The 55801-nt window shown below is 69.7% G+C and carries 57 protein-coding genes and 1 pseudogene (2 of these 58 cut by a window edge); 32 read left to right on the top strand and 26 right to left on the bottom strand.

What is annotated here, in order from left to right:
• A protein-coding gene (locus NON19_RS00550; RefSeq protein WP_255924495.1) for a helix-turn-helix domain-containing protein crosses the window boundary here: on the bottom strand, positions 1-389 show its 5' portion. Its footprint begins 184 nt before the window's first position; 389 of the gene's 573 nt are visible here — the first part of the coding sequence; its start codon is at positions 387-389; the stop codon falls past the left edge of the window.
• A 154-nt stretch (positions 390-543) separates the two neighbouring features.
• On the opposite strand from NON19_RS00550, the gene NON19_RS00545 reads away from it, so the two are divergent.
• The gene (locus tag NON19_RS00545; protein WP_255924494.1) at positions 544-1407 is read left to right on the top strand and encodes an EamA family transporter; all 864 of its coding nucleotides are present in this window, start codon (positions 544-546) and stop codon (positions 1405-1407) included.
• A gap of 79 nt (positions 1408-1486) precedes the next feature.
• Here the strand turns inward: NON19_RS00545 and NON19_RS00540 are convergent, their stop codons facing one another.
• The gene (locus tag NON19_RS00540; protein ID WP_255924493.1) at positions 1487-2248 is read right to left on the bottom strand and encodes an acyltransferase; all 762 of its coding nucleotides are present in this window, start codon (positions 2246-2248) and stop codon (positions 1487-1489) included.
• A 62-nt stretch (positions 2249-2310) separates the two neighbouring features.
• On the opposite strand from NON19_RS00540, the gene NON19_RS00535 reads away from it, so the two are divergent.
• The gene (locus NON19_RS00535; RefSeq protein ID WP_255924492.1) at positions 2311-2844 is read left to right on the top strand and encodes a gamma carbonic anhydrase family protein; all 534 of its coding nucleotides are present in this window, start codon (positions 2311-2313) and stop codon (positions 2842-2844) included.
• A gap of 7 nt (positions 2845-2851) precedes the next feature.
• Here the strand turns inward: NON19_RS00535 and NON19_RS00530 are convergent, their stop codons facing one another.
• Both NON19_RS00530 and NON19_RS00525 read right to left on the bottom strand, forming a co-directional pair.
• Positions 2852-3502: a DedA family protein gene (locus NON19_RS00530; RefSeq protein WP_255924491.1), complete on the bottom strand. Its 651-nt coding sequence runs from the start codon at positions 3500-3502 to the stop codon at positions 2852-2854.
• A 112-nt stretch (positions 3503-3614) separates the two neighbouring features.
• Positions 3615-4397: an ArsR/SmtB family transcription factor gene (locus NON19_RS00525; protein WP_255924490.1), complete on the bottom strand. Its 783-nt coding sequence runs from the start codon at positions 4395-4397 to the stop codon at positions 3615-3617.
• Positions 4398-4810: 413 nt separating this feature from the next.
• On the opposite strand from NON19_RS00525, the gene NON19_RS00520 reads away from it, so the two are divergent.
• Positions 4811-5536: an MFS transporter gene (locus tag NON19_RS00520; RefSeq protein ID WP_255924489.1), complete on the top strand. Its 726-nt coding sequence runs from the start codon at positions 4811-4813 to the stop codon at positions 5534-5536.
• A gap of 3 nt (positions 5537-5539) precedes the next feature.
• Here the strand turns inward: NON19_RS00520 and NON19_RS00515 are convergent, their stop codons facing one another.
• Positions 5540-7066, bottom strand: a complete 1527-nt coding sequence (locus tag NON19_RS00515; protein ID WP_255924488.1) for a serine/threonine-protein kinase — start codon at positions 7064-7066, stop codon at positions 5540-5542.
• A 218-nt stretch (positions 7067-7284) separates the two neighbouring features.
• Between NON19_RS00515 and NON19_RS00510 the strand changes: the two genes are divergently transcribed.
• A complete protein-coding gene (locus tag NON19_RS00510) occupies positions 7285-7569 on the top strand; it encodes a hypothetical protein (RefSeq protein ID WP_255924487.1) in 285 nt (94 codons plus the stop codon).
• Positions 7570-7672: 103 nt separating this feature from the next.
• Here NON19_RS00510 and NON19_RS00505 read toward each other — a convergent pair whose 3' ends face one another.
• Complete coding sequence (locus NON19_RS00505; protein ID WP_255924486.1) at positions 7673-7876, bottom strand: hypothetical protein; 204 nt, start codon at positions 7874-7876, stop codon at positions 7673-7675.
• An 85-nt stretch (positions 7877-7961) separates the two neighbouring features.
• The gene (locus NON19_RS00500; protein WP_255924485.1) at positions 7962-8414 is read right to left on the bottom strand and encodes a DUF4442 domain-containing protein; all 453 of its coding nucleotides are present in this window, start codon (positions 8412-8414) and stop codon (positions 7962-7964) included.
• Positions 8415-8560: 146 nt separating this feature from the next.
• Here NON19_RS00500 and NON19_RS00495 point away from each other — a divergent pair, with 146 nt between their 5' ends.
• Positions 8561-9667 (top strand): DUF8017 domain-containing protein, encoded by a 1107-nt coding sequence (locus NON19_RS00495; protein WP_255924484.1) that lies wholly within the window; start codon positions 8561-8563, stop codon positions 9665-9667.
• A 9-nt stretch (positions 9668-9676) separates the two neighbouring features.
• Here the strand turns inward: NON19_RS00495 and NON19_RS00490 are convergent, their stop codons facing one another.
• From NON19_RS00490 to NON19_RS00480, 3 genes are all read right to left on the bottom strand, one after another.
• Complete coding sequence (locus NON19_RS00490; RefSeq protein WP_255924483.1) at positions 9677-10528, bottom strand: spermidine synthase; 852 nt, start codon at positions 10526-10528, stop codon at positions 9677-9679.
• Between the two features lie 34 nt (positions 10529-10562).
• Positions 10563-11177, bottom strand: a complete 615-nt coding sequence (locus NON19_RS00485) for a flavin reductase family protein (protein WP_255924482.1) — start codon at positions 11175-11177, stop codon at positions 10563-10565.
• Positions 11178-11623: 446 nt separating this feature from the next.
• A complete protein-coding gene (locus tag NON19_RS00480; protein WP_255924481.1) occupies positions 11624-13381 on the bottom strand; it encodes an AfsR/SARP family transcriptional regulator in 1758 nt (585 codons plus the stop codon).
• Between the two features lie 228 nt (positions 13382-13609).
• On the opposite strand from NON19_RS00480, the pseudogene NON19_RS33865 reads away from it, so the two are divergent.
• Positions 13610-14319: pseudogene (locus NON19_RS33865) on the top strand (IS6 family transposase).
• Here the strand turns inward: NON19_RS33865 and NON19_RS33545 are convergent.
• The 3 genes from NON19_RS33545 to NON19_RS00460 form a co-directional block, all read right to left on the bottom strand.
• Positions 14220-14756 (bottom strand): hypothetical protein, encoded by a 537-nt coding sequence (locus NON19_RS33545; RefSeq protein WP_372513944.1) that lies wholly within the window; start codon positions 14754-14756, stop codon positions 14220-14222. The pseudogene NON19_RS33865 and the gene NON19_RS33545 sit on opposite strands and share 100 nt — an antisense overlap.
• Before the next feature lie 133 nt (positions 14757-14889).
• Positions 14890-15297: a hypothetical protein gene (locus tag NON19_RS00465; protein ID WP_255924480.1), complete on the bottom strand. Its 408-nt coding sequence runs from the start codon at positions 15295-15297 to the stop codon at positions 14890-14892.
• 440 nt (positions 15298-15737) lie between these two features.
• Positions 15738-16061 carry a hypothetical protein gene (locus NON19_RS00460; RefSeq protein ID WP_255924479.1) on the bottom strand — a complete coding sequence of 108 codons (324 nt, stop codon included), beginning with the start codon at positions 16059-16061 and terminating at the stop codon, positions 15738-15740.
• An 83-nt stretch (positions 16062-16144) separates the two neighbouring features.
• Here NON19_RS00460 and NON19_RS00455 point away from each other — a divergent pair, with 83 nt between their 5' ends.
• The 12 genes from NON19_RS00455 (at position 16145) to NON19_RS00400 (ending at position 26610) form a co-directional block, all read left to right on the top strand.
• Positions 16145-16402 (top strand): hypothetical protein, encoded by a 258-nt coding sequence (locus NON19_RS00455; RefSeq protein WP_255924478.1) that lies wholly within the window; start codon positions 16145-16147, stop codon positions 16400-16402.
• 93 nt (positions 16403-16495) lie between these two features.
• Entirely contained in the window at positions 16496-17164 is a 669-nt protein-coding gene (gene queC / locus NON19_RS00450) for a 7-cyano-7-deazaguanine synthase QueC (RefSeq protein ID WP_255924477.1), read from the top strand.
• Between the two features lie 4 nt (positions 17165-17168).
• Entirely contained in the window at positions 17169-17534 is a 366-nt protein-coding gene (locus tag NON19_RS00445) for a 6-pyruvoyl trahydropterin synthase family protein (protein WP_255924476.1), read from the top strand.
• On the top strand, positions 17531-18286 hold the full coding sequence (locus NON19_RS00440) for a 7-carboxy-7-deazaguanine synthase QueE (RefSeq protein ID WP_255924475.1): 756 nt from the start codon (positions 17531-17533) through the stop codon (positions 18284-18286). Before NON19_RS00445 ends, NON19_RS00440 begins: the two co-directional genes overlap by 4 nt.
• 2 nt (positions 18287-18288) lie before the next feature.
• Positions 18289-18909 (top strand): GTP cyclohydrolase I, encoded by a 621-nt coding sequence (gene folE / locus NON19_RS00435; RefSeq protein ID WP_308213643.1) that lies wholly within the window; start codon positions 18289-18291, stop codon positions 18907-18909.
• A 68-nt stretch (positions 18910-18977) separates the two neighbouring features.
• Positions 18978-19661, top strand: coding sequence for a class I SAM-dependent methyltransferase (locus tag NON19_RS00430; RefSeq protein WP_255924474.1), 684 nt, complete (start codon positions 18978-18980; stop codon positions 19659-19661).
• A gap of 23 nt (positions 19662-19684) precedes the next feature.
• On the top strand, positions 19685-20977 hold the full coding sequence (lysA, locus tag NON19_RS00425) for a diaminopimelate decarboxylase (RefSeq protein WP_255924473.1): 1293 nt from the start codon (positions 19685-19687) through the stop codon (positions 20975-20977).
• Positions 20977-22107: an aminotransferase class I/II-fold pyridoxal phosphate-dependent enzyme gene (locus tag NON19_RS00420; RefSeq protein WP_255924472.1), complete on the top strand. Its 1131-nt coding sequence runs from the start codon at positions 20977-20979 to the stop codon at positions 22105-22107. Before lysA ends, NON19_RS00420 begins: the two co-directional genes overlap by 1 nt.
• A gap of 43 nt (positions 22108-22150) precedes the next feature.
• Positions 22151-22984 carry a 2,3,4,5-tetrahydropyridine-2,6-dicarboxylate N-succinyltransferase gene (locus tag NON19_RS00415; RefSeq protein WP_255924471.1) on the top strand — a complete coding sequence of 278 codons (834 nt, stop codon included), beginning with the start codon at positions 22151-22153 and terminating at the stop codon, positions 22982-22984.
• A gap of 52 nt (positions 22985-23036) precedes the next feature.
• Entirely contained in the window at positions 23037-24317 is a 1281-nt protein-coding gene (locus tag NON19_RS00410) for an ATP-grasp domain-containing protein (protein ID WP_255924470.1), read from the top strand.
• Between the two features lies 1 nt (position 24318).
• A complete protein-coding gene (locus tag NON19_RS00405; protein ID WP_255924469.1) occupies positions 24319-25566 on the top strand; it encodes an MFS transporter in 1248 nt (415 codons plus the stop codon).
• Between the two features lie 33 nt (positions 25567-25599).
• Positions 25600-26610 (top strand): isopenicillin N synthase family dioxygenase, encoded by a 1011-nt coding sequence (locus NON19_RS00400; RefSeq protein WP_255924468.1) that lies wholly within the window; start codon positions 25600-25602, stop codon positions 26608-26610.
• 106 nt (positions 26611-26716) lie between these two features.
• Here the strand turns inward: NON19_RS00400 and NON19_RS33265 are convergent, their stop codons facing one another.
• On the bottom strand, positions 26717-27040 hold the full coding sequence (locus NON19_RS33265) for a response regulator transcription factor (protein ID WP_255924467.1): 324 nt from the start codon (positions 27038-27040) through the stop codon (positions 26717-26719).
• 27 nt (positions 27041-27067) lie between these two features.
• Here NON19_RS33265 and NON19_RS00390 point away from each other — a divergent pair, with 27 nt between their 5' ends.
• The 4 genes from NON19_RS00390 to NON19_RS00375 all read left to right on the top strand — a co-directional run bounded on the left by NON19_RS00390 (position 27068) and on the right by NON19_RS00375 (position 30123).
• A complete protein-coding gene (locus tag NON19_RS00390) occupies positions 27068-27595 on the top strand; it encodes a hypothetical protein (protein WP_255924466.1) in 528 nt (175 codons plus the stop codon).
• A 216-nt stretch (positions 27596-27811) separates the two neighbouring features.
• Positions 27812-28657: a chitosanase gene (locus tag NON19_RS00385; RefSeq protein WP_255924465.1), complete on the top strand. Its 846-nt coding sequence runs from the start codon at positions 27812-27814 to the stop codon at positions 28655-28657.
• Between the two features lie 31 nt (positions 28658-28688).
• Positions 28689-29561, top strand: coding sequence for a polysaccharide lyase (locus NON19_RS00380; RefSeq protein WP_255924464.1), 873 nt, complete (start codon positions 28689-28691; stop codon positions 29559-29561).
• A gap of 97 nt (positions 29562-29658) precedes the next feature.
• On the top strand, positions 29659-30123 hold the full coding sequence (locus tag NON19_RS00375; protein ID WP_303653193.1) for a cysteine/serine endopeptidase inhibitor: 465 nt from the start codon (positions 29659-29661) through the stop codon (positions 30121-30123).
• Positions 30124-30309: 186 nt separating this feature from the next.
• On the opposite strand, the gene NON19_RS00370 is transcribed toward NON19_RS00375, so the two are convergent.
• From NON19_RS00370 to NON19_RS00350, 5 genes are all read right to left on the bottom strand, one after another.
• A complete protein-coding gene (locus tag NON19_RS00370; protein ID WP_255924462.1) occupies positions 30310-30966 on the bottom strand; it encodes a DUF742 domain-containing protein in 657 nt (218 codons plus the stop codon).
• A 14-nt stretch (positions 30967-30980) separates the two neighbouring features.
• Entirely contained in the window at positions 30981-31415 is a 435-nt protein-coding gene (locus tag NON19_RS00365; RefSeq protein WP_255924461.1) for a roadblock/LC7 domain-containing protein, read from the bottom strand.
• Positions 31416-31445: 30 nt separating this feature from the next.
• Positions 31446-34142, bottom strand: a complete 2697-nt coding sequence (locus NON19_RS00360; RefSeq protein WP_255924460.1) for a nitrate- and nitrite sensing domain-containing protein — start codon at positions 34140-34142, stop codon at positions 31446-31448.
• A gap of 228 nt (positions 34143-34370) precedes the next feature.
• Positions 34371-34517, bottom strand: a complete 147-nt coding sequence (locus NON19_RS00355; protein ID WP_255924459.1) for an MFS transporter small subunit — start codon at positions 34515-34517, stop codon at positions 34371-34373.
• Complete coding sequence (locus tag NON19_RS00350) at positions 34517-35890, bottom strand: L-lactate MFS transporter (protein ID WP_255924458.1); 1374 nt, start codon at positions 35888-35890, stop codon at positions 34517-34519. Before NON19_RS00350 ends, NON19_RS00355 begins: the two co-directional genes overlap by 1 nt.
• A gap of 641 nt (positions 35891-36531) precedes the next feature.
• On the opposite strand from NON19_RS00350, the gene NON19_RS00345 reads away from it, so the two are divergent.
• The 3 genes from NON19_RS00345 to NON19_RS00335 all read left to right on the top strand — a co-directional run bounded on the left by NON19_RS00345 (position 36532) and on the right by NON19_RS00335 (position 40029).
• On the top strand, positions 36532-36882 hold the full coding sequence (locus NON19_RS00345) for a DUF485 domain-containing protein (protein WP_255924457.1): 351 nt from the start codon (positions 36532-36534) through the stop codon (positions 36880-36882).
• Entirely contained in the window at positions 36879-38474 is a 1596-nt protein-coding gene (locus tag NON19_RS00340; RefSeq protein WP_255924456.1) for a monocarboxylic acid transporter, read from the top strand. Before NON19_RS00345 ends, NON19_RS00340 begins: the two co-directional genes overlap by 4 nt.
• A 436-nt stretch (positions 38475-38910) precedes the next feature.
• Positions 38911-40029 carry an ABC transporter ATP-binding protein gene (locus tag NON19_RS00335; RefSeq protein WP_255924455.1) on the top strand — a complete coding sequence of 373 codons (1119 nt, stop codon included), beginning with the start codon at positions 38911-38913 and terminating at the stop codon, positions 40027-40029.
• Between the two features lie 94 nt (positions 40030-40123).
• On the opposite strand, the gene NON19_RS00330 is transcribed toward NON19_RS00335, so the two are convergent.
• Entirely contained in the window at positions 40124-41341 is a 1218-nt protein-coding gene (locus NON19_RS00330; protein ID WP_255924454.1) for an ROK family transcriptional regulator, read from the bottom strand.
• Positions 41342-41495: 154 nt separating this feature from the next.
• On the opposite strand from NON19_RS00330, the gene NON19_RS00325 reads away from it, so the two are divergent.
• The 3 genes from NON19_RS00325 (at position 41496) to NON19_RS00315 (ending at position 45102) form a co-directional block, all read left to right on the top strand.
• Entirely contained in the window at positions 41496-42968 is a 1473-nt protein-coding gene (locus NON19_RS00325) for an APC family permease (RefSeq protein WP_255924453.1), read from the top strand.
• A 68-nt stretch (positions 42969-43036) separates the two neighbouring features.
• On the top strand, positions 43037-44056 hold the full coding sequence (locus tag NON19_RS00320; RefSeq protein ID WP_255924452.1) for an ROK family protein: 1020 nt from the start codon (positions 43037-43039) through the stop codon (positions 44054-44056).
• Positions 44056-45102, top strand: a complete 1047-nt coding sequence (locus NON19_RS00315; protein ID WP_255924451.1) for an SIS domain-containing protein — start codon at positions 44056-44058, stop codon at positions 45100-45102. Before NON19_RS00320 ends, NON19_RS00315 begins: the two co-directional genes overlap by 1 nt.
• A 100-nt stretch (positions 45103-45202) precedes the next feature.
• Here NON19_RS00315 and NON19_RS00310 read toward each other — a convergent pair whose 3' ends face one another.
• Genes NON19_RS00310 through NON19_RS00300 form a run of 3 tightly spaced genes read right to left on the bottom strand, consistent with a single transcriptional unit; the run spans position 45203 to position 47496 of the window.
• Positions 45203-45610, bottom strand: coding sequence for a RidA family protein (locus tag NON19_RS00310; RefSeq protein WP_255924450.1), 408 nt, complete (start codon positions 45608-45610; stop codon positions 45203-45205).
• A 29-nt stretch (positions 45611-45639) separates the two neighbouring features.
• Positions 45640-46392 (bottom strand): IclR family transcriptional regulator, encoded by a 753-nt coding sequence (locus tag NON19_RS00305; protein WP_255924449.1) that lies wholly within the window; start codon positions 46390-46392, stop codon positions 45640-45642.
• 48 nt (positions 46393-46440) lie between these two features.
• A complete protein-coding gene (locus tag NON19_RS00300; protein WP_255924448.1) occupies positions 46441-47496 on the bottom strand; it encodes a sugar kinase in 1056 nt (351 codons plus the stop codon).
• Positions 47497-47648: 152 nt separating this feature from the next.
• Here NON19_RS00300 and NON19_RS00295 point away from each other — a divergent pair, with 152 nt between their 5' ends.
• Genes NON19_RS00295 through NON19_RS00285 form a run of 3 tightly spaced genes read left to right on the top strand, consistent with a single transcriptional unit; the run spans position 47649 to position 50148 of the window.
• Positions 47649-47882 carry a hypothetical protein gene (locus NON19_RS00295; RefSeq protein WP_255924447.1) on the top strand — a complete coding sequence of 78 codons (234 nt, stop codon included), beginning with the start codon at positions 47649-47651 and terminating at the stop codon, positions 47880-47882.
• Complete coding sequence (locus NON19_RS00290; protein WP_255924446.1) at positions 47882-49483, top strand: N-acyl-D-amino-acid deacylase family protein; 1602 nt, start codon at positions 47882-47884, stop codon at positions 49481-49483. Before NON19_RS00295 ends, NON19_RS00290 begins: the two co-directional genes overlap by 1 nt.
• The gene (locus NON19_RS00285) at positions 49480-50148 is read left to right on the top strand and encodes a bifunctional 4-hydroxy-2-oxoglutarate aldolase/2-dehydro-3-deoxy-phosphogluconate aldolase (RefSeq protein ID WP_255924445.1); all 669 of its coding nucleotides are present in this window, start codon (positions 49480-49482) and stop codon (positions 50146-50148) included. The genes NON19_RS00290 and NON19_RS00285 overlap by 4 nt, the downstream gene beginning before the upstream one ends.
• A 132-nt stretch (positions 50149-50280) precedes the next feature.
• On the opposite strand, the gene NON19_RS00280 is transcribed toward NON19_RS00285, so the two are convergent.
• A complete protein-coding gene (locus NON19_RS00280; RefSeq protein ID WP_255924444.1) occupies positions 50281-50724 on the bottom strand; it encodes a MarR family winged helix-turn-helix transcriptional regulator in 444 nt (147 codons plus the stop codon).
• Here NON19_RS00280 and NON19_RS00275 point away from each other — a divergent pair.
• Positions 50714-51715 (top strand): NAD-dependent epimerase/dehydratase family protein, encoded by a 1002-nt coding sequence (locus NON19_RS00275; protein ID WP_255924443.1) that lies wholly within the window; start codon positions 50714-50716, stop codon positions 51713-51715. The genes NON19_RS00280 and NON19_RS00275 overlap by 11 nt on opposite strands.
• A 297-nt stretch (positions 51716-52012) precedes the next feature.
• On the opposite strand, the gene NON19_RS00270 is transcribed toward NON19_RS00275, so the two are convergent.
• Together NON19_RS00270 and NON19_RS00265 are read right to left on the bottom strand one after the other, a co-directional pair.
• Complete coding sequence (locus NON19_RS00270) at positions 52013-54586, bottom strand: beta propeller repeat protein (RefSeq protein WP_255924442.1); 2574 nt, start codon at positions 54584-54586, stop codon at positions 52013-52015.
• 676 nt (positions 54587-55262) lie between these two features.
• Positions 55263-55801, bottom strand: partial view of a LysR family transcriptional regulator gene (locus NON19_RS00265; protein WP_255924441.1) — the 3' portion only. The gene runs 526 nt beyond the window's last position; the window shows 539 of its 1065 coding nt (coding positions 527-1065); its start codon lies off the right edge, out of view — the gene reads right to left on this strand; its stop codon occupies positions 55263-55265.

Here is a 55801-nt window from a genome sequence, read left to right as displayed (position 1 = left end):
ACCGGATGCGGATCCGAGTCATGGCCCTCGCCGGGCATCAGCCGCCAGGTCCACAGCTCCAGCGGCCCGGGCGCCTCGGTGCCCACCAGCAGCGTGCCGTGGCTGCCCGCCGGGGTCTCCCAGAGCCTGACCGCCTGGTCGGACGGGACCATTCGCACGGTGGGCCCCTCCGCCTGGTCGACCAGTCCGGCGATGCTCACCCCGAGGGCGTCGCCGAGGCGCACCACGGTGCCGATGCTCGGGTTGGTGCGGGCCTGCTCGATCTGGATGATCATGCCACGGCTGACTCCCGAGCGGGCCGCGAGGGCGTCCAGGGAGTAGCCGCGCTCCTGGCGCAGGTGTTTGAGGTTGCGCGCCAGCGCCTGCGCGACATGTTCGAGATCCGGCACCGATCCACCGCCCCCTTGGCTGGCCTTCCGATCGCACGGCGCGAGCAGCACGCAGCACCCACGCCGTCGAATATTTTGGATGACGCAATGCAGTCAGTTGCACTACGGTGGACTGCACTGCGATGTCCACCCCACTGTACTGCGAGGTAATGCCGTGACAGCGGTTTTCGCGCTGGCCACCAGTCTGCTCTGGGGGCTCGCCGACTTCGGCGGCGGGCTGCTGACCCGCCGGTTCCCCGCCCTGACCGTGGTCGTGGTCTCGCAGACCGCCGCCGCCCTGGTGCTGGGCGGCATCGTGGCCGGTACCGGGGGATGGACCGAGGCCGGGCCGCGGCTGTGGTTCGCGGTGGCCGCGGGGGTGGCCGGCCCGGCGGCGATGCTGTGCTTCTACCGGGCGCTGGCGCTCGGCCCGATGGGCGTGGTCTCACCGCTGGCCACGATCGGCGTGGTGGTGCCGGTGGGTGTTGGGCTGGCGCTGGGCGAGCGGCCGGGGTGGCTGCGGTGCGCGGGCATCGTGGTGGCCGTCGCCGGAGTGGTGCTCGCCGGTGGGCCGGAGCTGCGCGGTGCGCCGGTGCGGCGGCAGGCGATCGTGCTGACCTTGGTGGGCGCGCTGGGGTTCGGCGCGGTGATGGCGCTGATAGCGGCGGCTTCGGTGAACGTGACCGGTCTGTTCCTCGCGCTGTTCGTCCAACGGCTGTGCAACGTCGTGGTCGGCGGCACGGCGCTGGTGGTGTCGGCGCACCGGGGCGCCCGGGCGCTGCCGGAGGGCGGCGGGCGGTCGGTGTGGCGCAGCCTGCCCGCGCTGGCCTTCGTAGGGCTCGCCGACGTGGCCGCCAACGGTTCGTACGCGCTGGCGGCACGGCACGGCTCGGTGGCCGTCGCCGCCGTGCTCGCCTCGCTGTACCCGGTGGTCACGGCGTTCGCCGCCCGGTGCGTGCTCAAGGAGCGGCTGCGCATGGTGCAGGCGGCGGGCGCGGGTCTGGCGCTCGCGGGCTCGGTGCTGCTGGCCGCGGGGTAGGACTGTCCGGCACGACTCGCGGCAGCGCGCGGCCAGAGCCGCGGCGGTACGCCGTACCGTTCTTCGCAACGCGGCGCCGCTATTCCGCCTCCGGGTCCAGTCGCGCCAACGCCAGCACCTGTTCAGGGGTGAGCCCCGGCGGCAGCGGCACCGGGGCGGGAGTGCGCAGCGGCGGCTGCCAGCCGCGCTCCGGGTCCCAGCGCCGGACGATCCGCGCGGGCGCCCCGGCCACCACCGAGTGGTCCGGCACCTCGCCGCGCACCACCGAGCCCGCCGCGACCACCACGTTGCGGCCGAGCCGGGCACCCGGCAGCACCACGGCGCCCGCGCCCAGCCAGCTCCCGCCACCGATCTCCACCGGCGCGGTGCGCGGCCACTGCTTGCCGATCGGCTGGTCGGGATCGTCGTACGAGTGGTTGTCGCTGGTCACATACACGTACGGCCCGCAGTACACCTCCCGTCCGAAGACCACCGGCTGGGAGGCCACCACATGGCTGCCGCGCCCCAGCACGACCCCGTCCCCGAGCCGCAGCACCGGATCCGGACCGAACTCCATGCCCGGCACCATGCCCACGGTCAGCGTGACCTGCTCGCCGATGATGCAGTAGTCGCCCAACTCGATCCACCGCTCACCGAAGATCGTCCCCTGCGGATAGGCCAGCCGCGTGCCGGGGCCGATCCGGCCGAAACGGAACGGCCCGGGACGCTCCGCGGTGACGGCGGCGGTCTCCCGTATCCAGCGCGCACCACGGTGTATCAGGTCGGAGGCGACCCGGCGACGCCAGGCCGTCAGCGCCGCAAGCGGCGGCAGGGATGAGAACACGTTGCTGTTCTTCGGCACTCGCACACAGTAGCGACCGCATGCGATCATCGCGGTACCGGGACATGGACGGAGGATTCCGCATGGGACAGCGGGCGCTGGTCACGGGCGTGGCGGGACGCGAACCGGAGGTGGCCGCCGAGGCGTTCGTCGCGCCAACGGCCGTGGTACTGGGCGAGGTTCAGCTGGCCGCGGGCTCCAGCGTCTGGTACCACACGGTGCTGCGCGGCGACTGCGAACGGATCACGATCGGCGCCGACAGCAACATCCAAGACAACTGTACCGTGCACGCCGATCCGGGCTTTCCCGCGATCGTCGGTGAGCGGGTGTCGGTCGGGCACAACGCGGTGCTGCACGGCTGCGTGATCGAGGACGACGTACTAGTGGGCATGGGCGCCACGGTCCTCAACGGGGCACACATAGGCGCCGGTTCGCTGGTCGCGGCCGCCGCCCTGGTACCGCAGGGCCTACGGGTGCCGCCCGGTTCGCTGGTCGCCGGTGTCCCCGCCCGGGTCAAGCGGCAACTCACCGATGAGGAACGCGAGTTGGTACGGGCCAACGCGGAGCACTACGTACGGCTGACGGGCGATCACCGCAAGGCGTTCGACACGCGGTGAGCGCGCGTCACTCCCCGACCGACGTCGGCACCGGCTCCGCGGCCGTCTCCCGGCGCTCGGCGCGCGACTTGGCGCGCCGCCGGACCACCAGGAAGGACCCGATGCCGATCAGCACCGCCGCCGCGAGACCGAAGTACGAGAACTTCTTCAGCCACGCCTCGGCGACCACACCGACGTAGTAGACCGCCGCCGTGGTGCCACCCGCCCAGGCGATGCCGCCCAGCAAGTTGGCGGTGAGGAACTTCCAGTACCGCATGTGCAGCATGCCCGCGATGGGACCGGCGAAGATCCGCAGCAGCGCCACGAACCGGCCGAAGAACACCGCCCACATGCCCCAGCGCTGGAACGACCGCTCCGCCGTGGCCAGGTGATCGGGCCCGAAGTGCTTGGGGAACTTCCGGCCCAGCCGCTCGAACAGCGCCCGGCCGCCCCTGCGCCCGATGGCATAGCCGATGGAGTCGCCGACCACCGCACCGGCGACCGCGAACACCCCGACGAGGAACGGGTCGACGGTGCCGTGCGAGGCGAGCAGCGAAGCGCTGACCAGCACGACCTCACCGGGCAGCGGAACGCCCAGGCTCTCCACGCCGATCACCCCGGCGACCATCAGATACACCGCGATCGGCGGGATGCTCTGAAGCCATTCCGATACGTGCAACGCCGCTTCCCTCCGTTGACCCCCGCGCCGCCCGCCGGGCCGAAACCGTTGACGGGAAGCCTAAGCGAACGCCGGTGTGATGGGGAAACAGCGCCTTTACCGGGCGCACACCTCAGGCCGGGGGCGCGTCCCAGTTCTCCGGGATGCCGAAGGTGCGCACCATGCCCGCGCGGCCCTCGTCGGTGATCCGCACGACACGCCGGGCATCACCCCGGCGGATCCAGCCGAGCGCGAACAGCCGCCCGGTCAGCGCCGCGCCCAGCGCTCCCGAGAGGTGGTGGCGCTGCTCGCTCCAGTCCACGCAGTAGCGGATCGCGGGCCTGCGGCGCGGCAGCTCGTCCGGGTCGACCCCGAACTCGGTGAGCATCCGCCGCCCGTGTTCGGTGAGCTCGTACGCCACGTCGCGCCCGTAGGCGGAGGGCCGGTCGAGGTCCGCCGTCTCCTCCCGGTACCGTCCGTCGCCGCCGGAGAGGACGCCGCCCGCCAGCAGGGCGTCCATCAGCGCCACCCCGAGCCGCCCGGCCAGGTGGTCGTAGCAGGTACGGCAGCGCCGCAGCTGCGCGGCCCGGGTGCCCTCCCGCAGCGAGCGCACCGCCTTGGGCGGCGCCACCCGGGCGAGCGCCTCCAGCACGTCGGAGACCTCGGGGCCGCTGAGCCGGTAGTAACGGTGGCGGCCGTGGTTCTCGACGGTGACCAGACCAGCCTGAAGCAACCTGGCCAGGTGCGCGCTGGCGGTCGACGGGCTGATCCCGGCCTCGGCGGCCAGCACGCTGGCGGGCAGTCGCCGCCCGTCGCCGAGCGCCAGCAGCACCCGCACCCGGGAGGCATCGCCGAACACGGCTGCCACACTGGCCACATCTGCCTCGTGTTCCTGAGTGATCGTGTTCGACCGCATGCCTTCAGGGGTAGGCAGCGCACATTTCGTTCCGCGCCGAAACGTGGCGGCCGCGTTTCGCGCGTCGTCGCTTCGCGCGTCATCGCTTCGCCTTCGTGCCGCGTCGCTTCGCGCGTCATCGCTTCGCGCAACGTCGTTTCGCGCAACGTCGTTTCGCGCAACGTCGTTTCGCGCGTCGTCGAAGGGTTTCGCCGCAATGGTGGACTCATGGTTTCCACCAACCAACTCACCATCCCCACCAGCCGATCCGGCCGATCCGGCCGCGCCGATCGGACCGCACGGACTGGCTCCTGGCTGCCACTGCTCGCGGTGTCGCTCGGATTCTTCATGGTTATCCTCGACGTCACGGTCGTCACCGTGGCCGTCCCGTCCTCGGTGGCGCGCTGCACACCAGCGCTTCGGCGCTGCAGTGGGTGGTGGACGGCTACACGCTGGTGTTCGCCTGTCTGATGCTGCTGTGTGGCGCGCTGGGCGATCGGTTCGGCCACCGCCGCGCCTTCCTGGCCGGGCTCGTGGTGTTCACGGTGGCCTCGGCGGCGTGCGGCGCGGCGACCAGCGCCTGGCAGCTGATCGCGGCTCGCCTGCTGCAAGGCGCCGGTGCGGCGCTGATGGTCCCGGCGTCGCTGGCGCTGCTACGGGCGGCGTACCCCGAACCGGCCGCCCGGGCACGGGCGTTCGGGGTGTGGGGCGCGGTCAGCGGGCTCGGCGCGGCGGCCGGGCCGGTAATCGGCGGGCTGGCCGTGTGGGGCGTCAGCTGGCGCGCGGTCTTCCTGGTCAACATCCCGTTCGGGCTGCTGGCGACCGCGCTCACCTGGCGCTGCGTTCCGGCGCCCCGGCCGCACCCGGGCGCGCGGCTACGGCTGCCGGTACAGCTGCTGGGCGTGGCGGCGCTGGCCGCGCTGACCACGGCGCTGAACGGGGGCGGTACCCGGGGCTGGACCGATCCGCTGGTCCTCGGCTGCTTGGGCGGCGCCGCCGCGGCGGGCGGGACCTGCGCGGTCCTGCTGCGCCCGAGCGCCGACGAGGCCCGGCCCAGCCGGGCGCAGCGCCGGGGGCTGACCGGTGCCGCGACCGTGGGACTGCTGCTGAACCTCGGCGCGGTCACGGCGGCGGTGACGGCGCCCGGCCGCCGTGGGTAGCCGTCAGCAGGTCGGCAGCCCGGGCACCGGCTTGTCGTTCTCCCCGCCCTTGAGGTACACGTCGCTCACGTACACATTGGTGTGGCCGCTGTCGTCGTCGGTCCGCGCCCACCAGGTGTTCGTCCACCGGCCGCTGGTCTCCCGGCGGCCCAGATCAGCCTGGCAGTAGAAGTAGTTGCCGCCCGCGTGCAGCGTGCCCACCCGCGCTCCGCTCTGGTCGTACGACGCCGCGCTGCGCCAGGTCGTGCAGTCGTACTTGCCCGCGTCGGCGGACCGGCAGGGCGCGGGTGGCGGCCCGTCGCCCTTGTACGAACCCGGGGGCGTGGCCGAGCCGGTGCCGCCCGCCGGGTGGCCGTCGCGCTTGCCGTGGCCCGGCTTGTGGGGGCCGGACGGCTGCTCGCCCCGTCCCCGGTGGGCGTTCTGCTCCGGCCGGGTGCTGCCGTCGGCGGTGGTACCCGACGAGGGCTCGTTGGCGGTCGGTTGGGAGGCGGCCGTGTCGTTTCCGCCGCCGCCCGAGGTCAGCGCGTAGGCGACGCCACCCGCGGCCAGTACGGCGACGGCCGCGGCCGCGGCGAGCAGGGCCCGGCCGCGGCGGCGCTGTGGCGGCTGGCCGTTGTCCGGGCTCGCCAACCGCTGGGTGACCGGTTCCTCCGGCTGCGCCACCGCCGGTTCGGTTCCGGCGGCCACGGCCTGGAGCATCTCGCGGGCCTCGGCGGCGGAGGGGCGGGCCGCGGGGTCCTTGTGCATCAGCGCCCGCAGAACGGGGGTCAGCGCACCGGCCCGGCGCGGCTCCGGCAACTCCTCGGTGACGATGGCGTTCAGCGTCGAGTACACCGAGGAACGGCGGAACGGCGACGCGCCCTCCACGGCCGCGTACAACGTCATGCCGAGCGACCAGATGTCCGAGGCGGGACCGGGCTGCTGCCCCTGGGCGCGTTCCGGGGCCATGTAGTCCAGCGAGCCGACCAGTTCGCCACCGCGGGTCAGCGTGGTGGCCGCGTCATCGCCCGGCGCCTCCATGCTGGCGATGCCGAAGTCGGTGAGCACCACCCGGCCGCCGCGCTCCAGCAGTACGTTGCCGGGCTTGACGTCCCGGTGCAGCACCCCGGCCTGGTGCGCCGCGTCCAACGCGTCCAGCACCTTGGCGCCGGTGTCCGCCGCCTCACGCGGATCCATCGGCCCACGCTCGGCCAGCACGTCGGCAAGTGACGGTCCGTCGACCAGTTCCATCACGATGACCGGGCGACCGTCCTGCTCGATCACGTCGTGCACGGTGATCACACCGGAGTGCCGGACACGGGCGGCGGCCCGCGCCTCCCGCTGCATCCGGACCCGTAGATCCGCCGACTCCGGTGCGGTGGCGTCGGTGTGGGTGCGCAGCACCTTCACCGCGACCTCCCGGCCGAGCACCTCGTCCCTGGCGCGGCAGACGACGCCCATACCGCCCCGGCCGATCTCGCCGGTCACCCGGTAGCGGCCGCCCAGCAGTGCGCCGGTGAGGTCACCGCCAGTCTCCCCCGCCGTAGCCACGGATCCACCGTCCCCTCGCTCACCCGTCCCCTGGCGTGCAACAGCCTAGAGGAGGCGAACCCTACGTCCGGCACCCCGACCGGGCCAATCGAGGACCGCCATCGGGATGAATGCCCGTCAATCCCGGCATACGCCTTCCCCGGAGTGGTCACAGACACCGGCGTACGACACGCACCGCCACCGTCAGGTAGCGGAATTCCACAGCTCTGGAGGCATTCGTGTCCCGAACCCTGCCCCGCCTCGCCGCCACCGTCAGCGCGGCCGCCATGCTCGTGCTGGGCGCCGCCGGACTCGCCACCGCCCACACCCAGCACGACAACCAGCACGGGCAGTACAGCCACGCCTGGTCCGACGGGAACTTCCTGAACGACGCCGCCAAGTACTGGAACAACGGGCTGGACTACGTCGACGACTACCGCGTGGCCGACGGCTACAGCAAGGGCGGCGCCGAGCTGGGCAACGGCATCACCGGCCCGGGCAACTACTACGGCCCCGCCTCCTGACACACGGCCGCCTCCCCTACGACGGCCCGTCCAGAGGGCCGGGTGACCGGAAACCGCACGACGAGGCCCCGCGCCCTGCTCAGGGCGCGGGGCCTCGTCGCGATCAGTGGTGGCGCACCACGGTGGTGTGATGCACCACCGTGTGGTGAACGACGGTGTGGTGAACCGGTTGGTGCACCACGACATGGTGGACGACCGTGTGGTGGTGCGTACCGCATCCGGTGGCGAGCAGGGCCGTGGCGGCCAGCACGGTGACGGACAGCGCGGTCTTCAGGCGGTACACGTTGCTCCTCGGGATCTCGTTCATGTTGCCGGTACATCCATCAGGACGCACCAGCGCCCTGATCGTATCCCTGGCAGGAACACGCCGACCGGCCCGGTTCACCGCGCCGCTACGCGTTGGGGCGCAGGGTCCAGGTGATGCTCATCTCGCCGGTGACGGCGCCGTCTTCGCGGGTGATGGTGACCTTCACGGGGAACTCCGGCCGCTTGCCCTCGTCGAGTTCGGCGACCACCTCGGCGGCCGGGCGCCCGAGTTCGGCGGTGGCCACGACCGGCCCCATGGCGAGCTTCTTGTACTCGATCTCGGCACGCACGGCCAGCGGCACCGCCCGCGAGAGCTGGTCCCCGAAGGCGCTGAGCACGATCGCCCCACTCGCCGTCTCGGCCAGCGTGAACATGGCTCCGGCGTGCGGCCCGGCGACGTGGTTGTGGTAGTCGGTCTGGTCGGGCAGCCGTACCACCGCGCGCTCGGGAGTCGTCTCGGCGAACTCCAGGCTCAGGGTGCGGACCATGGGGACGGTGGCGCTCATCAGGTCGCCGATCTGCGGCAGAGTCTCAGACATGCCCGGATGTTACCAGCGAGTAGCACAGTTGGGTGGTGCCCTGCGCCACAGCCCTGCCCTCCCTGTCCGCGCTCCCCCGGCGCGCGGTGGTGCGAAACCGGGCCTGGCGTGGTCCACGGCGGACTCGACCCGTATCGTTTCTGGCCATGTGGCCTGGAGATCAGCAGCCTGGCGGACAGCAGCCGCCCCCGCAGGGACCGCCCCCCGCAGACACCCGACCCGGTGGACACCAGCCCGGCCATGGGCAACCGGGTGGCTTCGCGCCTCCGGGCGGCTTCGGTCCGCCGCCCGGCGAGGGCTTCGGCCAGCCGTCGGGTTTCGGCCAGTCCTCCGGCCCCACCCAGCCCTCGGCCCCCGGTCAGCCGCCGTACGGCCCGCCGCAGCCGTTCGGATACGAGCAACAGCCGCCCGGCTTCGGCCAGATGCCGCCCCAGTGGCAGCAGTCCGGACCGCCGACCATCCCACCGCGGCCGCCCAACCGGCGGCGCACCACGATCGGCGTGGCGGTCGCCGCCGCGGTCGTGCTGATCGCGGCGGGCGTCGGCGTCGCCATGGGGCTGCGCGACGGCGGGGGCGGCGCGACGACCGCGGCGACCTCGGCCCCGCCGTCCGCCACGGTCAGCGCCTCGCCGTCGACCGCTGAGCCCAGCGGGCCGCCGGAGGCGGGGCCACGTGGCGACGGGTCCGACGTCCAGCCGGTCGTGCCCGGTTGGCAGGTGGTGGTGCGCGCCGACCGCAAGGTCGCCTTCGACGTACCGCAGGGCTGGAAGGTCAAGCAACAGGACGAGCTCATCGGCTTCGAGGACGAGAAGGGCAATCCGGCGGTGGGCATGGGCGCTCCCGCCATCTACAAGGAGAACTACTGCGGCGGCAACACCGACGCGGCCGCCGCGGGTACCAAGGGGGCCGAGGGCGCCAAGAGCGTCCAGGACGCGGCCGAGAACCAGGCGCAGGCCTGGGCGTACTACGGCTTCAACGATATGAAGAGCAAGCAGCGGGGCACCCTGAAGGCCACTGCAGCCACACCGTTCTCCAACTCGCACGGCATCAAGGGCTACGCGGCCTCCGCGACCGAGACCAACGTGCCCAAGACCAACCAGTGCGCCACGGACGGCGCCGCCTACGCCGTCGCCTGGGTCGGCCACAACAGCCAGCTGACGGTGTTCGTGCTCTACACCAGCACCGGTGTGCCCGACGAGATCCCTTCGCAGACCATCACGAAGATCGAGGGCAGCATCCGGCAGATCCCGTGAACCGGCACCTCACCCCAGGCTGAAGGCACCGTCCGGCGGCCGCGGCGACGGCACCGCGTCGGTGTCGCGCACCGGACGCGCGTCGCCGACCAACTGCCGCAGCCCGGCGCCGTGTTCGACCCTGGCCGGGAACGCGTCGGCAGCCACCCGTCGCGCCAGGTACGGGACCGGCAGCTCCCGCGCCCCCGCCACCAGCACCGCGTTGCCGAACCGCCGTCCGCGCAGCACGGAGGGTTCGGCGACCAGGCATACGTGCGGGAACACCGCCGCCGCGGTGGCGATCTGCGAACGCAGGAAGGCAAACGGCGCACCGTCGGCGAGGTTGGCCAGATACAGCCCGTCCGGCCGCAGCACCCGGGCCGCGGCCCGTAGGTACTCCACCGACGTCACATGCGCGGGCACCCGGGAACCGCCGAACACATCGGTCACCAGCGCGTCCGCCGATTCGGCCGCGGCCCGCTCCAACCAGCCGCGGGCGTCGCAGGTGTGCACTTCGACGTCCGAGTCGGCCGCCAACGGCAGTACGTCCGCGACGAGTTGGGCGAGGCCGTGGTCGGCCTCCACGACCTGTTGCCGGGACCCCGGCCGGGTCGCGGCGACATACCGGGGCAGCGTCAACGCGCCGCCGCCCAGATGCACCACATCCAGCGCGCGCCCGGGCGCCGCGGCACCGTCCAGCGCGTGACCGAGCCGTCGGACGTACTCGAACTCCAGGTACTCCGGGTCGTCCAGGTCGACGTACGACTGCGGCGCACCGTCCACCGTGAGCAGCCACGCCCGCGGCCGGTCCACGTCCGGCAGCAGCCGGGCGACGCCGAAGTCCACCTTCCGGTACACCGGGGCCCGCTCGTCCTCGTCCATCACACCATTGTCACCGCTCCGACGGCGCCCGCGCTCAGCCGCCGACGCGCCCCGGCCAGTCCGCGTAGCGGACCCGCGAGATCTCCAGCACGTCGCCGAACGTCCCCCACTCGTCCTTGCCGAGCCGACTCAGCGGACGCATCTCGCGCACCTCCGGGTGCCCGTCGTTGAGCACCGCCTCGGACACCGCCGCGTGCACGACCCGCCCGAACACCACGGTGGAGTCACCGAACCGAAGCGTGCTGTGCAGTTCACACTCCAACGCCACCGGCGACGCGGCGACCCGCGGCGGCTTCACCCGCGCACTGGGCTCACGTGCCACACCAACCTCGTCAAACTCACTGACCCCACGGGGAAAATCCGTCGCGGTCGCGTTGATCTGCTCAAACAGCTGCTCGGGCGCGAAATTCACCACGAACTCCCCCGTCTCCTCGACGTTGAGCAGCGAGTCCTTCCGCCCGACCGAGGTGAACTGCACGATCGGCGGCTGAACACTGGCGATCGTGAAGAACGAGTGGGGGGCGAGGTTGGCGACCCCGTCACCGGAGACGGTGGACACCCAGGCGATCGGCCGGGGCACAACGGTGGCGGTCAGCAGCCGGTAGAACGACTGGCGGTCCATGGTCTCGGGATCAAAGTCGATGCGCATGCCGCCCAGTATCCAGGACAAAGCCCTGCACCATACACACACATCGACGGCCAGCCCCAATCGCGATGTTCGCCGGAAAGTGCCCGGTATCGGAAGGCCACAAGCATCCGGAGCGAGGCCTTGTGGGCCACTCGGCACGCAAGCGCAAGAACGGCAGCCGGGTCTTCATCTACGTCTGTCCTCCGTCTCCACGAGGCGGGTGCGGCGCGGCACCCACCTCGCTGGGAAGACTGCGGAGACGGCAGTAGACGAGGCAACGGAAGCGTTCCTGCTCAACCTGCTGACGTCTTGTGAAGTGATCGATCAGACGCACCCGCGAAGCTCACCGCGCTCGTGGCCCGACTCTCGAACCCTGCCGAAGTAGCGCTCGGGCTGCGGACTGGACGGGGCACTGGCCAGTCAGCAGATGGTTTCGGGGGAAAGCAGGCCGCGTCGGCAGCGGGCCTTCATGCGGTGACGGTCTGCCGGGCGGTCGTGGGTGGCAGGGCGCGGGCGAAGGCCCGGACAAGCGGGTGGAACCGGTAGTCGTCCGGTGACACCGACTCCAGCAGGGTCACGTCCGCTAACGACTCCAGCAGCGCCAGTGTCTCCTCGCCGGGAAGCGAAAGAGCCGTCGCGGCGTCCCCCGGCCGGATCTGCGGCGAGTCGAGCGAGGCCAGTCGGCGCAGCGCATCGTCCTGCCGCTTGTCCAGAAGACAGTGGCCACGCGCGAACGACGCAGTCACCGTCGCGGGGCCGCACCTCAGTTCGATCATGCGCAGCCGTTCGTCCGCCAGCCGGTCCGCTAGGTCCGCCACCTCCCAGGTCGGCCGCGCCGCGAGCCGGGAACCCGCGATCCGCACCGCCAGCGGCAGGTTTCCGCACGCGGCCACCAGCCGTCGCGCGGCCTGCGGCTCCCGGGCGAGGCGTTCCTCGCCAATGATCCGCGCCAGCAGTCCGCAGGACTCCTCGTCGTCGAACACACCCAGCGACACGTGCCGGACCACTGCTATACCCGTCAGATGGGACCGTCGGCTGGTGACCACCACCGCACACCGCGCCGAGCCCGGCAGAAGCGGCTCGACCTGAGCGGTATCCCGCGCGTCGTCGAGAACCAGCAGGACCGCCCGGTCCTCCAGCACACTCCGGAACAGCCGTGCCCGGTCCTCGCACCCGGACGGGACCGCGTGTTCGGGTATCCCGAGCGCTGTCAGAAGACCGCCCAGCGCCTCTCGCGGGTCCAGGGGTTCCTCTGTGCTTCCCCGCAGATCGATATGGAGGTTGCCGCCGGGGAAGCGGGCCTTGACGCGATGGGCCACTCGCATGGCCAGGGCGCTCTTGCCCACCCCGGCCATTCCGCACAGCGCGACGACCGGCAAGGCGTGCGGTTGCCCCGCGGTCAAGGTCCCGCACAGTTCGGCCACCAGATCCCCGCGTCCGCTGAAGTCGCAGATGTCGGGCGCCAATTGAGCGGGCCGCAGCGAGCCACTGAGATCGACTCGCGACGACTCCCGCCCCTCTGGTTCGCCCTCCGGCACGAGTTCCTCGAAAGGGTCCGGGAGGTGCGGCCCGGCCAGCGTCTGGTCGTCGGCCAGGACCCGCTCATGCAGGGCACGCAGTTGCGGGCCGGGTTCGATGCCTAACTCCTCGCCCAGTAATCGACGTGCCCGTGCGAACACCGACAGCGCCTCGGCCTGGCGCCCCGATGCGTACAACGCACGCATGAGCGAGCCGTAGGGTCCCTCCCGGAACGGGCACTGCTGAGTAAACGCGACGAGTTCTGGGATCACTCGGGTGTACCGGCCCAGTGAGACGTCCATGGCCATCCGCTTCTCTTGAAGGATGAAGCGTAGTTCGCCCAGCCGTTCACGTTCCCTCTCGGCGAACGGACCCGGCACGCCGGCCAGGGAGTCGCCGTGCCACAGCGCCACCGACTGCTCCAGCAGGCGGGAACAATCCTCGACACGCCCCTCGCGCTGCGCCCGCGCCGCGCTGTTCGTCATGTCCTGCACGCAATGGGCATCGATGCCCGCGGGGGGAACGTTCATCCGGTAGCCGTCGCCCACGGACTCCAGCAGTTCCGCCCCAATCCGGCGCCGTATCTGCCAGACGTGCGTGCGTACGATCCCGACCGCCGAGGCCGGTACCTCGTCGCCCCAGACATCGGCGAGCAATCGGTCGATACAGGTGACGGCCCCCCACCGCAACAGCAAAGCTGTCAACACCGCCTGTTGCTGGGGAGGCCCGCTCGCGACCCGGCGCCCCCCGACCTCGACGCTCAGGGGCCCCAGCACCCGGAACCGCACAGACTCCACCGTACCTTTGGTGTTCTCGTCCGTCGCCTCAGCGCCCAGCCGCTCCATGGGCGTTGTCAACTTGAGTGAGGTGCCTCGGATCTGGGGCGATCGCCGGGCTTGGTGTTCATCTGGGAGGAGCCAGCCCTGGGGACCGAGCTGGCGGTGTCGTACAAGGGGTTCCGGTTCCCGGCGGGGATCATCTCCCATGCGGTGTGGCTGTTTCACTGGTTTCGCGCTGTCCTTCCGCGAGGTCGAGGAACTGCCGCTGACCCGTGGGCTCGTCTTCCACGGGACCGTCCGGCAGTCGAGCGAGAAGTTCGGGCCCGCCTAGGCCGCCAGGCTGCGCCGGCTCGGCCGCGGGTCGGCGACAAGTGGCATCTCGATGAGGTGTTCATCAAGGTCCATGGGGTGCGGCAGCATCTGTGGCGCTGTGTGGACCAGGACGGCCATGTACTGGACATCTGGTCCTGTCCCGGCGGGACGCGAAGCCCGCGAAGAGGTTCATGGCCAAGCTGATGAAGAGCAGTGCCGGGTGCCCTGGGTACTGATCACCGACAAGTGCCGCTCCTACGGACCGGCTCACCGGGGACTGATGGGCTCGGTGGAACATCGCTCGCACAAGGGGCTGAACAACCGCTCGGAGAATTTCGTATCAGCCCACCCGCCAGCGCGAAGCGCGCCATGAAAGGCTTCCGCGCACCGAGGCAAGCACAGAAGTTCCTCGTCGCATTCAGCCGGATCTCACCCCATTTTCGGGGCCCCGCCGTCACCTGATGACCGCATCCCAGTACGGGTCTGATATGAACACCCGCTTCGCCGTCTGGGACCACGTCACCGGCGTAGCCGCCCTGCCCACGGCGGGCTGAACCAGGGCTGCCGCCCGGCTCCACCACGACCTGTCACACCTCAACCGCCCCGTCAGTGTGGCAAGTTGCCAACCCTCTTCGCCACGCCTGCCACCTTGCGGAGCCTGTCGGCCCTCGCCCTGGAGATCACCGCTGCCCGGATGTCCGGGCGTCAGGTAGGCCGCTCCAGAGCCGACCATCGCTCTGCGTCGCGGTAGTTGCGGCCCTGCGGGCGTTTTTCGCGTCTTGCCCACGCCGCCCTTGACCGTGGGATCGATTGCCGACGGGCTGCAGGCTAGAGCGGGGTCATTCTCCTTGTGGTGCTCCATCGCGGCCAGGGAGGCGGGTTCGGCGACGTCCTTGCCGATCGGGACGCCGAGGTCGGCCATGATGGCCACATAGAGGTCCTTGAGCCGGTCGTGCCACGGGTCCAGGTACCCACCGGTCTCGTGCCGCACGAAGGCCTCGGTGGGACCGGACGTCGTATCCGAGTTCCCGCGCGTAGGCGACGGTCGGTGTGGCGCACCAGCCGGGTCCTTCGATCAGGCGCGCCCCCGCTCATACCTGGCAGCGAGGGCCCGCCAGGGCGGATCAGTCGATCAGGTCCGGGCTGACGTTGTAGTCGTAACCGCTGCCGCCCTGCCAGTAGACCCGCAGCTCGCTCTTGTAGTCGTGGCCCGGGGTCGGGTTGCCCAGTAAGGTGCCTTGATAGTGGGTCCAGCCCGTGCCGCAGGGCCGCCAGTTGTCCCAGCGGGTGTTGGTGGTGTAGTCCCACAGCATGACATCGACGGCGCAGGCGTTGCTGGCGAAGTTGGTGTAAGCGTCGGAGTTGACGCCGTGCGAACCGACGCTGATGCACGCCTGCCGCCAGGCGGAGCCGCCACAGCCCCCGCCAGTGGAGGCGGAGGCCGTACCCGCGCCCGCCAGACCAACGCCACCGGCGATCGCCGCGGCGGCCAGTGCGACAGCGGCACGACGCTTGAATCTTCGAACTCGCATCGGGATGTTCCCTCTCCATTCCCTGCCCGGCCTTGGTGGCCAAGCCGTTCGAGGAGTGTCCGAAGCCGTGATGCACACATGATAAACACCTAATCAACACACAGCTCACAACATGTTCACATGCGTTCGGCGCAACCGCCGCATCTCTCCCCGCACCGTCCCCGCCGCCCGGCGGTCTGCGGGTACGGCTGGTCAGCCAACCGCGGTGAAGCGCCCATGGGACCAACCAGCCTGATGCCGAGTGAGCTGGGTAGAGGCGGGCCGTACTGACGGGGGCGGACGGGATGTCCTTGCGCTGGCCATCAGCTGGTTGCGCTCATCTCCCTGGTCGCCGCGCCGCGGGACCACGCGTGCCCAGGTATACATCCAGCACCCCCTTCAATGAAGGTCGAGGCGGGTCGCTGTGGCGGAGGCGGTTCTCATCGGCTGGCTTCGCGTACTCAGTCCGCAGGAACCGTGAGGGGGATCGGTTCCGGTTCTCCGGCGTCCGCTGCCACCGGGTCGCCCGCCACCGCCCGGTAGACACCGGGGCTGGTCTCGTCGCCGCCCTGCGGCGCGCGCAGCGCACGGAGCAGTACGGTGAGCGCGGCGGCGGTGAGCAGGTTGACGACGAAGGCGGTCGGGCCGATGTAGCCGGTGCGGGCGATCAGCGGGATCAGGGCGGTGCAGCTGTTGGTGGCCGTCTGTGGCCCCGACCGGGTCGCCGCCGAGCCGAGGGCCGCCCGCGCGCTGGTCTCGCTCTGCGGTTTTCTGCCACTCGCCATCCGGATCGCCGGCACCAGGCTGGCTTCCAGGCCCCCTGGACCATCCAGACGATGGCTGACCGGCTTGCCGACCAGCGGACCCGGTGTGCCGCGCTGAGGGTCGGCGACTCGCCGTCGATCGGTGCTTCGAACTCAGCTACCAGTGGCTGACGCAGAGCCAAGCCCGGGCGTTCCGGCTGATCGCCGCCGTCGGCGAGCCGGACGTCAGCGTGCCGGGTCCCGCGGCCGCGCTGGGCGTGGCCGCCGACGTCGCCGAGGAACTACTCGAATCCCTGGTGGCCGCCGCCATGTGGTGTTTTCGGCAGGCGAAGCCGCCTGGAACAGCACGTCTACGGGCGTAGAGCGATTGACAGATCAGCCGTAGATCCGCTGGTGGAAGTCTCGTTGGCAACGGCGACCGGGCCTACCGAGAGAGCTGAGAGCGGAAGCGATTCATGCCAAGGACAGTTGTGCTTTTCTCCGGAGGAGTGGAGTCGACCGTCGTCGCCCACCAGCTCCGCCGACAGGGCCACGAACTACGGCTGTTGGCCATCGACTACGGGCAGCGGCACCGCCGCGAGCACGAGTCGGCCCGGCTCACCGCGGACCGCCTTGGTGCCTCGATGCGGGTGGTCGACCTCCAAGGGCTCGGCGGCCTGCTCCCCGGAAACTCGCTGACCGACCGGCGGGTCGAGGTGCCGGACTACGATCCCGCGGTCCGCAGCCGCGAATTCGTCGTTCCGAACCGGAACGCCATCCTGCTGACCGTCGCGGTGGCAGCGGCCGTCGCCGAGCAGGCTGACCAGGTCGCGATCGGCTCGATCGCGGGCGATGCCGAGACCGGCGACTGCACAAGGGAGTTCGTTGCGGCGTTCAACGCGATGGAGGGGGTCGCCACGGCGGAATTCGTCCCGGATGGCCTGTCCGTGGTGGCCCCTCTGGTCAGCATGCAGAAATCCGACGTCATCCACCTCGGCGAGTCCCTCGGGGTCCGCTGGGAGGACACCTGGAGCTGCTTCAGGGGCGAGGAGAAGCAGTGCGGCACCTGTGCCACCTGCCACGACCGCCGGAGGGCTTTCAGGAGGGCCGGAGTGCAGGACCCAACCGAGTATGCAAGGGACTAGAGCGATGTTGCGTATCACCAAGGACTTCCAGTTCTCGGCAAGCCACCGGCTGGACCATCTGGCCGAAGGCCACCAGTGCGCACGGGTGCACGGGCACAACTACACCGTCCAGCTGGAGCTTTCCGCGCGGTCACGCGAGGACCTCACCGAGGCCGGTTTCGTCCGCGACTACGGCGACCTGTCGGACTTCAAGAAGTGGCTGGACACGGAGCTCGACCACCGCCACCTCAATGAGGTGGTCCCCGGCTTCAACCCCTCCGCCGAGAACCTGGCGATGTGGATCTTCGAGGTGTGGGCCGAGCGGTTCAGTGAGATCAGCGCGGTGCGGGTGTCGGAGACCCCGAAGACCTGGGCGGAGTACCGGCCGTGAGCACGCCAGCGGACATCGGCGCACTGGTTGAGGACGACACCTCGACCGTGATCGTGGTCAACGAGATCTTCGGCCCCACCGTGCAGGGCGAGGGACCGTCTGCCGGGCGGCGGTGCGCGTTCCTGCGCCTCGGCGGCTGCAACCTGTCCTGCCGGTGGTGCGACACGCCCTACACCTGGGACTGGCAGGGCGTCAGTGACGCGGGCACAGCCTTCGACCCTCGAACCGAACTGCGTTCCCTGACGGCCGAACAGGTGCTGGGCGAGCTGATCGAGATGGCGGTCCCGATGGTCGTGATCAGCGGTGGTGAGCCGCTGAACCAGCAGAACCGGATCCTTCCCGTGGTGCGCGGGCTTCGGGCGCGGGGGATCCGCGTGGAGATCGAGACGAACGGCACGGTCGCCCCTTGCGACGAACTCGTCGGTCTGGGTGTGCGCTTCAACGTCTCCCCCAAGCTTGCCCACTCCGGCGATCCGGAGCACCGGCGGATCAAGCCCGCGGTGCTCAAGCGGTTCCACGGCACCGCGGACGTCGCTTTCAAGTTCGTCTGCACGTCATCCGCCGATCTGGCCGAGGTCGGCGAACTGCAGGACCGGATCGGCTTCGCGCCGGTCTGGATCATGCCCGAAGGCAAGTCCCGGCGGGACATCACCGAAAACCTGGAGGCGCTCGCGGACGAGGTGGTGCGGCGCGGGTGGAATCTGACCACCCGGCTGCACGTACTCGCCTGGGGCGACCAGCGAGGAGTATGAGAATGGCTGTGACGATGGAGCCCGAGCAGGTCTCCGATCCGCTGGAGTGCCCCCAGGGCGCCCCCGACCCCCTTGAGGCGATCGCCCGTCAGCTGCTCGTCGAGATCGGCGAGGATCCGGACCGTGAGGGCCTTGCCGACACACCGCGCCGTTACGCGAAGTGGTGGCGGGAGTTCGTCGGCTACGAGCCCGGCAAGATAGAGACCCTCTTCGGCAGCATCAGCGACAACCAACTGGTCTATATCTCCGATCTGTTGGTCTGGTCGCTGTGCGAGCACCATCTGCTCCCGTTCAACTGCAGCCTCACCATCGCCTACCGCAGCGACAAGAGCCTGCTCGGACTGTCCAAGTTCGGCCGGGTCGCCCACAAGCACGCGCACAAGCTCCAGGTGCAGGAGCGTCTGGTAGCGGAGGTGGCCGACGAGGTCTCGCAGCTCACCGGCTCCGCCGACGTCGCCGTCATCGGCCGGGGCGAGCACCTGTGCATGACCATGCGCGGCATCCGGACACCCGCCCGCATGACCTCGGCCGCGTTCCGCGGCGTCTTCGAGCAGGACGGCCCCGAGCGCACCCAACTGCTGACGCTCGCGCAGACCTCCGGCGGCTCGGCCCCACGTTGGTGACCGTCAACGCCCACCGGCCGCCACCCGCCGCGGACCTCGCGCGAACATCCGAGAAAGGGACATCAGCAGTGAACCCAGAGACCAACGGGCTGAACGAGTTCTACAGCTCACCCGGCACCAGCGGGCGGACGTTGTTCCAGACCTGGGAGCTGGGCGAGGCGCGAGGGGACTCCGTCACGCCGTCGACCTACTCCAGCAGGTACCGCGACTGGATGCACGACAAGCTGCTTCGCGCCATCAAGGACAGCGAGACCGACCGCCTGCTGAGCCTCGGCAGCGGCAACGCCGCGGTCGAGAGCGGCATCGCGCAGACCGGCTACCGGGTGCTGGCCGTCGACGCGGTGCAGGAGGCAGTCGACATCGCAGCGGCGAAGGGAGTGGAGGCGCTGCGCGCCGACGTCATGACGTGGTCACCGGAGGGCCGCTGGCCGGTCGTCTACGCCGACGGGCTGCTGGGTCACCTCTACGCCGAGGGAAGGGGTCTGGCCCCGGTCTTCGAGCGGATACACGCCTGGTTGACCGCAGACGGCACCCGCGGCACCTTCATCGCCTCCAACGACAGCCCACCGAGCGCCGAGCCGACCCAGGCCGCGCCCGGGGTTCCCGGCTTCTACTGGCTTTCCGGTGAGTATCTGCGCGGTGAGGCACTCGGCGCGGGCTTCTCGGCCGTCGAGGTGCAGTACTTCGACTACGACCGGCCGCTGTCCGGCCAGCGCAGCCGTGCCGTGATCACGGCGACCGTCGGGTTCTGACCACCGCTAGCAGAGAGACGACCATGCCGATAAGTCAGGCATTCGCCAAGCGACTTGACGCGGTGCTGGGCTCGGCCGCCCAGTGTTTCGGTACGCCCTTCCACATCTACGACGAGCAGGGCATCCACGAGACCTGCACGGACTTCGACGAGGCGTTCGCCGACACCCCGTACCGGGAGTACTTCGCGGTCAAGGGACTGCCCAATCCGACCATGCTGCGCATCCTGGCCGGGCGCGGCATGGGCTTCGACTGCAGCTCGCGGCCAGAACTGGCGTTGGCCGCAGGGGCCGGGGCCGTCGGTCACGACATCTGCTTCACCTCCAACAACACCAGTGCGGACGAACTGCGGGCGGCGCTGAAGCTCGGGGCGCTGATCAACGTCGACGACGTGGCCGTGTTCGACAAGCTGGTCGACATCGGGGAGATGCCCGACACCCTGTGCTTCCGGGTCCAGCCGGGCAAGGCAGCCACCGACGCCGGTGCGTCGTACCTGGGCGACGCGGAGTCGGCCAAGTTCGGCGTCCCGGTGACCCGCCTGGTGGAGGTCTGCGCCCGAGCGCAGCGCCTCGGCGTGACCTCCTTCGGCCTGCACATGATGCTCGGCTCGGGGTTCATGTCCACCGAACCGTTCTTGCGCACCCTCGACCTCCTGCTGGAACAGGCGGACCGCCTGCGGGCCGAACTCGGCGTCACCGTCGAGTTCGTCAACCTCGGCGGCGGACTCGGCATCCCCTACGAGCCGACCCAACCACCCTTCGACCTCGCGGGACTGGGCCGCGCCGTCACCGACCGGCTGGCGAGCTGGGAGCGGGAACACGGCGTGCGCCGCCCACGCGTCCTGTTCGAAAGCGGCCGGTTCGTCACCGGTCCGCACGGGGCGCTGGTCACCCGGGTGGTGAACCGGATGAGCAAGGCACGCGAGTACGTCGGCGTCGACGCAGGCATGAGCGCTCTGATGCGCCCCGCCATGTACGGCGCGTACCACCACATCACGGTGCCCGAGGGGGCCGACCGCCCGATCGAGGTCGTGGACGTCGTCGGCTCACTGTGTGAGAACAATGACAAGTTCGCCAAGCAGCGAGCGCTTCCCGCAGTGACCGAGGGCGACTTCGTGGTGATCCACGACACCGGTGCGCATGCCCTGTCCATGGGATTCAACTACAACGGGCGGCTGCGCCCGCAGGAGTTGCTGCTGCGGCTGGACGGCAGCGTCGAGCGCGTCCGCCGTGCGGAGGAGGAACGGGACTACTTCGCCACCCTCGACTTCGAGCCGCTGCGGCTGATCCCGCACGACGGATCGGTCAGCGCGTCGTGATGCCCGACGGCGGTTGCAGCAGGGAGGACCTGCTGGCCCTCGCGGCTGGAAGCGGCCATCAGCCGCTGGACCTCTCGCTCGGCGTGCCGGCCGATCCGGCACCGGTCCTCGGGTCCGTCACGGCCTCCGTGGGACCGGCGGCCTATCCCCCCAGCCGGGGTACCGAGGAGCTGCGGGCCGCTGCAACGGGGTACCTGTTGCGCAGATTCGCAGTGGCGGTGCCGCTCGACTCGGTGGCGGCCTGCGCGGGCTCCAAGGAGTTCATCTCCACCCTTCCCCTGTTCGTGCGGGACTCGACGGCCCGGGCCCTCGACAGGCCGGAGCGGGACACGGTGCTGATCCCCGCCCTCGGCTACCCGCCGTACGAACTCGGCGCCCGCCTGGCCGGGCTTCGCCCGTACCGTGTTCCGGTCGACGAGCGGTTCCGAACGCGGCTGGACCTGGTGCCGCCGCGGATCACGGCCCGAGCGCTGCTCCTGTGGGTCAACAGCCCGGCGAATCCCACCGGAGTCGTCGAGCCACTGGCCCCGATCGCCGCGTGGGGCCGGGCGCACGGCGTGCTGGTGGTCTCGGACGAGGCATACGCCGAAGCGACGTGGTGCGGGGAGCCGCGCACCGTACTCACCCATGGACTCGACGGGGTGCTGGCCGTGCACAGCATCTCCAAGCGGTCCAACGCGCCCGGGGTGCGGCTGGGCTTCTACACCGGCGACCCGCGAGTGGTGGCCAAACTGATCCGCCGTCGGCGGGTGGCCGGCCTGATGGCCTCGGACGTCTCACAACGAACCGGTGCCCGGCTGCTCACCGACGACCCGCACGCCGCCGAGCAACGTGCCCGCAACGCGCGGCGGATCGCCGAACTGGTCGCTGAACTGAACGCCAACGGCCTGTCGTGCACGTCCCCCGAGGGCGGTCTCTTCGTGTGGGCGGCCGTCCCCGGCGGTGACGCGGCGGGGTTCGCCCGCGCCGCCGCCGTGCACGCGGGCCTCGTGCTGGCTCCGGGGCTGGCATACGGTCCGGCTGGCCGAGGCCACGTCAGGATCGCGGCGGTCCATGACCGTCCAGCCATCGCACCGCGGTTCGCGCTGCTCCGCCGACTGCTACCGGCCCTGGCCGCCGTCGCGCACTAAACGCCCGAGAACCGTCCGACCCCACGATGTGGAGGCGCCACCTGTGGACCTCATCGAAAGCCCGGTTTCCGGGATCATCGACGAACTCTGGGAGCGTCGCGCTGAGCTCTCCCCCACGAACGACGACGCCCGCCGCTACGTCACCGAGGCGCTGGACCAGCTGGACCGGGGCGTCGCCCGGGTGGCCACCGTCAGTGCGTCCACCGGCGAGGTCGTGATGGACGAGCGTGCGCGGCGGTCGATCCTGCTGGCGTTCCGAGTACTGCCCATGGAGCGGTCGCAGGCGGGCCCGTTCCAGTACGCCGACCGCCTGCCGCTGAAGCGGAACTTCCCCGGGGTGCGGATGGTGCCGGGCGCGATCGCCCGCTACGGCAGTCACCTGGCTCCCGGCTGCGTGCTGATGCCCAGTTACGTCAACGTGGGGGCCTTCGTCGGCCCAGGCACGCTGGTCGACACCTGGGCGACCGTCGGCTCCTGCGCGCAGATCGGGACCAACGTCCATCTCTCCGGCGGCGTCGGCATCGGCGGAGTGCTGGAACCCGTCGGCGCCGTGCCGGTGGTGGTGGAGGACGAGGCGTTCATCGGCTCCCGCTCGGTGATCGTCGAGGGCGCCCGCGTCGAGCAGGGGGCCAAGCTCGGCGCCGGGGTACTGCTGACGGCCAGCACCCGGGTGTTCGACGCCGAGACGGGCGCGGAGCTGTCGCGCGGGCGGGCCCCCGCCTGGTCGGTGTGCGTGGGGTCGACATACACCCGGCGGCTGCCCGGTGGTGAGTTCGGCATGCCCTGCCTGCTGGTGATCAAGCGGCTGGCGGAGGGCGAGCGGCACGACAAGCTGCTGCTCGACGACCTCTTCCGCCAGCACGGCAGCGCCGCCTGACCGGACCTCAACCCCCAGCCCATCCCCAGCGTTCCCTTCAGGAGGCATCGTCATGAAGCAAGACCGGCCCGCAGTCCTACTGGTGGACCCGGTGCGCAACGGCGCCGGGTACAAGGCCGCAGCCCGCGAACTCGGGTTCGCCGTCGTCTCCGTCTACACCCTGGGATTCAGCACCGACACCCCGGGCCACGACAAAGGCGACGACATCTCGCTCCACCTGTCGGACCCGGCCGAGGTGGTGCGGGCCCTCACCGAACTGGGCGTCGACATCAAGGCCGTCGTTCCCGCGATGGAGGCGGGCGCCCACCGGGCCGCCGAGATCGCCCACCTGCTCGCCCTGCCCTGCAACGACCCGTTGCTCGCCTTCGCCCGACGCAACAAGGCAGCAATGCGAGCGCGGGCCCAGGAGACAGGGCTGCCCATTCCCCGGTTCCGGCTCGTGCACACGCTCGACGAGAGCGCGACGGCCAGTCGGGAGATCGGGTTCCCGGTCATCGTCAAGCCCACCATGGGGGCTGGCGCGCAGGGCGTCACCCTGCTCTCCGACCCCGCGGCGCTGGACAGGCTGGCGCAGTTGGAGACGCACGACGTGTACCAGCAGCCGATCGCCGAACGGCTGGTGGAACAGTACGTCCGGGGACGGGAGTTCTCGGTCAACTTCTTCAGCAGCCACGGCGAGCACCGAATCATCGACATGTGGGAGTACCGCCAGCCGGACGACCGCGACTACGACTTCCCGATCTGGGACAACGTGCAGATCGACGAGAGCCACCCGGACTGGGAGCGGGTCGAAGCGTACGTGCGGCAGGTGCTGGACGCCTTCGGTATCGAGCACGGCCCGAGCCACACCGAGGTGAAGGCCACCGCCGACGGCGTGTACCTGATGGAGATCGGCCCCCGACTGCCGGGCGGGCCTGCCGTGCGCATGTGGGCGCAGCACAGCAAGGTCCGGGCCTACCGTGACGCCATCATCTGCTACCTGGGCGAGCGCCCAGCGATCATGGACGAGCCGCTGGACTTCCGGGTCCGGTACGGCGCCATGGCGATCCACAACGAGGAGGCGCCGGGCACACTGGTGGCGATCCACGGCATCGAGGACCTGGAGGGTCGCCCGGGCATCGACGACATCCTGGTCGGCTTCCGGCCCGGCGACCACGTCCCGGTCACCCGCCACCAGGACGACATCCCGTTCGGCGTCGTCGTCTCCGGAGCGACCGAGGCGGACGTGTTGCGCACCATGGGGCTGATCCGCTCGCTCGTGACGCTGGAGATCGCTCCCGATCACCCCGCACAGACGCGAGCGATCCCCGCCGGTGCGAACGAGACGCCCTGACATGACGCACGAGACGGCGGACACCGCGGACACCACACGCACCCCGGACGCCGTAGCGACCGCGGCGGCTGGACCGTCAGGTCCACTGGGCGGCTACCGCGAGCTCATGGGCGTTCCCGGGGCCGGTCGGCTGGCGGCGGCCAGCCTGGTGTCGAAACTCCCGATCAACATGTTCTCGATCAGCGTGCTGTTGCTGGTGTCACCCCGGTACTCGTACGGCGCGGCCGGGCTGACGATCAGTGCGATGCTGATCGCCAACGCGCTGACCAGCCCGCTGCGGGGCCGCCTCGCGGACCGCCACCCGGTCAGGCCGGTCCTGCTGGGTTGCCTGGTGTGCTATCTGGGCGGCCTGGCCGGTCTGGTGGCGTCCGCCTCGGCCCGGCTGCCGTTCGCCGCCGTCGCCGGTTCCGCCGCCGTCCTGGGCGCGTCCTTTCCGCCGGTCACCATCATGTTGCGGACGTACTGGCGTGCGGTGCCCGGCGAGCGCACCAGGGCCTCGGCGTACTCGCTGGAGTCCGCGGCGATGGACCTCACCCTGATCACCGGCCCGGCCCTCGCCGGTTGGCTCAGCACCGGCCTGTCGCCGGTGCTGCCGCTGGTCCTCAGCGGCTCGCTGATGACCGTCGCCGTACTGCTGATGGTCACGTTGCGCCGCCCGGCCGCCCGTGGGGCCGGAGACGGGGCGCGGGACTGGCTGGGGCCGCTGCGCCCGGTGGCGCTGCGCAAGGTCTTCACCGCCCACGTCCTGTTCTGCGCCGCGCTCGCCGCCGTAGAGGTGGTGCTCCCCATCTATGCGCAGAAGCACCACGCGACCGGCTACAGCGGCGTGTACCTGGCTGGGCTCTCCGTCGGCAGCATTCTGGGGGCTTTGTGCCTCGGGGCGGCTTCCGCCGAGCTTCGGCGCAGAGTGCAACTCCCGGTCCTGCTGGGCGCCTTCGCCCTCGGCTGCTGTCTGCTGGCGCTGGCCATGCACTCGTCGCCGTCGCTGGTGTTGCTCGTCTGCCCGCTGACCGGGGCCGCGATCGGATCCACCTTCGCCGCGCTGTTCACCACGGCGGGGCGGCTCACCCCGGCCGGGTACGACAGCGAAGCGAACGGGTGGATGACCAGCATCACCCAGGTCGGGTTCGCCGTCGGCGCCTCGTCGAGCGCTGCGCTGGCCGCCGGACACGGCAGTTCGTTCTTTCTGGTCGTCACCGCTCCGGCAATCGCGCTCGCGGTGCCGTTCCTGCGCGGCGCAACTGACTGACGAGACGTCAACTAGCTTGAAAGTTGGGAATTCATGGCCATCACCTTTCCCGTGCTCGATCTCAGGGACGCCTACCGGGGGCCGACCGCCCGAGCCGCCCTCCTCGACGAACTGCGCTCGGCCGTCCACGACATCGGCTTCTTCCAACTCGTCGGCCACGGCGTCGAGGGCGCGGACCAGATCCTGGACCTGGCCCGGACCTTCTTCGACCTGCCGGAGAGCGAGCTCGCCGAGCTGAGCATGCTCAAGTCGCCGCATTTCCGCGGCTACTCGGAGGTGGGGCGGGAGCTCACCAAGGGCGCGCCCGACCGCCGCAGCCAGTTCGACGTCGGACCCGAGCGCGAGGCGAGGGTGCCCGGCCCGAACGATCCGGCATACCTATGGGTGGCCGGTCCGAACATGTGGCCGACGAGCATGCCGGAGCTGAAGCCGACGATCAACCGGTGGATGAGCCAACTCACCGACGTGTCCCACCGCTTGCTGAGGCTGATTTTGGCCTGCCTGGACGCGCCGGAGGACTTTCTCGACCCGGTGGTATCCGACGACCCCCAGGTGCACTTCAAACTGCTGCACTACCCGGGCCACCCCGACGACCGACCGCAGGACGACCAGGGCATCGGCACGCACAAGGACTACGGCCTGCTCACCCTGCTGCTCCAGGACCACCTCGGCGGCCTCCAGGTTTCGGTCAACGAGGGCGAGTTCCTCGACGTGCCGACGGTGCCGGGGGCGTTCGTGGTGAACCTGGGCGAGCTGCTGGAGGTCGCGACCCGAGGCTACCTGCGGGCCACCACCCACCGCGTGGTCAGCCCGCCCCCGGGAGTGCGCCGCTACTCGGCGCCCTTCTTCTACAACCCGCGTCTCGACGCGACGATGTTGCCGCTGCCCACCCGCGAGGTCACGCAGGCCGACGGTATCGCGCAGGATCCCGACAACCCACTCTCCGACAGCTACGGCAACAACGTCATGCGCGGCATGCTCCGGGCCTTCCCCGACGTGATCGCTATCCATCACCCCGAACTGCTGGAGCGCTCAGCCCGGTAGCACGGGCCGCGCCCCGCCGGGACTTCCCGCAGCACGACCACTTCGGTGGAGATGACTGCGAAGCCGCTGCTGGAGAGAGCGTCTCCGGGTCGCTGTGGTCGGTGTCTCACGGTGGTGTGCCGTCGCGATCAGTGATCCACGTGGCGATCTGGACACCCGACCGAACGTCGAGCTTACTGCGTATACGGTCGAGGTGGGCGTCCACGGTGCGCACCGAGGTATGCAAGCGGTGGGCGATCTCACGGTGGGTGAGGCCGTCCGCGACCAATCCGGCCACTTCGCTTTCCCGTGGGCTCAACGCCTCGTTACCGCTGGTGGGTTGGGCGACGGACTCGTCAGCCAGGTAGGCGTGTAGGCGTTCGCCCACGAGGTTGCGGCCGAAGACGGTGGCTGCCTCTGCGTCGACGCCGGGGATGAGCGCGCGCGGCACTCTCGCGCTGGCACGGGTGAGGCGAGCGTGCGGGTTGCGGAGGAGAACGGCGAGCAGTGGTGCCTGTCCTACGCGCTGTACATGTTGAGCCTGACGACGTGGCGGAGGGGTGACCTGGAGACTGCGTGGTCGCTGGGCCTGCGCGGTGTGCGGCTACGCGCGCCGTTCCTCGACTCGCTGGGCCTTGCCATGGGCATCGACATCCTCGGCTGGGTCGCCGCGGCTGGCGGCAAGTACGAGCATGCGGCGCGGCTGCTGGGGGCGACCGGCCCGATCTGGGAGTCGGTCGGCGCGCTGGAGTTCGGATTCGGCGACCAGGTGGCGTCGTACCACGCCGCGCTCGCGCGTTGCCGTGAGCAACTGGGCGACGCACGCTTCGAGGCGGCGTTCAACAGCGGTGCGAAGCTGGACCTACGGGAAGCCGTGGCCCTCGTCCTCAGCGACCAGGAACTGCCCGCGCTGCGCGACGAAGCGGCACCCGCGCCCGCCGGACGGACGTCCGCCAGGGCGATGGAATGGCGAGTCAACCTGCCGAAGCGACTGCTTACCAGGTGATCCATCTCGACGTACGAAGGCTTGAGTGCCTGGGCGGACTCCTCGACGAGTACCACCATGCCGGTCTGACCTCAGTGGATGAGGTTCTCGGTAGCGGCAGGGTTGACCCCGCGAAAGTGGGTGCCCTACAGTCCCGCGCATCATTAGGAAACTTTCCTAACGATCACTCCATGCACGCACAAGCCACCGATCCCCCACGAGCAACGGAGGCTTCCCATGAGGCGTTCGAGAACCCGTCACCTGCTGCCGCTCGCCGTCGGCGCGGCGCTCACCCTCGCGGTCACCGCGTCAGGGCCCGCCACCGCAAGTTCCATAGCGGCGCCGCAAGTTGACCCGCAGACGGTCGTCATGATGGACGACATCACCGCCGTGTTCGAAAACGGCGCCGCCACCCCTCAGTACGGCTACATCGAGAACCTCAACGACGGCTGCGGCTACACCGCGGGCTGGATCGGTTTCTGTACCCAGACCGGTGACATGCTCAGCCTGGTCAAGCAGTACAACGCCGCCGAGCCCGACAACGCACTCGCCAAGTACACCAGCACGCTGCAGCAGTTGGCCGACTCGGCAAGCGACGACACCACCGCGCTCGGCGACTCCTTCACCGACGACTGGCGACAGGCCGCCCAGGATCCGCTCTTCCGACAGCTGCAACTCCAGGTGGGCCACGACACCTATCTGACGCCCGCCGAGAACCTCGCGGCGCAGGAAGGGATCAAGACCAACCTGGGCCTGGAGAACCTCTTCGACACCGCACTGATGATGGGTCCCGGTCCCAGTGACTGCGACGGAGTAGTGAAGATCGCCCAGCAGACCGACTCCGCCCTCGGCGGCAACCCCGCGTCCGGCGTCGACGAGACTCAGTGGCTGGCCCAGTTCAACACCATCCGCCAGCAGCACATGACCAACCCGTGCACTCCCGGCCGCCAGAACGACTGGCCCAGCGCGACCGACCGGTCCCAGGCGCTGCAACAACTGGCGGACCAGGGCAAGTGGGACCTGAGCGCACCACTGACGCTGGGCGCCGACTTCAACATCACCATCACCGACCCTCATGACTGAGCCGCGCCAACCGTGACAGGAAGGGCAAACAATGCTTCGAGTCGCACGACGGCACTTGGTCGCCGTAACCGCCGCGGTGATCGCCTGCATGCTCCTGGTCCTCGCCGGAGTCACCAGCAGTTACGCGGCGCCGAGCGACCCCGGAGACTGGACGGGCACGTTCGACGGCTTTCACGGCGCAACTTGGGCCAGTTCCTGGGGCGTTGACACCTCCGACGGCCACAACTGGGGCTGGGACCAGATGCAGCCCGTCTCGGACCCCGATCCGTCCAAAGGCACCGTGCTGCGTGTGTCGTACGGTCAGGGCTCCGGAGCCCACTCGTGCTACCAAAGCGGAGACTGCCCCAACCCCGGCGGCGGCCAGTTCTACATGGACCTCAACTCCATGGGCCGGTCCGACCTCGCCGACGCACCCCGCCTCGACCTTCGGTACTACGTGAAGTTCGACTCCGGCTTCGACTTCGGCCGAGGCGGCAAGCTACCGGGCCTGTACGGCGGCACGCCCGGTTCCGAGAGCGGCGGGAACCACGACGGCAGCGCCTTCTCCACCCGTTACATGTGGCGCGACCACCCAAGCACCGGAGCAGGCGAGATCTACTTCTATTCGCCCACCGGCAGCGGTTACGGCGACGACCTGGGCCTGGGCGACTGGCAATGGCAAGGCGACGGCCAGTGGCACGCCGTCGAGCAGCAGGTCGACCGCACAGCCGGGACGGTGACCGTGTGGCTCGACGGCCAGCAGGTCTTCGACCAGACCGGTATCTCCGGCCTGGACCAGATCCCGTTCACCGGCGTGTTCTTCTCGACCTTCTTCGGCGGCAGCGACAACACCTGGGGCCCCGGCCACGACGAGAACGCCTACTTCGCCGACTTCCGGCTGAGCACGCAGTACATCGGCCCCTGACCGCCGCGGACGCGAACCCACTACGCCAACGTCACCGCGTGCGGGACCAGAACACCCGCGGCCCCGCACGCACTCCCAACCGACCAGGAGACCAACCATGCGCACATCGAAGCGCTTACGGACATGGCTGAGCGCGGCACTCGGTGCGGTGACCTTCACCGTGCTCGGCAGCGGCCAGGCCTGGGCCGACATTCCGTTCGGCCAGCCGATCGACGGCACGGCAACCTACTACAACGATGCCGGGTACGGCGCGTGCGGGACGCAGATCGACGCGTCCTCACAACCGCTGGTGGCGGTCTCCTCGGCTTGGTGGACCGCCTCGAACCCCAACAACGACCCACTCTGCCAAGGCGTTTCGGTGCAAGTGAGCTACAACGGCACCACCATCACCGTGCCGGTCACGGACCGGTGCGTGTCCTGCGACGCCAACCACATCGACCTCAGCCAACCGGCTTTCCAGCAGCTCGCGTCGACGGATGCCGGTGTCATCAACGTGACGTGGCAGTTCGTCCAAACCGGCCAGGACGTCGGCCCCTCGCGCGCACCCCTCCACCAGCGGTAGTTGACGGCAGGGGCAGACCGGTGGCGTGGTCTGCCCCTCAGTGGCTGCCCACCATGGCATCCGGTGACGTGCTGCGTCACCGGGCGCCCGCACTCGCAGGTCGCGTGGCCGATTCCCCACCACAGGGAGAAGCTCCGCCCCCAGTCGCGGCCGCGTCCCAGCGCCGTGACAGCGAACGCTGCCTTCCTAGAGTCGGCGAAGTCCGCTCAGGACCCTTTCCAGCAGTGTGCGGTCCGGGACGTCGCCGTTCTCGGTGGCTGTCTGATGGACGGAGATCAGCCCGTGTTCCGCCATGTCGCTGAGGATGACCTTGGCCACCCCCAAAGGCACCGAGAGCAGCGCCGCGATCTCGGCGACCGACCTCGGCTCCGAGCACAGCACGATCACCGCCTGGTGGTCGGCCTGCGTGGCGTCGGCGGAACGGTGGCCGAGTTCGGTGGTCGTCACCAGGGTTTCGATCTGGAAGTCGTAGTGCGACCTTGTCCGGCCCCCCGTCCAGGCGTAGGCGCGGACTATCGAGGCGGATTCCTGTTTCTCGCCCTGGCCCGACTCCCACTGGCCCGAATCCCATATGGACGGCTGTGGTTCGTGCCGCCAAGTGCCAGGCTGCTGTTCGTCGTCGGCCGGGGCCGTGGGGAAAGCGGGCGTGGGGGCCGGGGGTGGGCTTTCCCTTCCTTCACGGGAAGCCGCTTCCCCCGGCGCGCCACTGGGGCGGGACTTCTTCCGTCTGCGTCGCGCGTTGTCGAAACTGAACGCGTTGAGCACATCGGCGAAAGTGTGGTCGTCCTCGCCACCCTCGTCCTTTCCTGGGGTGCCCCAAGAGGGGTCTCCACCGGTGCTCATGGTCTCCTCAGCGGCTAGCGGACTGCGGTCGGCTTCAAATCCTGCAGTTCGGCGCGTAGTTCGGGAGTCAGCATCTCACCGACCTTGTCGACGAGCACCGTCATCTCGTAGGCGACCTGGCCGATCTCGCAGTCCGGAGCGGCCAGCACCACCAGGCACGAGCCGTCCCTGACCGACATGAGCAGCATGTTCCCGCGCTCCATCTGGACCACGGCACGCAGCACGTCCCCATTGTCCAGACAGTCGGAAGCGCCCTGGATGAGGCTGATGGCGCCCGCGGCGACGGTGGCGAGTTGCTCGGCGCAATCATCCGGCAGCCGGTCCGATGCGGTGAGCAACAAGCCATCGGCGGAGATCACCACGGCGTGGGCGACGTTGGGTACGCGCTCGGTGAAGTTGGTGACCAGCCATCCGAACTGGCTCACCTCCCGAGCCTGGGGTGAGGTCATGGGCTCTTCCTGCTCATTCGTCGATGCTGGTTATGTCTCGTCGGGGCGGGCCCGTCGGATGGCCGACTGGTAGCTGCTGAGGAACGTGTGGGCGCGGTCGGCGTCCAGGTTCGGGGACCCCTTCTGCACGGCGCCACTCGGGTCGGCCCGGTCCGCGGTCGGGCGCGCGCGGGGAACCCGCCTGGGCAGTCCGGCCGGCGTCTGATCGTCTTTCTCCCGGGCGTCCGACGGCTCGGCGCCGACCGGGCGTCCGGGGGCGGCGGGCTTCGCCCGCCTCTGGTCGAGGCGGCGCGGTAGAGGGGCGGGCGCGGTGGGGGAACCAGCCGGGGATCGCTGCCCGTCGGGGGGCTGGAACGCCGAGGCGGCCGTGTCATCCGCCTTGGCGGCGGGAGCGTTGCCTCGCTCGGGCTTCCCCTCGGCCGGGGCCGGTGAGCGTCCGGTGTCCTGGGCGGGAAAACCCGCCGGTGCTGTTCCGGAGGAGGCCGGTGCGAACCAGGCCGAGCGGGGCGGTTCCTGTTGGGCGGGTTCGGGCGGTTGCGCCGCCGCGGGCTCTTTCGGGACCTTCTTGGCCCGGTCGTCCACCGGCGCCGTGGTCTCGCCGGACCGGTTCGCTGGGGAGCCGCTCGGCTGCTTCCGCGGCGGGTTGTTGTTGACTGGGAACGGATGGCCGAGCGCGGCTTCGGTGGTGGGTCGGCGCGTTGACTCCAGCCCCGGCGCATGGAAGTCCACGAACGTGCGGGCGGAGCTCGCGCCGCCCGGCCGGGCGGCGTCCCGTGATCCGGAGTCGGACAGCGAGTCTGTGCGGCCGTCGTGGACCGGCCGGGCCGCGTGGACCAGTTCGAGGGGGACAACGACACCGGCCCACAGCCCGGGGGCGTCCCGCGCCTCGGTCAACTCCACGGTGATGTTGTGCCGATTGGCCAGACGACCGACGACGAACAGGCCCATCTGCCGTGATTCGGGGGCGCTTTCGGAACCGGCGTCCGCGACACGCTGGTTTGCCTTGGCCAGTTCCGCCTTGGTCATCCCGATTCCCCGGTCGTGGATGTCGATCCGTACGGAGCCGTCGGGATCGCGGGTACTGGTGACGGTCACCCGGGCGTGCGGCGGAGAGAACTCGGTGGCGTTGTCCAGCAGTTCGGCGATCAACCGCACCAGGTCAGCCGCCGCGTACCCGGCTATCTCGACGGATGGCGTAGGACGCACCACCACGCGCGGGTAGTGCTCGATCTCGGAGACCGCGGCACGCAGCAGATCGCTCAGCGCCACGGACCGGTCGGACGGGCGGACCAGCGTGCTGCCGCACAGAACCATCAGGTTCTCGTTGTTGCGCCGCATCCGGGTCGCCAGGTGGTCGACCTTGAACAGGTTGGCGAGTTGGTCCGGGTCCTCTTCATGCCGTTCCATCTCTTCCATCAACCGCAAGAGCCGGTCCACCAGGCTCTGGCTGCGCCGCGAGAGGTTGACCAGGGTGTTCCTCAAGTCGCTGCGCAGCGTGGCCTGTTCGGCCGCCAGGCGCACGGCTTGGTCGTGCACCGCGTCGAAGGCTCTGGCGAGTTGGCCGAACTCCTCCGTCGTGTGCACCGGTACAGCACCGATCGCGGTGGTCGGCGCCCGGCCCTCGCGAATGCTGGCGACCACGGCTGGGAGCCGGTGATCAGCAACGTCGATGGCGCTTGCCTTGAGTACGGCGAGAGACCGCAGCAGGTTCCGGCCGATGACGAATCCGACGGAGACGGCGAGCAGCAGCGCGGCGAAGAGCAGCACGGACTCGGCGCCAGCCGAGTTGCTGGTCCGGTCCTGAAGCGCGGCGGACGTCGTACGGAGCCGGTCGGCGAGGTCCAACTCCACCTTCCCGACGAGCCGACCGGTGGTCTCCGACTCCTGGTCCCAGCTAGCGGCCGGGATCGTCGACGGCGTGATGCCGCCCCGTTGCCCGTCACTCGACTCCTGGGAGAGCAGTGCGTTGATCACCCGCGCACGTTGGCTGACGGCTGGTCCGGTGACGGTCCGTTGGTAGTCGAGCCGCTCCGCCGCGGTGGCCACGGCCTTGAAGTCACCGAGCTTGTCCTGTAGTCGGATGTCGGCTTGCTGAAGCGGCCTGATCAACGCCGTTCCCGGCGTACCGTTCCGTCCCCGGGCGGCCAGGACGATGGCATGTTCGAGGTGGATCTGCTCCTGGACCATCTCCAGGTCGTACAGGGCGGTAGCGGGCCCGGACAACCGGGGGTCGCCGAACTGGCTGACCAGTGCTTGGTCCAGGTCCAACACCCCCTTGATGATCGCGCCGTAGTCGCCTACCGCTGTCCATGCCGAGATTCGACCGGACGCCACCTGCTGACGCAGGGTGGTCAGCCCGCCCAGGAGGCCGAGAGCCTCCTGGTAGCGATTCGCCGAAGCCCCCTGGAGAAGGGTGGCCCTCCGCACGGTGTTCGCGACAGCGGCCTGGGCGGTGTCGACGCGATCAGCCTGCATCCGGAGCATGGCCGGATCGATGGGCGCGCCGCCACGCAGACGCTCGACCGACATGGTCCGCTCCATCTGCAGAGCCCCGATCAATGGCATCAGCCCGTCACGGAGATCGACCAATCGCTGCGTGCGCGCGTAGGAGTTGGCACTCTCGACTTGGCGTTGGATCTGTACGACGCCCAATGCGACGGCCAGCAGGGCGGGCACCACGAGAACGGCACCGACCTTCACCGGCAGTCGCCAGTTCCGCCACTTCACGACAGCCTTCCACCACCATGACCGGGGGGCGCGCGAAGCGGCGTGCCTGGCAGCGGTCATGAGGTGTGCTCCGATCCCGGAGCGGCTTTCCCACGGGGATACATCACTACGCCGTTTCTCCTGGACCTCCCACGAGAAGGAGGTCGGGTAGGCCGCGGGCAGATCGACCTGGCGGGGACGCTCGCGGGGACGACCCTGTGCCGTGACGATATGCCGAGGCGGCTTCCCCTACTTCAAGAACAGTTTGCGGACAGTCAAAGTGAGCTCGTAGATGCCGTAAACGAAAGGGGCGGTCACCCACAGCCACACCACAACCAGCAAAACAGAAGAGGACTTGGCGGTCTCTGCTGCGGGAGCGCCGACCTGATCACTCATCAGTTGGCTGCCTTTTCTGCCGGAGTGTGCTCGGTTTCGATCTGAGCCGCCGACTCGGGTTCGTGGAACCTCGGATGGACTGGCCGTACCAGTTCGTTTGCGATGAAGCCGACGACGAGCAGTGCGATCATAAGGCCGAACGAGAACGTGTAAAGGTCGGGACCGGTGTGCCCGGCCTTCTTACCGGAATCCGCGAGGGCGTCCACGATCTCCGGCCCGGCCACCCCCGCGACAGACCACGCGGTGAGCAGCCGACCGTGGATCGCGCCGACCTGGTAGGTGCCGAACAAGTCCTTCAGATAGGCGGGCACGGTGGCGAAACCACCGCCGTAGAACGACAGGATCACCATGGTCGAAACGACGAACAACGCGGTACTGCCGCTCTTGTTGAGCAGCACGGCCAGGTAGAGGAGAGCGCCACCGCCCAGGTAGAGACGGTAGATGTTCCTTCGGCCGATCACGTCGGACACCGACGACCATACGAAGCGGCCGGTCATGTTGGCCAGCGAAAGGAGCGCGACGAATCCCGCGGCGGCGGTCGCACTCACCGGGCTGGCGGTACCCCGGAAGAAGTCCTGGATCATCGGGGACGCCTTCTCCAGGATCCCGATCCCAGCTGTGACGTTCATGCACAACACGACCCACAGCAGCCAGAACTGATACGTCCGCACCGCGTTCTTCGCCGATACGTTCGCGGTTGTGACGAGTTTCCCTCCGGTGTCGCCACCCGGCTCCCAGCCGGTCGGCCGCCAGCTGTCCGGGGGCACACGTACCAGCACCACGCCGAGCGACATGAAGACGGCGTAGGCCAGACCGTGCACCAGGAAGGTCGTCGCGATACCGCTCGGGTCGGCACCGAAGGCGGAGAGCATGCTCGCCGACCACGGGGACGCGATCAGCGCGCCACCGCCGAAGCCCATGATCGCGATACCGGTAGCCATACCGGGGCGATCGGGAAACCACTTCATCAAAGTGGACACCGGTGAGATGTAGCCGATCCCGAGCCCGATCCCACCGATGACTCCGTACCCGAGGACCACCAGCCAGTAACTACGCGTGGCCACACCGAGTGAAGCGACCAGGAAGCCCGAGGAGAAGGTCACGAGCGCCACGAACATGGCCCATCGAGGCCCCCTCTTCTCGACCAGGGTTCCGCCGAAGGCGGCGGAGAGCCCAAGCACGAGAATGCCGATCTGGAACGGTAGGGCGCTGGCCGTGCTCGAAATATGGAGAGATTTCTCCAACGGTAGCTTGAAGATACTCCAGGCGTACGCCTGGCCGATCGAGAAGTGAATCGCGAGAGCTGCCGGAGGAATCAGCCATCGATTCCATCCCGGCTCCGCGACGACGCGGGAGCGCTCAAGAAAACCCACCGGTTACCCACTTTCCACCCTCGGAAACAATTCCGGAACCACTCCGCGTCAGCGACTTTTCGCGAACGTATGTCCAGCGCCTCCGAGGTGGGGAGTGTAGGGCAACCCCGTCAACGGTAACAACAGCCGCCGTCTTCCGTGCGCCACGGAACCGGCGTCACCCACGCGTCGCCCGATATCAGCGAGACCCCCGGGCTGTGGCCATTCTTTGCAAAGTCTCCATGATCTCTTCATGAAACATGCCGAGCAATCACTCCTGGAATACCACCACCGTCCGGTACACGGAACCAGAACCCCGGCATCAGAACAATCAGATGAAATGTCCACTATGGCGTCGAATGCCATTGAAATCGCAAAGACCTCGGTCAGGACGAGCACGAGGGCCTCGCTCAGCCGCTCCCGCCGTGCCAACCCCCCTGAATGAGCCAGCCGTTGACCGCATCCGACGCATCGCTACACTTGCGTCCCCGCCAGGTGGTTTCGTCACCCGCTCTCGCCAGGCTGATCGAACGACGCGCAGGCCGCCGTCGCACCATGCCTTTACTGAAATACCCTTGGAGAGGACCATGACGAGAAAGTCGAGGTCGCCCGTGTCGAGTTCAGCCGAACGGTTCGCCACCGGGGCGCCCACCGAACCTGGTATGTCGCTGGTCGAGGACTCCACCCACCCCACACATATTGACCGAGCCGATCCCTCGGCAATTCAGCAGAGTCCGGAGTTCGTTCTGCTCCGTAGGCGGTTGCGGCTTTTCGTCTTCCCGGTGAGCCTCGCCTTCTTCTGCTGGTACATGGCTTTCGCTGTTCTGTCGGCCTACGACCGCGGATTCATGAAGCACAAAGTGACCGGCGAGATCAACATGGGCACCCTGTTCGGTCTGCTGCAATTCGTGACAACGCTGGTGATCGCGTTGTCGTACCGGCGCTTCGCCGATAAGAAACTCGATCCCCAGGTGGATATTATCAAGGAACTGGCGGGAGCCGGCAAGGAATGACAGTGCAGCTCGCGGCCGGTGCTACCGGCAATCCCGCGATCAACGTCGGCATTTTTCTTGCCTTCGTCGCCGTCACGCTGTTCATCGTCTACAAGGTCAGCAGTAGCAGTCCGACAGCATCTGACTACTACGCCGCTGGAAGCGCCTTCAACGGCGTACAGAACGGTGTAGCGCTATCCGGTGACTTTCTTTCCGCAGCTTCTTTCCTCGGCATCTCCGGGGCGATCGCCGTCCACGGATACGACGGGTTTCTCTACTCGGTCGGGTGGGTTGTCGCCTGGCTGGTCGCCCTCCTGCTCATCGGCGAGAGGCTGCGTAACACGGGACGGTTCACCGTCGGCGACGTGATGGCCTTCCGCATGAAACAGCGCCCGGTGCGGGCGGCGGCAGCCAACGCCACCCTGGTGATCACGTTCTTCTACATGCTCGCCCAGATGGCCGGCGCTGGCGGGCTCATCGCCCTGCTGCTCCATGTGCAGAGCAAGGGCGGGCAAGCCCTCATCATCACGGGGGTTGGCGCGGTCATGGTCTTCTACGTCCTGGTGGGCGGCATGAAGGGCACGACCTGGGTCCAGATCGTCAAAGCGACCCTCCTGCTGCTCTGCGTGACCCTCATCGGCGTGTTCCTCCTCGGCAAGTTCGGGTTCAGCTTCTCGCAGATCCTCGAGCATGCGGCGCAGAACAGCCCCTCCGGCGAGCGCATCCTGGACCCAGGTGCCTGGTACGGCAAGAACGCGATAACCGAACTCGACTTCGTCTCGCTCGCGCTCTCTCTGGTACTCGGTATCTCCAGCCTGCCGCACGTGCTCATGCGCTTCTACACGGTGCCCAACGCCAAGGAGGCACGTAGTTCCGTGGTGTGGTGCTCGTGGGCAATGGTCATCTTCTACCTGGGAATTCTGGTCGTCGGCTACGGCGCCACCGCTCTGGTCGGTTCGGACACGATTCTGCGTGCCCCGGGTGGGGAGAACTCCGCAGCGCCACTTCTCGCCTTCAAGATCGGCGGGGAGGTACTGCTGGGCATCGTCTGCGCGGTGGCTTTCGCGACCATCCTCGCGGTGGTCGCTGGCCTGACGCTGGCCGCCGCCGCCTCGTTCGCGCACGACGTCTACGCCAACGTCGTCCGAAACGGCGACGCTGATCCGCGGTCAGAAGTGCGGGTCGCCCGTCTGACGGCGGTCGTCATCGGGTGTCTGGCCATCGTCGGCGGCATCGTCGCCAACGGTCAGAACGTCGCCTTTCTGGTGTCGTTGGCCCTGGCGCTCGCCGCGTCCGCCAACTTGTCGACCATGCTCTACACGCTCTACTGGAAGCGCTTCAACACGACCGGGACACTGTGGAGCATCTATGGCGGTCTGGCATCCTGCCTCGTCCTCATCATCTTCTCACCGGCGATCTCGGGCACACCCACGTCGATCGTGAAGAGTGTCGACTTTCACTGGTTCCCCCTCACCAACCCCGGCATCGTGTCGATTCCGCTCTCTTTCCTCTGCGGCTACCTTGGGACCGTTTTCAGCAAGCAGCCCGCGGACCCCGGCAAGCAAGCGGAGATGGAAGTGCGGGCACTCACCGGACTGGGCGTCAAGCTGTAGCTGCGAGCGGGATCCTCCACGCGATGCGTTGCCTGAACGGTGCTGGCCGAGAGTCGGCCAGCACCGTTTGCGTACGCCCGCGTAGCACGACGCTGGGCCGCACGTCGCCCCCCAGCGGACAGCCTTCCTGTCATCAAGGCCAGTACCGGTGGCCCCAGCGCGTCATCGAGCCGGTGCGCCCGCAGGTGGCCACGGGCCGCACGCGACGGGTCTTACAAGGCCGGTCCGGTGCAGGGCGCCCGCTCGGGCCGCAGTAGGGCCAGCGGGAATTGTTGCCAGGCGGGTACTGACAACGGCGCGGGTGGCCGGTAGCGTCCGGGGAAGTTCGCTCCAGGGTGGACTGGACCTTGCTTCCGGGTGTCACGCAGACCCCGGAGAGGGGCTTCCTTTACTCGGATCGTCCGGCACGTTCCTGCCGGTGAAGGGATCACACATCATGGCCACTGTCACGTTCGACAAGGCGACCCGTATCTATCCGGGCTCCGACCGGGCGGCCGTCGACTCGCTCGAAATCGAGATCGCGGACGGCGAGTTCCTCGTACTCGTCGGGCCCTCCGGGTGCGGAAAGTCGACCTCGCTGCGGATGCTCGCCGGGCTCGAAGACGTCAACGACGGCGCCATCCGCATCGGCGACCGCGATGTGACGCACTTGCCGCCGAAGGACCGGGACATCGCCATGGTGTTCCAGAACTACGCGCTCTACCCCCACATGACCGTCGCCGACAACATGGGCTTCGCACTCAAGATCGCCGGGGTGAACAAGGCGGAGATCCGCACCCGGGTCGAGGAGGCGGCGAAGATCCTGGACCTCACCGAGTTCCTGGGCCGCAAGCCGAAGGCGCTCTCCGGCGGTCAGCGGCAGCGGGTCGCGATGGGGCGGGCGATCGTGCGGGAGCCGCAGGTGTTCCTCATGGACGAGCCGCTGTCCAACCTCGACGCGAAGCTGCGCGTACAGACGCGCACGCAGATCGCCGGGCTGCAGCGGCGGCTGGGCACGACCACCGTCTACGTCACGCACGACCAGGTCGAGGCCATGACGATGGGCGACCGGGTGGCCGTGCTCAAGGACGGGGTGCTCCAGCAGGTCGACTCGCCGCGCAACATGTACGACCGGCCAGCGAACCTGTTCGTCGCCGGATTCATCGGCTCGCCAGCCATGAACCTGGTCGAGGTGCCGATCACTGACGGCGGCGTGAAGTTCGGCAACAGCGTGGTGCCGGTCAACCGCGAGGCCATCGCGACGGCCGCCGACAAGGGCGACCGCACGGTCACCGTCGGCGTGCGCCCCGAGCACTTCGACGTCGTCAGCGGCGAGACGGCCTCCCTGGCCAAGGACGAGCCCGCGGGCGTGGCCGTCACCGTGAACGTCGTGGAGGAACTCGGCGCCGACGGCTACGTCTACGGCACCGCCGAGATCGGCGGCGAGCAGAAGGACATCGTGGTGCGCGTCGGCGGTCGCGACGTACCGCTCAAGGGTGACGTCCTGCATGTCGTGCCGCGGGGCGGCGAGACCCACGTCTTCTCGACCTCCACCGGCGAGCGGCTCAGCGACTGACCCCTCCGGTTGTACGGCCATCCGCGCTGCTCGCGCGGGTGGCCGTGCAGCCGCTGTGTAGTGGAGGTGACCGGATCTGAGCCGCAGGCTGCTCTCATCGGTCCGCGTTCGTCGCGTGGCGTTCGAAGACCGTCGGGCGGGCGCTGCGCACCGCGCACGCGATGGCGCCGAAGAGGACGGCGTCGTCCCCGAGCGTGCTTGGGGCAACCTCGGGGTGCAGTGGTGTCATCCGATACAGCGCCTCGCGGAGGGGCGGGAGCAGCAGGTCTGCGCTGTGGCCGACGCCGCCGCCGAGGACGACCAGGTCCGGGTCGAGCACCGCGGAGATCGCGGCGACCACCAGGGCCAGCCGCTCGCCCTCGCGGGCCACTGCCTCTCTTGCCTCCGGGCGTCCCGCCCTGGCCGCGTCGAAGACGTGCTTGGCGGTGGGCGCGTCGCGCAGGCCGAGTTCGCGGGCGGTGCGCACGATCGCGTCGGCGGCGACGGCACTCTCCAGCGCGCCCCGGGCCTGCGTGTCCTGTGCGTCCCGGACAGGCGGGGTCGCGGCCGGGCCGAGGGCGGCGTGGAGGAGCGGCAGGTACCCGATCTCTCCGGCGGCGCCGTTGGCGCCGGTAAAGAGTTCGCCGTTGGCGATGACGCCCATGCCGAGGCCGGTGCCGACCAGCAGGTAGACGAAGAGGCGGCGGTCCCGGCCCGTTCCGAAGGCGTACTCCCCGAGCGCGGCCAGGTTGGCGTCGTTGTGTATGGACAGATCCGGGCCGCCGAGTTGCGCGCGCAGTTGCTGAACCAGTCCTGCCCGGCCCCAGCCGGGCAGGTTCGAGGCGTAGCGGACCCGGCCGGACTCGGCGTCGAAGACGCCGGGCGTGCCGACGGCGGCGTGCACCACCTGGTCGTTGGCGACGCCAGCCTCCGCGAGGGCGCGTTCGGCCGCCGCCGCAACGGCGTCGGCGACGGCGTCAGCGGTGGTTCCCTCGTTGGGGACGTCGACGCGGGCCTGGATCTCGCTGGCCAGGTCGGCTACGGCGATGCGCAGCCGGGCCCGGCCAATGTCGACGCCGAGGACGTAGCCAGCCGTAGGGTCGGGCTCGTAGAGCACTCCGCTGCGGCCGCGCTCGGGGACGATCATGCCGACCTCGCGGACCAGCCCGCCTTTTTCCAGTGAGGCCAGCGCGCTGGACACGGTCGGCTTGGACAGCCCGGTGTCGCGGGCCAGTTGGGCTCGGGTCGCGGCGCCGACGCCGCGGAGGTGTTCGAGCAGCAACAGCTCGTTGTTGCTGCGCAGGCGCTGTCGGCTCCAGGGTTGCTCGTCCACGGGCTCCTGATCCTCGGTTGTCGTCCGGGCCGTCACTCTTCGGCCCACGAAGGTAGGCACTCGAACTTGTCAGATCGGGGATGGCCCTTGACCCAGCTAGTAAAGGAATTTAACTTTACAGCCCCTCCCCTCCTCGTCCGCAGAGGTTGCCTCCATGTCCGAGTCCCCTAGACCGTCCGGATTTTCCAGAAGTATCGGCCTTTTCCAGGCAACTGCCATCAACATGAGTCAGATGTGTGGGATCGGTCCCTTCGTCACGATTCCGCTCATGGTCGCCGCCTTCGGCGGCCCCCAGGCCCTGATCGGCTGGGTCGCCGGGGCGGTCCTCGCCCTGGTCGACGGTCTGGTCTGGGCGGAGCTCGGCGCCTCGCTGCCTGGCGCCGGCGGCACGTACGTCTACCTGCGTGAGGCTTTCCAGTACCGGTCCGGGAAGCTCATGCCGTTCCTGTTCGTCTGGACGGCCATGCTCTTCATCCCGCTGATCATGTCGACCGGCGTCCAGGGCATGGTCCAGTACCTCGGCTATCTGTGGCCGGGTATGACCACCGGCCAGGGCGACATCGTCGGCGTCGCCGTCGTCGCCCTCATGGTGGTGCTCCTGTGGCGCAAGGTCGAGAACGTGGGCAAGGTCACCGTCGTGATGTGGGCGGTCATGATCCTGTCCGTCGCCGCCGTGATCCTGGCCTCGTTCACGCACTTCCACTCGTCGCTGGCCTTCACCTGGCCCGCGCACGCGATCCAGCTGACCCGTGGGGCGTTCTGGATCGGCTTCGCCTCGGGCCTGACGATAGGCATCTACGACTACCTCGGCTACAACACCTCCGCCTACCTGGGTGCCGAGATCAAGAACCCGGGCCGGGTCATGCCGCGCTCGATCATCTGGTCCATCCTCGCGATCATGGGCATCTATCTGCTGCTGCAGATCGGCGTGCTCGGCGTCATCCACTGGCAGGACATGCTCGACCCCAAGAACGTCGCCTCCCAGTCGGTCGCCTCGGCCGTTATGGAGAAGACGTTCGGCAAGACCGCCGCCGACATCGTCACCGTGCTGATCCTGGTCACCGCCTTCGCCTCGGTCTTCACCGGCCTGCTCGGCGGCTCCCGGGTGCCCTTCACCGCCGCCCGCGACAAGGTCTTCTTCCGCTCCTTCGCCAAGCTCCACCTGAAGCACGGCTTCCCGGTCCGCGGCCTGGTCACGATGGGTGTGATCACCGCGGCCGGTTTCCTGCTCGCCCGCCACCTCGACGCCTCCGCCGTCCACCCGCCTCTGACGATCCTGATCACCCTGCTGACCACGGTCATGGTGATCATCCAGGCGCTCGCCCAGATCGCCGCCGTGACCGTGCTGCGCAAGCGGCAGCCGAACCTGGCCCGCCCGTACAGGATGCTGCTCTACCCGTTGCCCAGCGTGGTGGCCTGCATCGGCTGGCTGGTCATCTACGGCTACGCGGACAAGGCGAACCCGGGCCTCCACCCCATCGAATGGTCCATCGGCTGGGTCGCCCTCGGCGTCGTCGCCTTCCTGATCTGGTCCCGGGTGGAGAAGGCCTGGCCCTTCGGCGAGAAGGAGATCCACGAGCAGTACCTCGCCGAGCAGCCGTCCGAACTCGCCGGTCTCACCTCCTGAAAAACAGCCGATCAGCGGGTCCGGCCGGATTCTCCGCCCGGCCGGACCGCGCACGAGGAACGCCCCTGATGCTGGAACAGCCCGAATCCCTCCCACGCCCCTGCGACGGTCCCACCCCCGACGCCGCCGGTGACGGCCCTCCCTTCACGGTGATCGGCATCGATTTCGGCGGGACCAAGACCGAACTCGCCCTCGCCGACTCGCACGGCACCGTCCTCGCCCGCGTCCGCCTGGACACCCTGGCCGAGCGCGGACCCGACCAGACCCTCGCCCGGGCCGCCGAAGCCGCCCGGCGCCTGGCCCGAGAGGCGGCCGAGCGGTTCGCCGCCCCGGTCGCCGCCCACGCGGCTGTCGCCCCGGGCATCGTCCAGCCCGACCGCATCCTGCTCACCCCCAACCTGCCGGGCTGGGAGCAGTTGGCCCTGTCCGCACGGCTCGCCGAGGAGCTCGGCGCGCCGGAGGTCGCCGTCGCCAACGACGTGCGAGCCGGAGCGCTCGCGGAACTGCGCTTCGGCGCGCTGCGCGACGCGGACCCGGGCCTGTACGTCAGCCTCGGCACCGGCATCGCCGCGGCGCTCACCGTCGGCGGGCGCGTCATCGCAGGCGCCCACCAGGCGGCCGGGGAGATCGCCTACATCAACCCCGGCGGCGCCCCGGTGGACGCGGTCCGGGCCGGGCACGCCCCGCTGGAGGAACTCGTCGGCGGCAAAAGCCTCGGCGAACGTGCGGAGGAACTGCTCGGCGCGCCAGCCAGCGCCGCCGACCTCTTCCACAGCACCGATCCGGCGGCCCGCGACCTCGCCGAACATGCGCTCACCGTCCTCGCGATGACCCTCGCCAACCTGTCGGTCTTCGCCGACCCCGCCCGCATCGTCCTCGGCGGCGGCATGATGGCCGCCGCCGACGTGATCCTGCCGACGCTGCAACGCCTGCTCGCCGGCGCGACGCCCTTCCCGGCGGAGCTGCGGCCCGCCCGCTTCCGCAAGGACGCCTCCCTCCACGGCGCGGTCACCCTCGCCCTGGACAGCCTGCGACCGCTGCCGAAGGCCGCACGTTGCCGCCCCACCGCATCTCTCGGAGCCCTTTGATGATCCCCTCCCAACTGACCCGTCCTGGTAGCCGGATGGACGCCGAGATGCGGCAGCAGCCCGAGGTGCTGGCGGCGCTCGCCGAGCGCTGGGCGGTCCTGACCGCGCAGGTCGCCGCCCTGTCCGGCGGCACGGCGCCGCTCGGCGTGGCCTTCCTCGCGCGCGGCTCCTCCGACCACGCCGCCCTGCTCGGCCGCTACGCGGTCGAGCTCACGACCGGTCTGCCCACCTGCCTGGTCGCGCCGAGCCTCGCGACGGCGTACGGGAAGGCGCCGACGGGCTTGCGGGGTTGGCTGCTGGTCGCGCTCTCCCAGTCCGGCCGCACCCCGGAGATCGTCGACCTCTCCCGCCGCTACGCCGCCGCGGGCGCGAAGGTGATCGCGGTGACCAACGACGGGGCCTCCGAACTGGCGGGCGCGGCCCACCTCTCGATCCCGCTGGACGCGGGCCCGGAACTGGCGGTGCCCGCCACGAAGACCGTCACCGGCCAGCTTCTGGCCGTCCTCGCCATCGCCGCGGGACTCGCCCCGGGATACCTGACACAGGCTCAGGCGGCCGCGCTGCCGAACGCCGTGTCAGGCGTGCTGGCCGACACCGACGCGCCGGAGCGTGCGGCGCGGCTGCTGGCCGCGCACAACCGGCTGGCCGTCGTCGGGCGCGGCGCCTGCTATCCGGCGGCATTGGAGGGTGCGTTGAAACTCCAGGAGACCACCGGGCTGATGGCCCACGGATGGTCCACCGCCGACTTTCGCCATGGTCCCATCGCCGTCTGCGGCCCCGACGCCCCGGCCCTGCTCCTCGCAGGCTCCGGCCCGGCCGACACGGACACCCTCGATGTCCGCAACGCCCTCGCCGAGCGCCGCGCCCCGATCCTGCTGGCTGGCACCGCCCCCGGCGCCGACCTGCCCTGGCCCGCCCTCGGCCACCTCGGCGAGTGCATCCCCGCGACGGTACGGGCCCAGCAACTGGCCCTCGCCACCGCGCGAAGCCTCGGCGTCGACCCGGACCGTCCGACCGGGCTCAACAAGGTCACACTGACCAGTTAGCCTCGCGCTTTCATGAGGCGGGCTGCCCGGCAGGTGGTCAGCACCGCAGAAAGTGCCCGCGGCGGACGACCAGTTCGACGGCCCTGCTCTTCCGTGAGTCTCAGCCGACGACGGCTTGCGCGTCGATCTCGACCAGCATCGGCTCCTGGGGCAGGCCGACGAAGACGGTGGTACGGCACGGCTTCACACCGCCGGGCCTGGTGTTCTGCTCGATGAACTCGGCGTAGGCCTCGTTCATCAACGGGAAGTGCGCGCGTTCGGTCAGGTAGACACGGAACATCACCACGTCGTCGATCGTGCCGCCGCCAGCCTCGACGATCGCCTTGACGTTCTCCAGGGTGCGCCGGGTCTGCGCCTTCACATCTCCGTGGTGGAGGTACTCCCCGGTGGCCGGGTCCTGCGGGCCCTGGCCGGAGACCTGCAGGATCGGGCCCTTGCGGACGCCCTGGGAGAACGTCCAGGCGGGCGCGGGCGCACCGGCGGTGCGGATTTCGGTCTTCTCGGTCATGGTGTGCTCCTGGGTGCTGTTGGTGGTGGTCACGGTGACTGCGCGGGCAGTCCGGCGTCGATGGAGATCGCCCGGGTCGTGGCGAGCAGTTGGGGAAGTAGCTCCAGCACCTGCTCGTACGGGAGCACCATGTCCGGTACCAAGATCGAGGCCGCGGCGACCACGAGTCCGCTGGCGTCGCGGACCGGGGCGGCGATGCAGTTGATGAACGCCTCGTCCTCGCCGTGGTCTTGTGCCCAGCCCTGCGCCGCGACCGTCTCCAACTCGGCCAGCAGGGCTTGCGCACTGGTGATGGTGTTCGCGGTGCGCGGGGTGAAGTCGATGGCGGAAACCGCGCGTTGCCGCTCGGGAAGCGGCAGGCAGGCCAGCAGCACCTTGGAGACGGCAGCCGAGTGCAGCGTCGCCCGCAGCCCGATCCTTGAGTACATCCTGACGGGGTGCCGGGAGTCGTACTTGTCGATGTAGACCACCTCTCCGCCCTCGTAGGCCGCGAGATGGACGGTCTGTCCGGTGGCCGCGTTGAGTTTGGCGAGGTGGGGCGCGGCGGTGCGGCGAATGCCTCGCTGCTCCAGCGCCAGACTGGACAGGGCGAACAGACCGGCACCCAGGTGGTAGCGGTAGGCCGCGTCCCGGTAGACGAAGCGCTGCTCCTCCAGGCTCTGCAACAGGCGCAGCACGGTGCTCTTGTGCACGCCGATCAGCTCGGCCAACTGGTCGAGCGAGCGGTCGCCCTCGCCGAGCTCGGCGAGCAGGCGCAGGGCGCGGGTGACGGTCTGGCTCATGATCCGCTGGTGCTCCAAGGTGAGTTAGTCGGTCCGGTCCCTGAACGGTCAGGTGACGGCCGCAGACACGATGCCATCTCTTGAGACGCGGGTGGCGGCCCACTCCTCGGCGGGCAAGGCGAGCAGGGCGGCGACCACGTCGTCGGGCGGTATCCGGCCCTGATCACCGTGGACCGTCAGCGTGCAGGCCGCCGTCAGGTGGCCGAGCCGCAGTCGGCGACGCTGGTCGAGGCCGCGCGCGGTGCCAGCGAGATAACCGGCGGCGAAGGCGTCGCCCGCCCCGGTCGGCTCGACCACCTCGACGGTCAGAGCGGGCTCGGTGACGGCGGGGCCGCCCTGGCCGAGGGCCGTCACCGTGTGACCGGAGTCCTTGACCACCACGGTGGCGGGAGAAGGGAACATCGCGCGCAGCACCTCAGGGTCGGCCGTACCGAGCGCCGCCTCGGCCTCGTCGGCACCGAGCAGGAGCACATCGGCCGCGTTCAACAGCCCGAGCAGCACTCTGGGGTCCCGGCCGTGCCAGAGGACGGGCCGCCAGTTGAGGTCGAAGCTGACCAGTCGGCCGCGCCGCCTCCCGGGATCGAGCAGGGCGCGGACCAAGGCGAGGCAACTGTCGGAGAGCGCGGGCGTGATCCCGGTCAGATGCAGCATCCGGGCAGCCGTGAGCAGCCGGGCCGCCGCCGGGTCGGCCAGCAGCTCGGGCGAGAGGGCGGAGGCCGCGGATCCGGCGCGGTAGTAGTGCAGCCGACTGCGCCCGGCGCCAAGGTCGTTGGGGTGCTCCGAGCCGCCGATCTCCTTGAGGTAGACGCCGGTGGGCCGCCGTGGGTCGACCGCCACCGCGGAGGTGTCGACGCCGTGCGCGGCGACCTCGGCGACGAGCCGCCGACCGAACCCGTCGTCGCCGACCCGGCTGATCCAGGCGCTCGGGACACCGAGGGCGGCTAGCGCGCAGGCGACGTTGGATTCCGCACCGCCCGCGGACGCGGAGAAGGTGCTGATCGTTTCCAGCGGACCTGGCCCGTCCGGCAGCAGTACCGCCATCGACTCGCCCAGACACACCGCGTGCGGGAGCGGCTCGGTGGTTGCGGCGTCCTGGAATGCCATCGGATTGCGTTCCCCCGCGTCGATCGGACCGTTGACCGGTGTCGCCGACGAATGCTAGAAGGGTAACTTCAGTATATGCAATGTCAATTGCATATGTTGCAACGCGCACAATGCAGTGCCGAGGTGCGGGAACCAATCGAAGGGGCACCGCCGTGGACTTCCAGACCTACGCGAGCCTCGGCAGCACCGCCGGGACGAAGGCGCGAATGGCCGCACTCGCCGACGCCCTCCTGGACTGGCGGTTCACGGCGCTTCCTCCCGCCGCGCGGGGCCTGACCGTCCGCGAATACCGGGCCACCGGGGCGGCGTGGTCGCTGATCCCCGTCCCGGACGACGCGGACAGCCCTGAGCCACGGGTGGCCGATCTGGTGAGGACGTCCTTCTGATGTCCGACCTGCTCTTCCGCGACGCCACCGTCGTCGACGGCACCGGAGCCGACCGCTACCGCGCTGACGTCACCGTCACCGCCGGGTTCATCACCGAAGTGGGAACCAACCTGACGGGGCGTCATATCATCGACGCGGACGGCCTCGTCCTCACGCCCGGTTTCATCGACATGCACACGCACTCCGACCTGGAAGTGCTGGTCGAACCCGAGCACCCGTCCCGCGTCACCCAGGGCATCACCTGCGAGGTACTCGGCCAGGACGGCCTGTCCTACGCCCCGGTCGACGACACCACGCTGGCCGCGCTGCGCCGTCAACTCGCGGGGTGGAACGGCGATCCGGAGGGCTTCGACTGGAACTGGCGTACCGTCGCCGAGTACCTCGACCGGCTCGACCGGGGCATCGGCGTCAACGCCTGTTACCTGGTACCGCACGGTTCCGTTCGGATGCTCGCGATGGGCTGGGACAACCGGCCGCCGACCGCCGGGGAGCTCTGCCTGATGCGGGAGCTGCTGGCCCAGGGGATGGCGCAGGGCGCGGTCGGCATGTCCAGCGGCCTCACCTACCCGCCCGGGATGTACGCCGACACCGATGAGCTGGTGGCGCTGTGCCGGGTGGTCGCCGAGTTCGGCGGCTTCCACGCCCCGCACCAACGCTCCTACGGCAAGGGCGCGTTGGCGGGCTACTCCGAGATGGTGGAGATCACCCGCCGGTCCGGCTGCCCGCTCCACCTGACGCACGCCACGATGAACTTCGAGGTCAACCGGGGCAGGGCCGTCGAGCTGCTGACCCTGGTGGATGCGGCCCTCGCGGACGGCTGCGACATCACGCTGGACAGCTATCCCTATCTTCCCGGATCCACCACGCTGGCCGCGCTGCTGCCCAGTTGGGCGGCCGAGGGGGGACCCGACGCCCTTCTCGCCCGGCTCGCCGAGCCGGGTGCCCGGGAGCGGATCCGGGTCGACCTCGAAGAGCGGGGCAGCGACGGCTGCCACGGCGTGGTCGCCGACTGGGCCACCATCCAGATCTCCGGCGTCCGCAACCCGCGACTGGCCGACGCCGTCGGCCGGACCGTCGCCGAACTCGCCGCGTGGCGGCGGCGCAAGGGCACCGAGGTGTTCTTCGACCTGCTGCGCCAGGACGAGTTGGCCACCACCATCCTCCAGCACGTCGGCCACGAGGAGAACGTACGGGCCATCATGCGGCACCCCGCCCACACCGTCGGCAGCGACGGACTGCTCGTGGGAGTCCGGCCACACCCCCGGGCCTGGGGCACCTTCCCCCGCTATCTCGCCCACTACAGCCGTGGGTTGGGCATTCTCACGCTTGAGGAGGCGATCGCCCGGATGACCGGCCGCCCGGCCCGTCGACTGAAACTCGACCGCCGGGGCCTGGTCCGGCCCGGCTACCACGCCGACCTGGTGCTGTTCGACCCCCACACCGTCCAGGACACCGCCACCTTCGACCACCCCCGGCGCCCCGCCGCCGGTATCGAGTACGTCTACGTCAACGGCACCGCCGTCCTCCGCCAAGGCTCCCCCACCGGCGCCCTGCCCGGACGCGCCCTGCGAAGAACTCCCCGAGGAACCAAGGCCACATGACCCGTCCCGCAGCCACCGAACTGCGCGCCGCTCTGGCGGAGGACCCGGTGATCGCCGTCATCAGGGCACCGCGCATACCCGACGCCGCCGCGCTCTGCGAGGCGCTCGCCGCCGGCGGTATCCACCGCACGGAGTTCACCTTCACCACACCAGGAACGCCAGGCCACCTGGCCGACGCAAGCGCCGCCGGACACCGGGTCGGCGCGGGCACCGTGCTGACCGCCGAGCAAGCCGAGCAGGCGATCGCCGCCGGGGCGTTCTTCCTGGTCACGCCCGGCCTGCGCCCGGCCGTCGCCGAGACCGCCCGCACCGCGGGAGTCGCCGCCGTGCTCGGCGCGCTGACCCCCACCGAGGTGGCCGAGGCCCTCGACCTCGGTGCGGCCGCGGTCAAGGTCTTCCCCGCCAAGGCCTTCGGCCCCGGTTACTTCAGTGACCTTCGCGGTCCCTTTCCCGACGCCCCGCTCATCGCCTCCGGCGGAGTCACCAGCAGGAACGCCGCACAGTTCCTCGCCCACGGTGCGCTGGCCGTGTGCGCCGGAACCGACGTCGTTCCCCCGGCCGCTGTGGCGGACGGCGACTGGGCCGAAATCACCCGCCGGGCCAGGGTGTTCACCCTGGCCCGCGGATCCGCCAGGAACAGGAGGAACGGGCCATGTCCGATCTGATCGACTGGCTGCGGGCCTCCACCGGTGGCCTGCTGCTGGCGCTGGGCACCGGAACGCCGGTGTCGAAGATGGTCGGCACCGCGCTGCCCAGCAAGGAATAACGGCCGACACCAGCTCAGGAACGCTGCGAGTTCATTCTGAGTACGGCCGCTGCAGCGGTCGCATTTTCGTGAGCAGCGCGAGCAGGGTGCCCTGTTCCTCCGCGTCGAGGTCGGCGAAGAGGCCGGAGGCGTGCAGCCGGGTTCTCAGCACGTCCCAGAGTTCATGCCCGCGTTCGGTCAGGGCCAGGGTGCGCTTGCGGCCGTCGGCGGGATGGGGCTGGCGGGCGACGAGTCCCGTGGCCTGGAGTTTGTCGGCGACGAGGCTGACCGTGGAGGGGTCGCAGCGCAGCCGGGCCGCCACTTCTCTCATCGTCGGCGGCTCGGTTCCCGGAGCGAGCGCCCACAGCGCACCAGCCACGGAGGCTGGCACTCCGAACTCGCCGAGCACCTCGGCCACGACCGCGTCCGCCGCGTTTCCCACCTCCACCAGAACAAGGACGATCGACCGCCATGCCGACGAGACGGTGCTTGTCACGGGCGGAACGGGTTACCTGGCCGGTTGGGTGATCTCGGGCCTGCTCCAGCGCGGCTACCGGGTGCGCACCACCGTGCGCGGCCTCGACAAGGCAGAGCAGGTGCGCGCTGCCGTCGGCGAGCAGGCAGGCGGACTGGCGGCCGAGGCCGTCGAGTTCGCGGCCGTTGACCTCCTACGCGACGACGGGTGGGACGAGGCGGTCGCGGGTGCCGACTACGTGCTGCACACCGCCTCGCCGATGCCCTTCGGCTCGGGCGTGGACCTCATCACCACCGCCCGCGAGGGCACCCGCCGCGTCCTGGGCGCCGCCGCCCGCGCCGGGGTGAAGCGTGCCGTGCTCACCTCTTCCGGCGTCACGGCCGACACCGGCGACCCGGCCACGGCCGCGACTGAATCGGTGCGAACCGCCCCGTCCGCCACACCGCTTCGCGCGTACCCCGACTCCAAGATCCTCGCCGAGCGCGACGCATGGGATCTCGCCGCCGCGACCGGCCTCGAACTGACCGCCGTCCTCCCGACGTTCATGCAGGGCCCCATGCTGGGCCGGTCGAACAGGCCGGGAACGGTCGAGATCATCCGCCGCCTGCTCACCCGTGAGATTCCCGCCGTGCCGAACATCGGATGGAACGTCGTCGACGTCCGCGACATCGCCGAACTGCACATACTCGCCATGACCAGCCCAGCCGCCGCGGGCCAGCGCTTCCTCGGGTCGGGCAGCTTCTGGTGGTACCGGGACATCGCCCGGATCCTGCGCGAGAAGCTCCCGGACGAAGCAGCCAAGGTGCCCACACGCACCATGCCCGACATCATCGTCAAGCTCCTCGCCCACCTGAACCCGCAGATGGCGATGGTGCGCCCCGAACTGGGCCGCACAAGGCTCGTCGACAGCAGCAAGGCCCGCACCCAGCTCGGCTGGCGCCCCCGCCCCACCGAGCAGACCATCATCGACACCGCCACCGCGCTCATCGCCAACAACGCACTGAGCAGGTAGCAGCCACCGACGCCGCCATCGCGATCCGGGGGCTGGACCACAAGACCGCTTGCGCTGTGGAGGATCGCGTACGTGGAAAGACACCGGCGAACTCGGCGCGCTCATCTGCTGCGCCGACGAGGCGGGGCAGACGCTGAGCCCACCACGAGGCCGCACCTGGGCGCGGCGCGCGCTTACGGCATCGTCTCGCCGAACGGCGACAACGTCGCCGTCCGCTGGGTGAACAGTTCCGGCACGCGTCCGCGCGCACGCGTGCCGGAGCCGATGTTGGCCTACCGAATCCGCAGGCGGCCGGGGTCACTTGCCGAGCTCGAGCCTCCACAGACCGCGGCCGTGCGTGGCCGCGACCACTGTGTCACCCGAGGGGTAGAGGGTGATGTCGGTCGTCACGGAACTGGGCAGACCGCGGCCCAGCCGCGCCCAGCGCGTTGGGTTCTTGATGTCTGCCGTGTAGACGAGATGGTCGGTGGCCAGGATCAACTGGCCCTTCGCGATGACCAGCGCGTCGGCGGGGAGGTCGGGCAGGTTTCCGCTGATGTCCTTCCAGGTCGCACCGCCGTTCTTCGACTCGAAGACGTGCCCGGACCCAGCGCCGGGAATCCACTTGCGCGAGTAGGCCCCGTAAACGGCGTAGACATGCGCCGGGTTGGCCGGGTCGCTGACCAGCCGGGTGATGTACCGGTTCGGCAGGTTGGGCGCGGTGATGGCGTGCCAGGCGCCGCCATAGTTGGTGGCGATACCGTTCTTGAAGCCGCCGCCGTTCTCGTCCGAAGGCAGACACGGACCACACCAACCGACGTAGTCCACGCCCCTGTTCCCCTCCACCGCGGTGGTCGAGGCGGTGGCGCCAAGGTCGTAGGCGATCTTCCAGTCGCAGGCCGCCGCCTGCTTGGAGCAGACCGTCTCGAAGCCCTTCTGGGTCTCCCACACATATCTGCCCGCGATGACCCAGCGGTTGGGCTCCGCCCTGTCCGCCGCGAACGGCGCGATGAACTGCATGCCCGGGTCACAGCTCGCGATCGGGCTGTTGATCTGGCAGCTGGGGCTGATCTCCCGGAACGCCGGTGTCTTGCCGTCGGAGCGACCGCCGACGGTGGTCACCGTGATGTCTCCGTCGACGTATTCGGCAGCCGCTCGGTCGGCGTTGTCCGGGTCCACGATGACATCACCCCCATCACCGGCGAACGGCTGGATCACCTTGTGGGAGTTGCCGCGCACCAGGGTGCCACCGTTGTCCTGCAGGCCACCCCACAGCGCGGTGCCGCCGTTGGGGTCGCGACCCGCGCCGACGTAGAAGTACTGGAGGGTGTGCAACCCGGCGTTGAGGTCTTTCCAACCCGCTGTTGGGTCGTCGGAGGTCGGCCGGGACCAGACGCCACCGTCGCTGCCGACGTACATGGTGCCGTCACGGCTGATCGCGATGGCGTGCTGGTCGGTGTGGACCGTGGGCGGGCAGCCGGTTGTCGTCCCGTAGCAGGGAAGTGTGAAGTTCCAGAACGGCGCGCTGGTCTTCCAGGTGGCTCCGCCGTCGCGGGTCTCGTAGATCTCCTCAAGACCGACGTAGACGTGCTCGGGGTCACGCGGGTCAACCTTGACGTACTGGTTGTACCAGGAGCCGACCCCCGGCTCGTAGGTGGACGGGAACGCCTGCGCGGACCCGGACCCACCCAACGTGCCCGCGTCCGCGACCAGCGTCCACGGACCGTTCGGGTCACCGCTCGCCGACTTGTACACGCCCTTGAGCGAGGTCGATCGCAGCGGCGAGGGGCGCTTGCCGGAGTAGTAGGCAGGTGACTGGATCACCGCGTACAACGCGCTGCCGTCGTTGGCGTAGTCGAGGCTGGTTCGGCCGATGTCGGAATTGTCCAGCCCGGCTGGCTGGATCCGCCTGAAGGAGCCAGGCGCGCCACCCTTCGCGGACAGGTAGAGCCCGTCGTAAGCGGTACCGTTGCGGAAACCCAGCGCCGCCAGCACCGTGTTTCCGCCACTGCCCGGTCGGACCGTGACGCTGGAGATGATCGAGGTCCGCGTCGGATCCTTGTCCGGATTCGGGTCCGGCCTGAGTACCGACTGCCACGGCTGGCTCAGCCGACTGGTGACCGGTCGCCGCCACAGGCCGTGGCTGGTCGCCGCGAACACATATGTGCCGTTCGTCGTCAACTGGGCGACCTGGGCGTTCAGCAGCTCGGATCCACCGACCCGCTGGAACGTCCGGCCGTGGTCGGCGGACCGGAAGACGCCCTGACCGGTGTAGTTGTCGGCGCTCGTGTTGGCCTCACCGGTACCGACCCACAACGAGTGGTCGACCGGGTTCACCCACAGTGAGCCGATCGACTCGGTGGACTGGTTCTGGAACTCCGCCTTCCATGTCTTTCCGGCGTTGTTCGATGTCCAGACGCCACCGTCGGCGAACCCGGCATACACCCAGGGGCCGTCAGTGGCGAGCGCGGACGCCCGCCCGGTCACCAGACCCCAGCCGGAGCCGTAGTCGGAGAAGGAAGGGTCGGCGTAGCCGGGCGTCTCGCTGCTGGCCGAACCGCTGGTCACCTCCGACCAGTTGCCGCCGCGGACCGGCAGCCGGTCGCCTTCGGCCGCTCCTTCGGCGAGCGCGGCACCGGAGACGGTGGCGGACGGGGCCGTCCTGGCCGCGGCGAACTGGAGGGTTCCCGCGACGGGGTCGTCCGGATCCCCGCCATCCTCGGCTGGCTTGATACCACCGCTGCTGTCGTGATGCACGTGCCTGCCGAGCGCGGCAAGTTGACGGTCGGCAGACGGGTGGTCAGGTCTGGGCGCGGCAAAGCCGACCGCGCCGCCTGTGAGTATCGTCGCGGTCGCCACGGCGACCACGAGCAGGCTGGAGCGTTGGAGCATCAAGTGCCTCCTGGGCATGACGGAGCGCGTTTCGAGTCACGCGGTGCTCCCGCCACCACAGGACGCGGGTGAGCGTAGAGGCTCACCCCACAGCTCGCATAGCCCCAATTCGGCTCCGCCGCACCCCAACCAGCGCTTCCGGACGACAACCGCAGGAACACCGCCCCCGCACGCCCCCCGTCACCCGGCCCCGAAGCCCGGTCAATCGTTTCTGGCCACCTTGGGGTGGTCGACGCAGTCATCCACAACGCCGGGTTATGGGTTTTTGACATCTCCCCCACGGCACCGCGGAAGACAGATGCTTCATACGAGACGGAAGGCACATCGGAAGGAGGTGCGTTCTCGGATCGGCGCGGTCAACATCCCGTACAGGCGACTAGCTCCCGCCGTGTCGCCTCGACGGGTGCCCACGCCCTGCCCGTGTGAACCACTGTTCGCTCGCCCTGTGTCCGACGGTGGCCCCGGTCGTGGTCCACCCGGGCGCGGCGCAGGACCAGTTGCGGCTCAAGTGCTGACGGCAACCCCGGCGCCCCCCCGCCTCAGGGCTGCAACCCGTGGACATGGCGGCCCCGCACCGTGGGCAGTCCTTCGACGACCCCGCGACAGGAGTGCGGACCAGCGTCGAAAGAAGCAACAACACGCTCCAGGACGGGATTTCCCTCACCAAGCGGTAGCCTCACCCGGCACGGCTCGGGACGTGCGAGGTCGTACGCCCGGCCCCCGGTGGCGCGCCATGACGTGCCGCCGGTGCAGTGGCCGTCTTCGGCTCAGCCGACCCGGTCGGACAGCCGCGCCGAACGGGGTGCCGTTCGCGCCATCGGGCGTAGGCGGGGGTGGCGGCGCAGGTGGCCAGATAGCCCTCGCCCACCCTGCGGACGATCTCGTCGCCGTGGACGGCGAGCGGACCGTCGCGGTGCCAGGCCAGCACGTGGCGGTACCACAGCGGAGTACCGGCCAGTGGGCGGACCGCGATGCCGGGGACTTCGATGAAGGTGGCCTGGCAGAGGCTGACCGCCAGCCCCGCGCGCACGATCTCGATGAGCTGCCGCCCCTCAGCCTCGTACGGGGTGTGGGGCTGGCGGCCCATCATCGCGAAGACGGTCGCCCAGTACTCCCGGGTGCGGTCGCTGTCGGGATGCGGCATCGCCCAGTCCTCCTCAAGGAGTTGGTTCAGGCTCACCTCCTCCTCGGCGGCCAGCGGGTGGGTGCCCGGAA

It is taken from the genome of Streptantibioticus rubrisoli, from assembly GCF_024436055.1.
In the GTDB taxonomy this organism is placed as follows: Bacteria; Actinomycetota; Actinomycetes; order Streptomycetales; family Streptomycetaceae; genus Streptantibioticus_A; species Streptantibioticus_A rubrisoli.
Note: the sequence above shows the minus strand (reverse complement) of the source record. Positions and strands in the feature narration are given on the sequence as shown.

Bases quoted from the DNA above. Each gene is read 5' to 3' on its own strand.
- NON19_RS00525 (WP_255924490.1), bottom strand. From the start codon at position 4,397: ATGCGGTCGAACACGATCACTCAGGAACACGAGGCAGATGTGGCCAGT.
- NON19_RS00375 (WP_303653193.1), top strand. From the start codon at position 29,659: ATGCGCACATCGAAGCGCTTACGGACATGGCTGAGCGCGGCACTCGGT.
- NON19_RS00380 (WP_255924464.1), top strand. From the start codon at position 28,689: ATGCTTCGAGTCGCACGACGGCACTTGGTCGCCGTAACCGCCGCGGTG.
- NON19_RS00445 (WP_255924476.1), top strand. From the start codon at position 17,169: ATGTTGCGTATCACCAAGGACTTCCAGTTCTCGGCAAGCCACCGGCTG.
- folE (WP_308213643.1), top strand. From the start codon at position 18,289: ATGGCTGTGACGATGGAGCCCGAGCAGGTCTCCGATCCGCTGGAGTGC.
- NON19_RS00490 (WP_255924483.1), bottom strand. From the start codon at position 10,528: ATGGACGAGGACGAGCGGGCCCCGGTGTACCGGAAGGTGGACTTCGGC.
- NON19_RS00320 (WP_255924452.1), top strand. From the start codon at position 43,037: ATGCTGGAACAGCCCGAATCCCTCCCACGCCCCTGCGACGGTCCCACC.
- NON19_RS00385 (WP_255924465.1), top strand. From the start codon at position 27,812: ATGAGGCGTTCGAGAACCCGTCACCTGCTGCCGCTCGCCGTCGGCGCG.
- NON19_RS00495 (WP_255924484.1), top strand. From the start codon at position 8,561: ATGTGGCCTGGAGATCAGCAGCCTGGCGGACAGCAGCCGCCCCCGCAG.
- NON19_RS00335 (WP_255924455.1), top strand. From the start codon at position 38,911: ATGGCCACTGTCACGTTCGACAAGGCGACCCGTATCTATCCGGGCTCC.
- NON19_RS00485 (WP_255924482.1), bottom strand. From the start codon at position 11,177: ATGCGCATCGACTTTGATCCCGAGACCATGGACCGCCAGTCGTTCTAC.
- NON19_RS00460 (WP_255924479.1), bottom strand. From the start codon at position 16,061: ATGGCGAGTGGCAGAAAACCGCAGAGCGAGACCAGCGCGCGGGCGGCC.
- NON19_RS00310 (WP_255924450.1), bottom strand. From the start codon at position 45,610: ATGACCGAGAAGACCGAAATCCGCACCGCCGGTGCGCCCGCGCCCGCC.
- NON19_RS00270 (WP_255924442.1), bottom strand. From the start codon at position 54,586: ATGCTCCAACGCTCCAGCCTGCTCGTGGTCGCCGTGGCGACCGCGACG.
- NON19_RS00340 (WP_255924456.1), top strand. From the start codon at position 36,879: ATGACAGTGCAGCTCGCGGCCGGTGCTACCGGCAATCCCGCGATCAAC.
- NON19_RS00365 (WP_255924461.1), bottom strand. From the start codon at position 31,415: ATGACCTCACCCCAGGCTCGGGAGGTGAGCCAGTTCGGATGGCTGGTC.
- NON19_RS00400 (WP_255924468.1), top strand. From the start codon at position 25,600: ATGGCCATCACCTTTCCCGTGCTCGATCTCAGGGACGCCTACCGGGGG.
- NON19_RS00500 (WP_255924485.1), bottom strand. From the start codon at position 8,414: ATGTCTGAGACTCTGCCGCAGATCGGCGACCTGATGAGCGCCACCGTC.
- NON19_RS00405 (WP_255924469.1), top strand. From the start codon at position 24,319: ATGACGCACGAGACGGCGGACACCGCGGACACCACACGCACCCCGGAC.
- NON19_RS00345 (WP_255924457.1), top strand. From the start codon at position 36,532: ATGTCGCTGGTCGAGGACTCCACCCACCCCACACATATTGACCGAGCC.
- NON19_RS00465 (WP_255924480.1), bottom strand. From the start codon at position 15,297: ATGCGAGTTCGAAGATTCAAGCGTCGTGCCGCTGTCGCACTGGCCGCC.
- NON19_RS00505 (WP_255924486.1), bottom strand. From the start codon at position 7,876: ATGAACGAGATCCCGAGGAGCAACGTGTACCGCCTGAAGACCGCGCTG.
- NON19_RS00315 (WP_255924451.1), top strand. From the start codon at position 44,056: ATGATCCCCTCCCAACTGACCCGTCCTGGTAGCCGGATGGACGCCGAG.
- NON19_RS00300 (WP_255924448.1), bottom strand. From the start codon at position 47,496: ATGGCATTCCAGGACGCCGCAACCACCGAGCCGCTCCCGCACGCGGTG.
- queC (WP_255924477.1), top strand. From the start codon at position 16,496: ATGCCAAGGACAGTTGTGCTTTTCTCCGGAGGAGTGGAGTCGACCGTC.
- lysA (WP_255924473.1), top strand. From the start codon at position 19,685: ATGCCGATAAGTCAGGCATTCGCCAAGCGACTTGACGCGGTGCTGGGC.
- NON19_RS00420 (WP_255924472.1), top strand. From the start codon at position 20,977: ATGCCCGACGGCGGTTGCAGCAGGGAGGACCTGCTGGCCCTCGCGGCT.
- NON19_RS00355 (WP_255924459.1), bottom strand. From the start codon at position 34,517: ATGAGTGATCAGGTCGGCGCTCCCGCAGCAGAGACCGCCAAGTCCTCT.
- NON19_RS00325 (WP_255924453.1), top strand. From the start codon at position 41,496: ATGTCCGAGTCCCCTAGACCGTCCGGATTTTCCAGAAGTATCGGCCTT.
- NON19_RS00410 (WP_255924470.1), top strand. From the start codon at position 23,037: ATGAAGCAAGACCGGCCCGCAGTCCTACTGGTGGACCCGGTGCGCAAC.
- NON19_RS00290 (WP_255924446.1), top strand. From the start codon at position 47,882: ATGTCCGACCTGCTCTTCCGCGACGCCACCGTCGTCGACGGCACCGGA.
- NON19_RS00535 (WP_255924492.1), top strand. From the start codon at position 2,311: ATGGGACAGCGGGCGCTGGTCACGGGCGTGGCGGGACGCGAACCGGAG.
- NON19_RS00305 (WP_255924449.1), bottom strand. From the start codon at position 46,392: ATGAGCCAGACCGTCACCCGCGCCCTGCGCCTGCTCGCCGAGCTCGGC.
- NON19_RS00370 (WP_255924462.1), bottom strand. From the start codon at position 30,966: ATGAGCACCGGTGGAGACCCCTCTTGGGGCACCCCAGGAAAGGACGAG.
- NON19_RS00285 (WP_255924445.1), top strand. From the start codon at position 49,480: ATGACCCGTCCCGCAGCCACCGAACTGCGCGCCGCTCTGGCGGAGGAC.